We start from the raw sequence: 57,671 nt of genomic DNA, 5'->3' as shown, positions 1-57,671 counted from the left end.
TGTCCGGTCTTTCCCCTTATGTCGTTTCAGCCGATCATTCACTGATAGAACAGATCACCCGCGACGATATCATTCGTGGCGTTACAATTGCTGCCAACGGCTTTTACGGTCCGCAGGGACGTGAATTGCGTCTGCCTCTTGCCGATCCCAAGTTAAATGAAAAAATTGAAGCTTTCAATTACAACGGACAGCAAATCACCAATTTCGAAATGGAAAGTTCATCCCTGGCCGGTCTGGCCGCCCTGATGGGACACCGTGCCATGACAGTTTGCTGCATCATAGCAGGCCGCGTAGATAAGAATATGAACACGAACTATAAAGGTTCACTGACAGGATTAATAGAAACAGTGTTGGAACGTATTTGACCCGTCAATCACGACTAATTATCTAAGCGAAAGACGAACGGTATAATTCCGTTTCTTTCGCTTTCTTTATTTGTAACAAACATAAAACTGGCTACGACTGTTTATATAATAAAGTGAAGAATATCATGGAACGGGAGAAAACAATAATTAATTCGTTGGAATGGGGTAAAGAGATTTCCAACCGAGAGGAGAAAGAAAAGGTCGCCGAGAAAATTGCCGCTATGGTTACTGACAATGATATTATCGGCATAGGCTCAGGTTCGACCGCTTATCTGGCCTTATTGAAGATTGCCGAACGTATCCGGAACGAACAACTTCATATCCAGGCAATCCCGACTTCCCAGGAGATAAAGATGGCCTGTGCTAAACTCGGCATACCTCTAACAAGTCTCCTTGAACATAAACCCAACTGGACTTTTGACGGGGCAGACGAAATAGACTTCAGCCATAATATGATAAAGGGACGTGGCGGTGCCATGTTCAAAGAGAAGCTGCTGATCAGTTCCAGTCCGCGGACATTTATTATAGCAGACTCTTCCAAGATGGTCTCGAAATTAGGCTCCCGCTTCCCGGTACCGGTAGAGATATTTCCGGATGCGTTGATCCATGTAGATCAGGCATTACGGTCGTTAAGCCCGGTAGAAATAAAACTACGGATGGCACAAGGCAAAGACGGCCCGGTCATCACTGAAAACGGTAATCTGATACTCGATGTCTGCTTCGACAATATTCCGGACAACCTGGAAAATGCGATCAAATCCATTACCGGCGTGATAGAAAGCGGGCTTTTCATGCATTATGAAGTTCAGATATTAAGTAGCGAGAAACTATAAGCCAGGGTGATCATCTTCTATTATTTGCCTCGATGAACTCTTTCGGAGTACAGCCATTCTTTTTCAGAAAAGCACGGTAAAAGCTCGTGCGGTTAGAAAAGCCTGATTTGAAGACAATCTCATGAATAGTGAATTTGGATTTCAACAGTAAGTTTTCTGCCACCGCAAGTTTTCCGTCATATATAATTTCCTGCAAGCCTTTATCGGTTATCTCTTTTAATTTACGATACAGGCTACGCACACTCATTCCTAATTCACTGGCGATAAAATCAGGAATTACTGGGTGGCAAACGAAAATCCTGTAAAAAGTTTAAAGACAGACTAATACCGGGCTTTATTTTTACCTTTGATTATTTTATAAAAGAGAAAGCCTCTTGCTTTTCGAACCATTCGTTTGCAAGAGGCTTCCTTTATCTGATAAAGTATGAATTACTTCATAAATCCCTGGTCTTTCAATACTTTCAACAACACTTCCGAAAAATATTCATTATTCTTCTTTGTGTAACGAACATCAGTAAAGACCTGTGCCAGCGTTTCTTTGTTATTCTCTTTTACAAACTGCTTATTGACTTCAAGCGCTTCCTTTTCACCATACAATTCATCGATCGATTCCGGAGTATAATCGACATAGCTCTCCTGATGAACCACTGCGGCCAAAGGCAATCGCTCTACCTGTTCCGGTAGCGGTTGAGCCGGATAACCGACTGTCACCGTAACAATAGGAACTACTAAACGTGGCAGTGACAACGCTTCAATAATTTTATCGGCATTATAAGCCGTCGTTCCCAGATAACAGATTCCCAGCCCCTTTTCTTCTGCTGCATCACAGAAAGTCTGGGCAAATAACATCGCATCGATGGTCGAAGCAATGAACGTTTGCAGATTATCAAAACCAGCCTCAGCCTTACGCTGTTCGGCCCATTTCACAAAACGGTTGGCATCAGCACAGAAAGTCAGCACGACCGGAGCCTTCATAATCATCGGCTGATTAAAGTGAGCCGGAGATAGTTTCTCTTTATTCGCCCGGTCACGGGTAACAACGACACTGTACAACTGCATATTTCCGGTATTGGATGCGCGAGCAGCAACTTCCAGCAGTTCATTCAACAACTCCTCGGGGATATCCTGCTCTGTATATTTACGGATAGTCCTCCGGTTCTTCATTATATCTATCATATCTATTTTTTTATAACGTACAATCAATAACAAAGCCCTAACAACCAGATGGGAAGCTTGTTGTTCTGGCTTTTAGGCTGACCGTAAATGGCAGCAAAGGTATTTTCAGCATCCCTGATACGTTCGTAATCCATTAAAGGATCACCCACCATGAACGTATATTTATCATTTACAACAAAATCATTATTGTTAAGCAAACGGATGGATGCAAAATTCGATAACTGGTCGACAAAGAAAGTTTCACCCAGAATCAAACGATCGTTCATGCCTTCCTCCAGGGCTGTCAACAAATTAGTATTGCCCAGATAAGTCTTCTGAATCCGATTTTGTACAAACCCTTCAGCAGACTGATAATGCCGTATGCATACTGCATCCTTCAAATAATCAAAATACTTTTTCACCACTGCATCATCCAACTTCAACTTAGCAGCAATTTCAGCTAAACGCGGAACATTAGGTACCTGATCGGATATCGACATCATCATTTCTTTGATTACCTTCAATTCCCCATATTCGGTTGGATAGACAGCCGGCAAATCTATTTCAATCGCATCCCTTATACGATCCTGTAAACGAAATGGATAAGCATCAGGATCATCCCAATAGAACGGATAACAACCATGTTCCAGGTAATTACGGAACACAGGTGCAACAACTATCTGGTCATTCACATTCCTTGACACCTCTGCATGGTTCTCCAATAAATCATCCAAAGATATAGGGGCAAGATCCAGGAGGCACTCATAAGATAGATATTCGCGGAACGACATTGTATTTAGTGTATAACAGGAAACTTCTTTCAACCCTTTCACTACTTTCGATATCGGAAGTAAAGATGAGGATGCAAACACGATATGCAACCCGGGACAGCGTTCCAGTAATTTTTTCGTTTCATTGATCCAGTTCGGATAACGGTGCACGCTATCCATGAAAAGGTGAGTCCCCCCAGCCTTATAGAACTGAGTGGCAACATTGATCATCTTTTCCCGTTGAAAAAGGATACTGTCCAGATTTAGGTACAACGCTTTATCCGAATTATCGAAAGCTAACTTGATCCGTTGTAGCAATAATGTCGTCTTCCCTACTCCCTGTGATCCAAAAACTCCAATCAGACGATCATCCCACTGTATCTGCTTATAAAGATATCGCTGAAAATTGCATCTTATCCCCTTCAGTAATTGCTGATGGTTTAATTGGTATATGTCCATAAACTAAACTATTTGTTACAAATGTAATACATTATGTCAAAAAGGAAGACCGGATATAGTAAGAAAATGTTCTTTATAAAAAACATTTTTTTAAACATAATGTTTTCAAGGACTCGTTGAATGGATATAATCATGTACATTTGCATGATAAAACCAATAAGAAAATGGACAAATCGAAAGTTTATTTTACGAATCTTCGTACGACTCCCTCCAGTAACCTGCTGGATAAGATGGAACGGCTTGTAAAACGTGCCGGCATTGCAAATATTGATTTTAAGAACCAGTTCGTAGCCATAAAAATTCATTTCGGGGAACCGGGCAACCTGGCTTATATTCGCCCTAATTATGCCGCCCGCATGGCAACCTTGCTCCGTTCACTGGGAGCAAAACCTTTCCTTACCGATTGTAATACACTGTATTCAGGACGTCGTTCCAATGCAGTCGATCACTTGGAAAGTGCAATGGAGAATGGCTTCAACCCTATCTCCGCCAAATGTGATGTGATCATTGCAGATGGTCTGAAAGGCACCGACTATCGTGAAATCGAAATAAACGGTGAATACTGCAAAGCCCCAAAGATCGGTGCAGCCATCGTAGATGCCGATATTATATTGACCATGAACCATTTCAAAGGCCATGAACAGACCGGCTTCGGAGGTGCGATGAAGAACCTGGGCATGGGCTGTGCCAGTGTAGGAGGTAAACTCGAACTGCATTCGGCTTCCCAACCGGTTGTCGACCGCGAAAGTTGTAAAAGTTGTAATATCTGCGTAAAACATTGTGCTCACGATGCAATCCACCTGGATGCCGATAAAATAGCAACGATCGATTATGATAAATGTGTCGGGTGCGGTCAATGTGTAGCTCTTTGCCAATACAGTGCCGCTGTCATGGGAGATGGAGATACTTCAGAACGATTGAACTACAAGATAGCCGAGTATACCAAAGCGGTATTACTGGGTAAACCGCATTTCCACATCAGCTTTATCATGAATGTTTCTCCGGAATGCGACTGCTGGAACCATAATGACGCAGCTATCGTTCCCGATCTGGGTATTGCAGCCTCATTCGATCCGGTCGCACTCGACAAGGCTTGTGCCGACATGGTGATAAATGCTCCGTTGATAGGAGGAAACAAACTGGCAGAAGCACATCCGCATGAACATCTGGAAGGTGAAGACAAATTCCACCTGATCCATCCCGACACAAACTGGCAGGCCGGATTGGAACATGCCGAAAAGATCGGATTAGGAACTCAGGAATATGAACTAATTACTGTATAAGGACATTCAAACCATGATCAATCAGGATACTATCTGTGCCGTATCGACAGCCCCCGGAGCCGGAGGGGTTGCCGTTATCCGCGTATCGGGCTCTGAAGCAATTGCCATCTGCGACACCATTTTCGTGCCAAAGACTGAAGGTAAAAACCTTCAGACACAAAAAGCGTATACTTTGCGTTACGGTAGTATCCGTCGCCGAGAAGAACTGGTCGACGATGTACTTGTCGCTCTTTTCCGCGCTCCTCATTCATTCACAGGAGAAGACACTGTCGAGATCACTTGTCACGGCTCGGTTTATATCCAGCAGCAAATCCTCCAGTTACTGATCGAAAAGGGTTGTCGTTCCGCTCTTCCTGGCGAATATACACAACGTGCTTTCCTAAATGGGAAGATGGACCTGAGCCAGGCCGAGGCTGTAGCCGACCTGATTGCTTCCACATCCGCCGGGATGCACAAACTGGCTATTAATCAAATGCGTGGAGGCTTCAGTAATGAATTGACCAAACTACGCAGCCAACTGCTCGATTTTACCTCTTTGATCGAACTGGAACTCGATTTCAGCGAAGAAGATGTCGAGTTTGCCGACCGTACCAATCTAAAGCAGCTGGCAACAAACATCGAACAGTTGATACACAAACTGGCCGATTCATTCAGTGTGGGTAATGCCATTAAAAACGGTATCCCTGTTGCCATCATCGGCGAGACGAATGCCGGTAAGTCCACTTTACTCAACCTGTTGGTCGGTGAAGAACGCGCCATCGTTTCCGACATCCACGGAACCACCCGCGATGTGATAGAAGACACGATCAATCTATCAGGCATCACCTTCCGTTTCATCGACACGGCAGGTATCCGAGAAACCAATGATACGATCGAAAGCCTGGGTATCGAACGTACTTTCCAAAAACTCCGCCAGGCTTCTATCGTCCTTTGGGTGATCGACCTGAACACTCCAGCCGAACAAATTGAAGAATTGGCACAAACGATCCTTCCGCAGGCTGAAGGTAAAAAAGTGATTCTTGTATTCAACAAATCCGATTTACTCTCTCCGAACGAATTGGAACTCAAGCAACAATTATTGAGCGACATTCCTGCCGATCGCCTATATATTTCAGCTAAACAGCAAGCAAATACAGAAATACTCAAACAGCATCTTATCCAGGCTGCCGCCCTGCCGGAAGTCTCACAGAACGATGTCATCGTCACCAACGTCCGCCATTACGAGGCCCTGACAAAAGCCCATGAAGCTATACTCCGTGTAATTAATGGACTGGAAATGAATATTTCGGGAGATTTCCTGAGCCAGGATATCAGAGAGTGCATGCATTATCTGGGCGAGATTACAGGACAGATTAGTAATGATGAGATATTGGGGAATATTTTTGGGAAGTTTTGCATCGGGAAGTAATTGGTGATTAGGGGGCGATTAGCATAGATTACTATTGATTAATAAGGCATTGATTCTCAATGCCTTTCTTTTTGCGCTAACTATTGATGTTGATCGTTAATAGTGCATTTTCTGCTCATTTTTGTACCGTATTTGGGTCTCGGTGGTTGGCAACCGAAAACTAATTGGAAAGGTGATAGAGAAACTTTACGCCATTTTACACGGTTTTACGGGATTTTACAGAAATAACAGAGAATTAATACAAATCAAAATGAGTAGTAATATTGACATTAAGAAGATTTATAGCTGGTGTGGTACTGAATTTCGCCCATAAGACTACAACTACATGCTGTTCGCACAGGTGTGCAAATGCGCTGTACAAAAAGAAAAAGCGAGACGAAGTAATCAAGACAAACAATCTGTTTACTGAAAAGATCGTACTCGAAAAACCCATTGAAAAGGTCAAGAAGAAACCGTTTCTCACAATCACAGAAGCAGCGGTCTATTTGGATGTAACTCGTCCGACCTTATACAGTTACTTGAAGAATGGCGAGCTGAAAGCTTCGCGGTTGGGATGCAAATATTTACTGCGTAAAGAAGATATTGATGAGCTTTTCAATCATCCGACAGAGTTCCGCATACAGCCTAAAGAGCGTACCACTATCACCGAGTTCTATACCACAGCCGAAGTCAAAGAGAAATATAATGTGGTTGATTCGTGGATTTTCGTTGTGGCCAAGAAGCACAACATCCCCCGTGTGAAGGTCGGCAAAAACGTCAAAATCTCTCGACCGGAGCTTGACCAACTGTTGCAAATGTACCTTTGGAGAGGTGAATGTGGATCTGTGCAAACGCTTCCGAGCTTACTTACTGAACGCCAAGCAGCTAAAACATACGCAACACAAAGTTTCACTGAACTCCGCCACAGGCTACTACTCAACTTTCAGAGGGTTACTAAAAATAGCTTATCGGGATAAGATGATTCGTGAGAACATCAACGATTTCTTAGAAAAGATTGATTATGAGGACGTAAAGAAGGAGTATTTGACATTGGACGAAGTAAAGCAATTGGCCGCCACTCCTTGCGACATTCCCGTTCTCAAAGCGGCTTCTCTGTTCTCCTGCCTTACAGGACTTCGTATCAGCGACATAATGAACCTGCAATGGTCGGATTTCGGCATTGCTCCCGATCAAGGCTATTGCATTCGTATCCGTACCCAAAAGACCAAAACCGAAGCCACACTCCCCATTAGCCACGAAGCGTTTGAACTATGCGGAGAAGTAGGCATAGGTAAAGTATTCAAAGGGTTTAGTCGAAGCATGATAAATTACCCTCTGAAAAACTGGCTCAAACAAGCTAAGATTCAGAAACACATTACATTCCATTGTTTTAGACATAGCTATGCAACCCTCCAAATTGCCGTAGGGACAGATATATATACGGTCAGCAAGATGTTCACCCACCGCAACGTGTCGACCACGCAAATATATGCGGAGCTGATCAATGAAAAGAAACGAGAATCGGCAAATAAGATCTCGCTGAATAAAAATATAATTCATCAACCTATCATATAATAAACAAATAGCATTATATTTGCATATTATATGATAGGTTATAGCTATGGCAAAAAATACTATGGGAACTAAGCTTCCTCGAAAATTAGAACAACGGATGGAGATTGTAGGCGAACAAATAAAATTGGCCCGCCTACGTCGGAATCTAAGTGTAGCACAAGTGGCAGAACGAGCTACCTGCTCGCCCCTGACGGTATCACGCATCGAAAAGGGTGTGCCTACTGTTGCCATAGGTATCTATCTTCGTGTGCTTTACGCCCTACAATTGGATGAAGATATTCTCTGGCTTGCCAAAGAAGATAAACTGGGGAAATCGTTACAAGATTTGACCTTAAAGAACCGTGAACGTGCATCTAAAAAGGAATAAACAATGAAAAAAATATTGGTATATGCCGACTTTGATTGGCTAAAAGATATTGAATTCATCGGAGAACTAAGCTATGAATCGCTTCGTGGCTCAGATAGTTACGGCTTTAAGTACAATGATAATTGGCTCAAGAAATATGGCAATCTGTTTCTGAGTGATGATTTGAATAATTATCCGGGACAGCAATACACACAGCCCGAAAAAGATATTTTCGGATGTTTCTCCGATGCCTTGCCTGACCGTTGGGGACGTACTTTACTCAACCGCAGAGAGCAAATCTTGGCTACCGAAGAGAAACGTCCTGTCCGTCGCTTATCTTCATTTGATTATCTGCTGGGAATTGATGATTCATCTCGCATGGGTGGATTTCGCTTCAAAGAGACACCCGATGGAGACTTTATCAACTCAAGCAACACCCTACGCATCCCACCACTAACCAATGTCCGTGAATTGATTCATGCCAGCGGAGAGATTGAAAAAAGCGAAGAGGAAAACAAACTACCCGATAAAAAGTGGCTTACTCAATTAGTACAACCGGGCTCCTCATTGGGTGGAGCGAGACCAAAAGCCAGCGTAGTTGACGCCGACAAAGTGTTGTATGTAGCCAAATTCCCTTCTCGCAAAGATGATTACAACGCAGGACTTTGGGAACACTTCTGCCACCTTTTGGCTAAGAAAGCAGGAATTAATGCTGCATCTACACAGGTAATTTCCACAAGCGATAGGTATCACACACTCTTATCACGTCGCTTTGACAGAACCGATGACGGCAAGCGAATACATTTTGCCTCTGCTATGACATTGCTCGGACTTTCGGATGGAGCCAACGCAAGCACCGGAAACGGGTACTTGGATATGGTAGATTTCATACTTCAAAATTGTACGGAGGTAAACAAGAATCTTCAAGAGCTATACCGCCGTGTAGCTTTTAATATTTGCATCGGGAACTCGGACGACCACTTCCGCAACCACGGGTTTCTACTCACTGCTAAAGGTTGGACGCTCTCCCCTGCCTACGATATGAATCCAACGCTAAACGAATATCAGAGTCTACTTGTTTCCAACTCTTCCAACCAAGCAGACTTAGCAATTCTATCAGATGCTTGTGAAGCCTATATGCTACCTCAAGACGTAGCCACAAAGATTATCTCAGAAGTGGTAATAGCAGTTAAAGACTGGAAAGCATTGGCTACTAAATTAGGAATAGCGAACAGCGAAATGGAATTATTCGGGAATACCTTTAATAGTCGAATGAAAGAATACATCTAATTCCTTCGTAAAATAGAGAGTTATTTATCTTATAGTGAAGACAAACGCAGCCATATCAACACCAAATGCGGCCAATTACACAAACAATTTGGAAATACGCATCTCATCCAAATAAAACAAGGTTGGGTGGAGAGTGCCATTTTGTTTGTTGCATTGGTCGGCCGACCGAGTGAGTTATATCCATGCACAGAACAGACGTGGGCTTTGCCTATGGTCGGATGAGATTTCGGCACGGTTCAAGAACTTCAATCGCTATAACAATGGTTCGGAAGAGCAATTTTGGCTATCGGTGTTCAGTTGCAAGCCTGTTATTTCCGACCGTAAGAATGCTAAAAGCTCCGTCTTTATCACCCGTCCGTTTATTCCGGTGATTGGTACGATCCAGAAAAACATCCTCAATGATTTAGCCAAAGACGACCGTTCGAGCAATGGATTTATTGACCGTATCCTATTCGTCATGCCCCAAATCCAACGTAAAGCCCGATGGAATGACAAGGATGCACCTGGGAAATAGTAATCATAATAAACTGCAGCTCGCGTTCTTCCTTCACTCCTTTCTTTCTAATCTGGATGTAGAGTAAGACAAATCACTTTTCAACAATAAACAACTACAAACCTGTTAAATACACTGAAGTTCCACCCATTTCAGGACAAAAGGAACTTCAGTGCATTATCTATTTCTTCAAACCCGCACCGGCACCACAAAATAGCAATTTCCATATGCCCGATGCTTGGGCACAAATCCCATTCCTGAGAGCTTAAAGCTCAGTTGCTTCGCCGTTATTCCCCGTAAAGCGGACGGATTGAAACGATGCATAAAAGCAAATATCTCCGAAGCTGTCATCCAATGGCCTTTCTCGCCTGGCGAAGGCTGATGGAAACAAGTACGGAATACATCTTCCAAAGGCGACTGACAATAATACCGTTTATTTTGCCGTTGTAAAAGGGCTTCTTCTTCTGAGGTAAGAAAATCAGGTTCTCCTTCCAGATACTCCGATTTGAGTTGCGCATATAACTGTTCATACTCTATCGGTTCAGTGGAAATAGGAGAATCTACCTCTACACAAAGGAAACGACGGCTTCCTGTTGCATCGGTCAGGAACTGGCGGGAATTAGTTGTACCGATAAAGGAGGCCAGACGCGCTTCGTTCACCCACCCCAATCGTTTTCCCCGGTAGATAGGAATAGAGAGCATCTGCAACAGATTTTTCAAACTTGCTTGTTGCTTCTCTCCAATACGGTCGAACTCGTCCAGATTAATGAGTCCCGCATTAACCAGTTTACGTTCCGGATTAGCACCGGACGTCAATGGCAAGCTATCCAGGTAGTAATTCTTCAATGTATCAGGAAGCAACTGCCGGCAAAAAGTACTTTTTCCATAGCCCTGTACCGCACTGATCAGAACAGGTGTCAATACATTGGCATGCGACCGCTCACATCCCATCCACTGCGAAACCATTGCCCTGAGCCAGCAACGTCCCCCTTTCAACCATATCTCTTCAGCAGAGACACGGAGCAGCAAAGGCGTTACCCGATCCACTCCATCCCATTCCGGCAATTCATCCATATACAAACGGAAAGGATTGTACGACTGTACTTTATCGGAGAGAATCATCATCTGTACATCTCCCCGGAAGAAAGAAATACCTTTCAGACGCGCATCCACGATCATTCCGTTAATCGCCCGTTCGTCCACAGGAAGGAAAGGCTGTCCAACAGCACCTTTTCCCCTGTATTCCGTCGTACCGTCCAGAAGATTGTAACGAAAGTCAAAACGTTCATTCAGAAAACGACGCAAGTCATTTGTCATCCCCACGATCCAGCGGGATTTGGGCGAACACGTATCTACACGCTGTCTCTTTTTCAATAAAGAACTATTGGCAGCAGACAAAAAATATTGAACAGCCTGCTTCATCCGGTTAATAAGATTGCTAATCATATCGATAAATTTTAGAGGTTAATAAGAATGAAGCACAAATATATACGCATAAATACTCGTTTCACAAATATATAATCAGTTGTTTTTCAATAAACTGATCTAATAAAAAAGATAGCGAAAAGTATTGTTTTACTGCTATATTACTCGTATTTTTGTAAGGAGTTCTTTCTTGAATCACAATATGAGCGATAGCTACGTCACATTATATGATGAAGCTACTTCACAACATGTGACAAAAGTTCGTCATAGTATGTGATTCAAAAAACAATTCACCAGTTAAGTATTAGTAATAAAGCAGGAAAACATTAGTTTGTTTCCACCTAACCAACAGATCCCATGAGTGCACTTTATGACTTCTTCCCTACTCCCCAGCCTAAAGGTTCCAACAAAACGAGATACCATTCCCGGCTTGTCGTAAAAGCACGGATAACCACCGAGATGATGATCGAACAGATAGCCGATCGGTGTAGCCTGTCGACCGGTGACCTGGCAGCTGCTTTTGTTGAATTTGCACATACACTGGAACGTGAAATACGCAAAGGAAACAGCGTACAACTAAAAGGGGTAGGTACATTCCGCGGCAGTGCCAAATCGCCGGCCGTACGTTCGCCCAAAGAAATACGAGCCGAAAATATCCACTTCGGAGGAATCGTTTTTACTCCGGACAAAGCGTTGGAAGATTCACTCAAAGGAATGCCTTTTCAAAGAGTAGCACATACCCACCGCTCTAAGACAATCAGCGAGATCGAGATCGACGGTAAACTGGCCGATTATTTTCAGGATCATGCTTATATCACGACGATAGACATGTGTGTTCTATGCGGACTACGGAAATCGACAGCCCTGCGCAGACTACAAACACGTGTAAAGGAAGGGCGCCTCACACATCCGGGATACAGCAAAGCCCCGTTTTACTATCCTGTACCGGGATATTTTCGGGTAAGCAGGCATACGGAACCGGGAACTTCAGTATAACAAATTAAACAACAGCCTCCTATCTTCTAAAAGTGATTTATGAAGATAGGGTACAGCAAATACATAAACATAGTAGAATTACAATAAACAATAATCATGGCAGATAACTACCTGGAAAAGAAATACGAGGAATACCAATCCAGAAAAAATACCGGAACAAAAACCGGCTACGGTATAAAAAAGAAAAATACGCTCCACAAAACCAGAAGAGTTTTTGTAACGGATGGAACCGGAGAACTCGGCAAAGTGATAGTAAAATCATTCCGCATGGCAGGTAACCGGGTCGCTTTTTGCGGCACAGATGAAGAAGCCGGCCAATTAATGGCTGAAAAGACCGGCACGACTTTCCATCATGCAGATATCAACGACAAGATTTCCCTGGATAACTGCCTGCGACATATCCTGGAGGATTGGGGCGACTTGGATATACTAATCAATACAGGTACCTGCCAGACAAATCCGATCACGGAAACCAGCATGGAAGATTTCGAACAACTTCTTTCCGCCAATCTATTATCTGCCTTCGTCACGTCACGCCACCTGTCCTTACATCGCCGCTCGCAAAGCGAAGCGAATCCGTACGGAAGAATTATAAATCTATCGGAAACTAATGTCACAACCGGAGGTATCCTTTCATTAACCTCCACTCTTGCCACTTCACTCGCGGAATGTCATATAACAGTCAATTCAGTTACTGCAGCCGGGATACCGGAATTTGCAGAAGATATCGCCCGTATGTGCCTGTTCCTCTGTCAGGAAGAAAATGAATCGATTAATGGAGAAAACATAACAATTGGCGGAGGTCTATCGAAAAGAATATATTGAATTGATTATCTTTATACCCAAATAAAAGAGACCTATCATAAACTAAAAGAAAAAGAATATGAAAATTAAAACACTAATAGCACTCCTACTGATCGGCGGTTCACTCTTCTTCAGCAGTTGCGGAAGCTACCAAACCAACAGAAATGCCATCCAGAGAATAGAAAAAGGAATGAGCAAAAGGGAGATAACCAACCTGCTCGGCAACCCGGATTACCGTCGTTTCGACCATGAATATGAACAATGGGAATTCAGAAAAGTAGACATCCTCGGAACCACCATTATTTTAATTGATTTCCAGAATGACAGGGTGACAAACATGGATTCATTCAGCGGAGACGTAGACCAGACTCCGGTTCCTCCCGTTGCCGTCTATCCACCGAATGATATTGAATACGACAGGCCCCGCCCTCCTTACAACAATCATATGCGACCCGGCAGGATTATAAACGACAGAGACTTTCAGAAACTATACAATACAGTCAAATCGAAGCCGTTTAAAGACGATCAGCTGGAATTACTATCCATAGGGGTTGCCGACCGGTATTTTTCCTGTCAGCAATGCATAAGACTGATGTCTATCTATACATTCGACGATGACAAACTGAATGTATTGGATATCGTAGCTCCACGGATAGCCGATCCGGAAAACTATGAAGATATTGTCCGTTCGCTAAGCTTCCTGTCAAGCCAGGATAAAGTACGCAAAATGTTTTCGGGACCACGGAGATAAAAATGGATAAGTTTCATTTTTTCAGTCATCCGGTATCCCACATACCACTACCGGAACAATTTACATTTCCGTTTCATTATATCCCTCATCCTTTGTCGGTAGTGGCTTCAGAAGAGGTACAGGCTTATCTTTTGTCAAGAAAAGACTGGGAGAGCGACTTGCGACAAGGGAAAATGTTCGGTGTACTGATCGTACAGACTGCGACAGGAGAACTGGGTTTCCTGGCCGCATTCTCCGGTATACTGGCCGGCAAAAACCTGCACAGCTATTTCGTTCCCCCGATCTACGATCTGCAACAACCGCAAGGTTTCTTCCGGATCGAAGAAGAACAGATCTCCGCAATCAACGCCCGGATCAGGCAGCTTCAGACAGATAAGGAATATACCGCCTGCAAAGAGCAACTGTCGGAAACAAGCCGTCAGGCCGAACAAAGCCTCAGCGAAGCAAAAGAGCAACTGAAAGTCGCTCAAAAAAATCGTGAAATCAAGCGGCAGGCTAATCCGGATGCAGCAGAACTGGCTGCCATGGTTCGTGAAAGCCAATTTCAGAAAGCGGAACTAAAACGGTTAAAGCAGCAATGGAACGAACGAATGGAGACTTTACAATCCGAAGTAAAAACATTCGAAGCTACGATCGAACAACTGAAAGCAGAACGCAAGACGCGCTCGGCAGCCTTACAACAACAGCTATTCGAACAATTCCGGATACTGAATGCTAAGGGTAATGTGAAAGATCTATGTGAACTATTCAATGAAACGGAGCAAAAAACACCTCCTGCCGGAGCAGGAGAATGCGCAGCTCCCAAGCTCCTGCAATATGCTTACCTGCACCAGCTGAAGCCACTTGCTATGGCCGAATTCTGGTGGGGAGATTCCCCGAAGATGGAAATCCGCCGTCACGGTTATTATTATCCGGCTTGTAAAGGGAAATGCGAGCCTATATTAAAACATATGTTGCAGGGATTGAATGTAGAAGTAAACCCGCTGTCTGTAAACTACCACAAAGAGGCTGAACCGGAAATCTTACTGGAAGACGAATGGTTATTGGTAATCAATAAACCGGCCGGGATGTTATCTGTCCCCGGGAAAATGGATACAGACTCTGTTTATCAGTGGTTAACTATCCGTTATCCGGATGCAACAGGCCCGATGATCGTGCACCGGCTGGATATGGCGACTTCGGGCTTACTTCTTATAGCAAAAACAAAAGCTATTCACCAGAACCTACAAGCACAGTTCAAGAACCGCACGGTAAAGAAACGGTATATCGCCTTACTAGACGGACCGGTCGCGTCCGACCAGGGAACCATCGACCTTCCGTTATGCCTGGATCCGGAGGATCGTCCCCGTCAAATTGTAAGCGAAGAATACGGAAAGCCTGCGATAACATACTACCAGGTTCTGGAACCTAACCTCCATTATACACGTATCGCTTTCTATCCCCTCACCGGCCGGACACACCAACTACGTGTACATGCCGCTCATCCAAAAGGGTTGAACGTACCCATTGCCGGTGATGAATTATATGGAAAAAGAGCCGATCGGCTGTACTTGCATGCCGAATACCTGGAATTCAGGCATCCTATTACAGGAGAAGTAGTTTGCGTGGAAAAAAAGGCTGATTTTTAGTAAAGAATAAAACTCTATGCATATCAAACAGATTGAAATATGGTAAAAAAGCAAACAAAATACGAATTGGCTACCGAGGCGGATTACGATGAACTGCTGCGGGTTTGGGAAGCCTCCGTTCGCAGCTCTCATCATTTCCTGACCGAAGAGGATATACAATATTATAAGCCCCTGATACGGAACGAGTATTTCCGGGCTGTTGAACTTTACCTGATAAGAGATGAACAAAACGGACATATTGCAGCGTTCATGGGACTGAGTGACGAGTTGATCGAAATGCTGTTCGTTCATCCTTCACAACAGGGCAAAGGTTATGGCAGGTTGTTTATAGAATATGCCCTCCGGGAAAAGAACATCCGGAAAGTAGATGTGAACGAGCAAAACGAGCAAGCATCACATTTCTACCTGAGCAGAGGTTTCGAGGTGATCTCACGGGATGCCACAGACGGCCAGGGTAAACCATATCCGATCCTTCATATGCAAATGAAACCGATCCGGATAAGAAAAGCAGATACAGAAGATCTGGCAACACTACACCATGTATTCGAAAAAAGCGTACGTAACACCTGCTGCAAGGATTATTCCCCGGAGCAGATCGATGCATGGATAAACCGTGCCGACTCGGCCCGTTGGCAAGAACTCTTTCATAGCGAACTGCATTTCTTCCTTGCCGAAGATACCGAAACCTTCCAGACAGCAGGTTTCACTTCCGTCGATACACAAGGCTATCTGCATAGCATGTTTGTTCACCCCCGATTCCAGCAAAAAGGGATAGCTACATTACTACTTCAATTAGCGGAAGAATTTGTTAAATATCATCATGCCCCTTCACTATTTGCAGAAGTAAGCCTTACCGCGCGTCCATTTTTTGAAAAACAGGGATTCTTTGTAGAAGAGCAACAAACAGTAACAGTGAGTGGCATTGATATGATCAACTTTGTGATGCGGAAAAACTATTAAAACAAGAAAGTCACTCCTAAAAAGGAATGACTTTCTTTGTTTTTACGGGTGGAAGACGGGATTCGAACCCGCGACACCCTGAACCACAATCAGGTGCTCTACCACTGAACTACAACCACCATGTATATCTTTTTTTCTAAGACGCTGCAAAGATAGCTGTATTTTTTTACTCTGCAAACTTTTTGGCAAAAATATGCAGAATATTTACTTATAAATTGCTTTTTTGCCAGCCAACAGGGTATTACGCATCAATGAAATGATTGTCATAGGCCCCACCCCACCCGGTACAGGTGTTATATAAGAGCATTTTGGTGCCACTTCATCAAACTTCACATCCCCTGTCAACTTGTAACCGCTTTTAGTCACGCTACTCGGCATACGGGTAGTGCCAACATCGACAATAACAGCGCCTTCCTTCACCATATCAGCTTTCAGGAATTCAGGAACTCCTAAAGCGACAATGATAATATCGGCACTTAAACACATTTCTTTCAGATTGTTCGAGCGGCTGTGGCAAACCGTTACCGTACAGTTGCCCGGATAAGCTTTCTGCATCATCAAGGTAGCCATCGGCTTTCCGACGATATTGCTACGTCCCAGTACCACGCAATGTTTACCGCTGGTTTCTATTTCGTAACGTTTCAGCAATTCCAAAATACCTGCCGGTGTGGCAGAAACAAAACAAGGAAGACCGATCGACATACGTCCTACATTGATCGGATGGAAGCCGTCAACGTCTTTACGGTAATCGATCGCCTCAATAATCTTTTGCTCAGAAATGTGTTTCGGGAGAGGAAGCTGTACGATAAAGCCATCCACATCCGGATCATTGTTCAGTTCGTCTACACGGCGAAGCAACTCTTCTTCGGTCACGTCGTCCTCGTAACGAATCAGTGTCGATTTGAAACCGATCTCTTCACAAGTCTTTACTTTACTGGCCACATAGGTCTCACTACCCCCGTCATGACCCACCAGAATAGCAGCCAGGTGAGGGATCTTACCGCCTGCCGCTTTGATCTGGGCGACTTCTTCCGCCATTTCTTTCTTCATTTGAGCAGAAACAGCTTTTCCGTCCAGTAATTGATAATGATTGTCTTCCATAATATGTCTCTTTAATGTTTATCTTTTCAACGAAGGAAATTTCTTACTTCCCGGTTTAGCAGCAGTAAGCATACGCATCATCTTACGGGTTTCATCAAACTGTTTGATCAGCTTATTCACTTCCTGCACAGTCGTACCGCTACCTTTTGCGATACGCGTACGGCGTGTACCGTTCAGAATAGCCGGATTGGTACGTTCGTCGGGAGTCATCGAGTAAATGATCGCTTCGATACTCTTGAAAGCATTGTCGTCGATATCGATATCCTTCAACGCCTTACCGACACCCGGAATCATGGATGCCAATTCTTTCAGGTTACCCATCTTCTTGATTTGCTGGATCTGGGCTATGAAATCGTTGAAGTCAAACTGGTTCTTGGCAATCTTCTTCTGAAGACGCTTAGCCTCTTCTTCATCATATTGTTCCTGGGCACGTTCAACCAACGAAACGATATCACCCATACCGAGGATACGGTCGGCCATACGTTCGGGGTGGAAGATATCGAGGGCATCCATCTTTTCACCGGTTCCGACAAACTTGATGGGCTTGTCTACCACTGTACGGATAGAAAGAGCGGCACCACCACGGGTATCACCATCCAACTTAGTCAGGACAACACCATCGAAGTCCAGGCGTTCGTTAAACTCTTTAGCTGTATTAACGGCATCCTGTCCGGTCATAGAGTCGACAACGAACAAGATTTCGTCAGGCTGGATAGCGCTCTTGATTGCAGCGATCTCATTCATCATCTGCTCGTCGATAGCCAGACGACCGGCGGTATCGACAATTACCACGTCGTTACCTTTAGCACGAGCTTCGCGGATAGCGTTCATTGCTATCTCTACCGGATTCTTATTTTCCAGCTCCATATAAACAGGTACACCAACCTGTTCACCTACAACACGCAACTGTTCGATAGCGGCCGGACGATAAACGTCACAAGCAGCCAATAACGGCTTCTTATTCTTTTTCGTCTTCAGCAGGTTGGCCAATTTCCCTGAGAAAGTGGTTTTACCCGATCCTTGCAGACCCGACATAAGGATTACTGCAGGCGAACCTTTCAGATCGATATCGATAGCTGTACCACCCATCAGGCTGGCCAACTCGTCGTGTACGATCTTCACCATCAACTGACTGGGCTTCACGGAGGTAAGCACATTCTGTCCCAGAGCTTTTTCTTTAACCGTATCGGTAAAAGATTTGGCTACTTTATAGTTAACGTCGGCATCAAGCAATGCTTTACGCACATCTTTCAGTGTTTCAGCCACATTGATCTCGGTGATCTTGCCTTCACCTTTCAACAGTTTAAACGACCTGTCTAACCTTTCGCTTAAATTTTCAAACATAATTCGTATGTATATTTATTTTTTTCTTTCTAATTTCTAATGTAATAGGGTGCAAAGGTAAGAAAAAGGATGTAATCCTCTAAATCTTTTTATTCTGCCACGCCGCTTTTTTCAAATAAATTACACTAGCCAACAACAAACCGCTATAATAAATCCCCTCGGTCAGGAAACAAATCGCCACCGGAAGACGTAAACGCATCCCTGCCACATAAATAAACAACGTATAAAAGACAAGCGTCACTACCTCCATCGCAAAAGCAGAACGGGTATTCCCCGTACCCGTCACCCCGTTAAATACGATATTAGCAACGGCAGCTATCAACAAGGCACCGGAAATGACATAAAGCGAAGGAATAGACGCATGTACTAAAGAGGCATCATTTGTATAAATCGACAATATAGCCGATGGGAAAATACAGGCGATAGAAACACTGACTGCTACGATACCTAATGATATTCCTGCAATCTTGCGAATGATCGGGATAACCTGATCTTTATGCCCGGCACCGATACTGTTACTCACAAAAGAGTTGGTTGCCGTAGATAAAGAATTGACCGGAATCAGCAGGACAATATAGACACTGCGGACAATATTGGCGATTGCCAGCTCCCGTTGTCCCAAATGTTCTACGGCCACGAAAAGCAGAAAATAAGTACTCAGCGATATAAAATACTGCAACATCGTAAATATAGAAATATCCAACACACGCCTCAGCAATTTAACATCGAACGACCGGAACTGGTTCAAGGCATACTTCTTTATATCCACCGTCAAACGGGTATAAACCAAAAAGAAAACAATCGACACTCCCTCTGCTACCACCGAGGCTATAGCCGCCCCCTTAATACCCATTTCAGGGAAACCCCCTTTCCCGAATATCAGCAGGTAGTCGAGTACCACATTGGTCAACGCCATCACAATTGCATTCAAGGTCAGCACCTTTGTCCGGGTTATACCGATAAACAAGGCACGGAACATCACATTGATAAAGGAGAAAAAGAACCCGAACACACGCCAGTCAAGAAACTCTTCCGTTGCCTGAAGGATCGTATCGGAAGAGATCATTACCCCCATGATATCTTTGGCAAAGAAACGGGACAGGGTAAACATCACGGCTGCCAATGCCAAAAGAAAAAACACACCCTGGATCATGACCGGCCCTACATCACTGTACCTCCGTTCACCATTCCTGCGAGCCATCACGATCTGCGACCCGGTACTGAAACCGAAAGCGATCGTAAACACACAGATATAATAGAGACCACCCATCGCGGAGGCCCCCAACTCAACTTCTCCTACCCTTCCCAGGAAAGCCGTATCGGTCACATTGATAATATTCTGTGCCAACAAGCTTAAGAAGATAGGGTAACTCACATTCCAGATTTGCTTATTTGTATACATACTCTATAAGTTAGTTCCACAAGAAAACACAAAGTCACAAAAAAAGCCCACCGGCAACCGGTGAGCTTCTTTATTGTTGTTTAAAACATTCTAAATGCTGCTACCGATGTTCTATATCAGTTTATTCGTTGCTGTATCCGGAAATACAACAGCCGGTTTAAATGTTTTGGCTTCTTCAAAGTCCATCATGGCATACGACATGATAATGACGATATCACCGGGCTGTGCCTTTCGGGCAGCTGCCCCGTTCAGACAAATCACGCCTGATCCGCGTTCGCCTTTAATAATATACGTTTCAAAACGTTCACCGTTATTGTTGTTCACAATAGCTACCTTTTCGTTAGGAATCAGGTTGGCGGCATCCAGCAAATCCGCATCGATAGTGATACTACCGATATAGTTCAGATTGGCTTCCGTTACCGTCACCCGGTGAATCTTTGATTTAACTACCTCTATAAACATCGTTATTTGTATAATTTGATTACCAGCTATTTATATCTTATGTTATCAATCAACCGGACTTCACCACAATAAACGGTAATGCAACCTACGGCATAATCAGTATCTGACCAGTCTTTGATCGACTCCATCGTGATTCCGTCTACGATTTCATAATATTCCACACGCATAACAGGGTCGGCATTAATCGTATTCACAACATAATCAATCACCTCCTGCACACTTTTTCCGGCTGCAAAGTTAGTACTTTCTTTTAACGTACGTGCTATCAGCGGTGCTTTTTGACGTTGTTCGGGTGTCAAACGGACATTACGGCTACTTAAAGCCAGCCCGTCTTCCTCCCGCAAAATCGGGCAGGCATTAATTTTTACCGGGATATTCAGCTGTTTCACCATTGCACGGATCACTGCGATTTGCTGGAAATCCTTCTCCCCGAAATAAGCGTTGTCGGGCTCCACGGCATAAAACAGTTTGCTTACGATCTGAGCAACCCCATTGAAGTGTCCCGGGCGGCGTGCCCCCTCCATCACGGCCGAAACCGTGCCAAAGTCGAAAGTGCGTGTATCCGGCTCGGGATACATTTCCGCTTCTGTCGGCGCAAATACATAATCGCAACCGGCGGGTTCCAACAAGGCGCTGTCTTTATCCAATGTCCGGGGATAGGTGGCAAGGTCATTTTTGTCGTTAAACTGAGTCGGATTCACGAAGATGCTCACTACACACACATCGTTTTCTTCCACGCAACGCTTCACCAGGCTCAGATGTCCGTTGTGTAATGCTCCCATAGTAGGAACAAAGCCTATTTGCTTGTTATGCTGCCTCTCTTCGGCAAGATAACGTTTCAATTCTTGAATGCTGTTTACTATTTTCATCAGTTAGATGCTTATTGACGGTGCAAAGCAAATAAATAATTACCGTAAATGAAAGAAATTTATTATCTTTGTGCCGTCTTTATAAAACTAGTTTACAGAATGGATGCAAAAAAAATCTTGTTTATAGCTCAAGAAATAACACCCTACCTTCCCGAATCTGAGATTGCAACAATATGCAGAAACTTGCCGCAAGGCATTCAGGAGCGTGGTCGCGAAATCAGAACTTTCATGCCCAAATTCGGAAATATCAACGAGCGACGCAATCAGTTGCACGAAGTGATCCGCCTGTCAGGCATGAATCTTATTATTGATGATACAGACCACCCTCTGATCATAAAGGTAGCATCCATTCAGACCGCACGCATGCAGGTTTACTTCATTGATAATGAAGACTTCTTCCAGCGTAAGCACACTGTTTGCGATGAAAACGGGAATGAATACGAAGATAACGATGACCGTTCTATCTTCTATGTTCGTGGCGTATTGGAAACCGTAAAGAAACTACGGTGGATACCGGATGTAATTCATTGTCACGGATGGATATCTGCATTAACAGCATTATATATAAAAAGAATGTATGCGGACGATCCATGTCTTAAAAATGCAAAAATAGTCTATTCTATTTATAATGATGATTTTAAAACACCGTTTAGAAAAGAGTTTGCCAACAAGCTGAAAACAGACGGAGCGAAAGAGGGCGACCTGAAAGGGATAAAAGCCGATACCAGCTTTGCCGGTCTGACTAAGTTGGCTATTGATTTTGCCGACGGCGTGATACAAGGTAGTGAAACGATCAACCAGGATGTTCTGGACTATATTGCAACCAAAAAAGACACTCCGTTCCTTCCTTATCAGTCGCCGGAAACTTATATGGATGCATTCAACGAATTTTACGATGTCGTATTAGATTCTAAATAAGTGAGAGAAAAATGATGAAGATCAAGCCTTTATTAATTGGCCTGGGCTTAGGAATAACAATCCTGAGTGGGTGTAGTGATGATTTGAATCTGGTTGGCTCGACTATTCAGCCCGGCGGAGACAAAATGCCTGTATATGTAGATACTTTTCAGATGCAAGCGACAACCTTGTTGATGGATTCAGTATATGCAAGAACTACTAGTGGACTACTCGGCGAATTTTATGATCCGTTGTATGGTAATGTGAAATCTGATTATATCTGTCAGTTCTACTGTCCGTCAGACTTCAAATTCAAGAAAGAACCTATCAACGGACAGATCGATTCGGTCGATTTTAAGATCATATATTATAGCGGATCATGGGTTGGAGACTCGTTGACTCCAATGCGTGCTCAAATATATCAGGTCGACAAACAACTGGAAAGAGATTTCTACACAAACATCGATCCGTCAGACTACTGTGATATGCAGAATTCTTTGGGTATGCAGACATATACTGCGCATGGTGCAGTTCCTGACAGTGTCAGAAATGACGACGATTATGTTCCAACCGTAACGATCCGAATGCCAAGAGAATTTGGACAGAAGTTTTACGATGAAACAATCAATAACCCCGGAACATTCAGCAGTCAGGAGAATTTCAACAAGTTCTTCCCTGGTTTATACGTAACAAATACGTATGGTAGTGGAAATATCCTCCAGATTAGTTACTCTTCCATATCGATTTATTATAAATACAATCTAAAAGGAAGTCAGAATCAGGACTCAACCGCATATGCAAGTGAAACATTCAATGTAACGAAGGAAGTATTGCAGTTGAACCGATTTGAGAATACCGACCTGACTCCGTTATTACAACCGGATGATTCAATCGCTTATCTGAAAACTCCAGCAGGCGTATATACCCAGTTGACTATTCCAGCTAAAGATATTGCTGAAAAGATTGGTGATCGTATAATCAACAACATTCCTTTGACAATAAAAGCATTGCCACAGGAAAATTGGCAATGGGCTTTAACTGCTCCTGCCAATTTATTATTACTTCCGAAAGACTCTTTGGCAACTTTCTTTGTCAATAATAAGATCGAAGATAGTAAAACGGCTTTTCGTGCAGAATATTCAAGCAGTAATCGATCATATAATTTTGATAATATATCAAATCTGATGCAGGAACATATAAAGAATAATCCGGAAAAGGATATGGTTCTACTTCTTGTCCCCGTAGATCGTGTAGTAGGTCAATCACAAAACTATTATGGTCAGACAACATATTATACAGCCGCTTTAAACAACTACTTGCTTCCATCAGGAGTAAAGTTGCTTAAGACGCAAGATGCAATGAAGATTGTAGTTACAACAACCGACTATAAGTAGATTTTTCAAATACGTAAATATCAAGAAATAAAAAAAGCGAATCGTTTCGATTCGCTTTTTTTATTATCCACTATTCTATTAGGCTTCTTTTTTCTTTGAGGCTTTCTTCTTAAGTTTTTCAAGTTCTTTCTGAAGCCCTTCTATTTCTTCTCCCTGATTCTTGATCGTAGTAAGCAAAGAGTTTAGCTCCTCATTTTCGATTGTTTCCGGGAACTGTCCATTTACGCGAACGATAAAGTCTGACAATACATTCATATAGTTATTAAATGCATCATAAGGATTATCATACGGGCTAAAGCCGCTTCCACCGTGCTTAGTGCTCATATAGAAGAAGTGATCACTACTTTGCAGATAGTTCCAATCCTGTTTGATACGACGCTCCTCTACCAGACGAACACGTTCACTGATACTGTTAATCTTGCGGAATGCTTCCTGCTGCAGGACATTTCCTAACCAAGAACTACAATCTTTCTCTTCGTCAACCCATGACATGGGGTAAGGTACAGAGATTGCATCGACCGGTTTCAACAAAGCAAACACTTCCGACGGTGTAGAGAATCCGATTCCTTTCTCCGCTGCAAAACGAGGCAATGCTTTGAAGAAATCAAAGATGCCGGTTTCAGCCGGATTCAATGATCCTAATACCTCATAATTCATAAACAGATTGATGATCTGTTCCGAATCTGGTGTTGCTGCAATCCACGACATATATTTATCGGCTGTCAATGGATATTCATTCCAGTTATAGTTGTTGAAACGTAAGGACAAATCTTCGCTGAAACGGTCGTTCTTAAGCAATAGTTTCAACTGAGGCTGAACGCAGGAGCTATACATATAGTTCGGACTCTTCCATCCCAGAATATGTTTTGCACCTTCTGTCAACATACCTTTAAAGCCCATCTTATATACTACATCCGAAATATCATCCGAGTAAATCAATTCCGTATTACGGAATACCTTCGGTTTAACTCCAAACAAATCATGTATCTTTTCCTTATGTTTCTTAACCTGATCTTCAAATTCCTCGGTATTATCACCTAAAGAAGCCAAAGAATGAGCATATGTTTCAGCCAGGAACTCAACATTGCCGGTAGCAGCCAGTTCCTTAAAACTATCGATCACTTCCGGAGAATAAATTTCCATCTGTTCCAAAGCAAGACCGGAAATAGAGAAGGCCACTTTAAATTTACCTCCACTCGTTTTGATCATTTCCAGGATAGCCTTATTGGCAGGTAGATAACAACGTTCGGCTATACGACGCATAATCTCTTCGTTCTGAAAATCATCATAGTAATAATGATCGTTACCGATATCGAAGAAACGGTATCTTTTCAGGCGGAATGGCTGATGTATCTGAAAATAAAAGCAGATCGTTTTCATAATATAGTTGTTTTAATTTTTGTCTTGTCGTTATTTATTAATCACTTGTTCATAGATACGGCGAACTTTTTGTCCGGCATATTCCCACTTAATATTATCTACCTCATTCTTTCCTTCCACTTTCAAGAATTCATGCATAGCCGGATAGGAAATGATTGAATACATAGCATCCGCCATGGCTTCAATGTCCCAGTAATCTACTTTTACAGCATAATCCAGGATTTCTGCACAACCGGACTGTTTAGAGATAATAGAAGGAACACCACACTGCATGGCTTCCAGCGGAGATATTCCGAAAGGCTCCGAAACGGATGGCATCACATACACATCACTCGCCTTCAATACTTCGTATACCTGTTTTCCTTTCATAAACCCAGTAAAATGGAAACGATCGGAGATATTACGTTCTGCAGCCAGACGGATCATCTTATCCATCATATCGCCGCTACCAGCCATCACAAAGCGTGTCTTAGGAGCTTTTGCCAATACCTTGGCGGCTGCTTCCACAAAATATTCAGGCCCTTTCTGCATCGTGATACGACCCAGGAAAGTGATTACTTTATCTTTCACACCCTTTTTATCCGGAATTGCCAGAATCTCAGGGCTCAATGGCTCTACCGCATTATGCACTGTCGTAACTTTTGCCGGGTCCTGGTGATATTTTTCAATCACCGTCTGGCGCGTCAGGTTACTAACGGTAATGATATGGTCCGCATTATCCATACCATTCTTTTCTATCGCGTAAACATCGGGGTTTACATTTCCACGACTTCTGTCGTAGTCGGTTGCATGCACATGGATCACCATCGGCTTCCCACTGACATTTTTTGCATGTATACCGGCAGGATAAGTCAGCCAGTCGTGCGCATGGATCACATCGTATTGTTCTGTACGGGCAATTACACCGGCGACGATCGAATAGTTATTGATCTCTTCCAGCAGATTATCCGGATAACGTCCGGAAAACTCCATACAACCCAGATCATTCACATTCCGATACGTAAAATCGGCATAGATATGATCACGAAACTCGTAATACTTTTGAGGATCCATAAACTTGGACAAGCGATTTTTCACATGTTCCATGTCTACATCACGCCATACTATCGGAACATTACAAACTCCTATAATTTTCAGGAAACTCTGGTCTTCATCCCCCCAGGGTTTCGGAATACAAAAGGTTATATCCATATCCGGCTGCATAGCCATACCTCTTGTGAGGCCATAACTAGCCGTTCCTAATCCTCCCAGGATATGAGGAGGAAATTCCCATCCAAACATCAATGCTTTCATCTGGTACTCTTTTTATTCGGCGTTATACTTCTTCAATAAATCCACAACTCGGAGCATAGCAGCTACATTCATTGCAAACGAAATAGCACCGCGTCCGGTAAACGGCGGATTACCATCAAACAATTCTGGTATCGTACCAATACAATGCAATGACATTTCATCCTCCATACTTATCAACATACGTTCTGCAAAAGAGACACCGCTCTTTCCGAATACGCGAAGATAGGCTTCCAGATAAGCTCCCAGTAACCACGGCCAGGCAGTACCTTGATGATAAGCCAGGTCGCGTTCATACTGCGGACCAACATAGTAGGGTTTATAGCCTTCACTTTTCGGACTGAGTGAACGCAGTCCTTTAGGTGTAAGCAATTCTTTTGTTACGATATCGACAACACTGCGTTTCTGTATTCGCGTCAGTGGAGAATAAGGCAATGAAACAGCAAAAATCATATTGGGGCGTACACTCCAATCAACGATGGAACCATTCACAGAATCGAATAGGTAATTGTAACCATTCACAAAAGTGTCTTTGAATGATGTATCCATTGCTTTGATCAGCTTGTCATACTTTTCAATCGGTGCTCCTCCCATCAGTTCTGTATAGAAACAGAGGGCGTTATACCACAATGCATTAAACTCTACAATATAACCGGAACGGGGCACAACTGGTTTACCGTTAATGGTGGAGTTCATCCAGGTAATTGCTTTATCGCGGCCATTGGCGAATACCAACCCGTTATCCATCACCTTCATATCCGGATGTTTCTGACTGGATATAAACTCTAGTATCTCATTTATAAAACTGGCATAAAGTTCTTTGGTACGTTCCAGACTTGTATCTTTAGCGTACTGCTGGATGGCCCATATAGCCCATAAGAACACGTCCGGTTCATCGATCTCACGGATTACTGAATCCAGCCTATTCTCATTCATATAAGCTCTTGCAGCCGGCATAGCGGTATGCATAATCTTTTCGAAACGTACCGGATCATCGATCGACAATGTACATCCCGGAAGTGCGACAAACAGATCGCGGGCTCTTACTTTAAACCAAGGATAACCTGCCAGCAGATAGGCATCATCTTCTTTTGGACGGAAATAAAATTGCTGTGCAGAGTTTTTCAAACAGTTAAAGAAGCTGGTACGCGGCGTACGGGCATTTACCTCGTTTTCATACAAACTCTTCAAACGTGTTGTTGCCACCGGACCATCTCCGGCACTGAATATGATCGACTCACCTTTCTTGATCGGTATTTCAAAATAACCGGGAACATACAGGTCTTCTTTATAAGGATAACCTCTTTCCTGTTCTTTTGGATATTCTATTCCGTTATACCAATAAGGTTCATATACAAATTTCACTTTTTTATTGAACTGCATATATAGTTCGGGATATCCGTGATACATGCAGGTCTTTATACCATTCGGAACTTCTGTGTAAGACTGATTCACATTGCCATTTGCCTGTGTCAGCGATTTCACACTACGGAAAGCAAGGAAAGGACGGAAACGGAGTGTTGTTGCCGAATGAGCATCTTCAAGCGTATACTTGATCATGATCCGGTTTTCATACAGAGAGAATACTTTTTCTTTCGAAAAAATAACGCCACCAACTCGGTAGAGTGTACGTGGAACGGTGTCTGAACTATACTCGCGGATGTATTTATGTCCTTTGGGGCTGTAATTATCCCCCTGGTATTTATGTAAGCCCAGGTTAAACTCTGCACCATGCTGAATTACGGTCTCATCCAGAGATGATAGTAAAACATGATTGTCATCGTCTATCTCAGGGACTGGCATAACGAGCAATCCGTGGTATTTTCGCGTATTACAATCAACAACAGTTGTACAATGATATGCCCCGGTCCTATTGGTTCGGAGCACCTCTCGAGTCAACGATTCCTCCAGGTTTATCATTACTGTCTTGTCAAATTTAAGATAACTCATATGTATTTGGTTTTAAGTTTATGCTTATATAATGAAAATGATACGATATACTGACCAAAAGTATCACTTAAAAACTAAAAAAACAAATCAGCTTTCATATTTATTTAGAAACTGAGTTTTTTTATAACTCCGAAATGATTGATAAATAATCCCTTAGAAAATTAAGGACTTCCGTGAATGTGTTGTCAAACACATGAACAGTTGTTAAAAACTTAAAACCAGCTATTAATACATATGGAAATATAGACAACAAAAACAGACTATCGGAGGTTATAAAACAAAAGCAGGGACCTAATGATAGCATTATTGCAATGTCATTGTCATTCTGTTCCTGAGAAAATAAATATAGAGGGGAGTTATTCAGTAACACAGGTATTTTTTCCATCTTTGTGCCGGAAAAGAAATCGGTTACATCCGACAAGATTCACTATTTAATATATAACGTATAAGAAATATGACACAAACAACTCATAATCCGTTTTTCTTAAAATACAATACACCTTTTGGGACTCCACCTTTCAACGAAATAAAAATCGAACATTATGAACCGGCTTTCGACGAAGGGATCAAACAACTCGACAACGAAGTACAGGCTATCACAGAGAACGAACAGCCTGCCACATTCGAAAACACGATCATTGCTTTAGAGCGAAGCGGCAGATTACTGAACAAAGTCAGTTCCGCCTTCTTCAATGTTTTGAATGCAGAAGCCGACGACGAGATGATGGATATTTCACAAAGGATATCCCCGAAATTATCGGAAAGCTCCAACAATATCTTTCTAAACGAAAAGTTATTTTCACGGGTAAAAAACATTTATGACCAAAAAGGTTGGCTCAACCTTTCTACCGAAGATGCCAAACTATTGGAAGAAACATTCGAATCATTCTCTGTCCGTGGAGCAAATCTGAATTCGGAAGACAAGGAAAAATATCGTAAACTAAGTACAGACCTGAGTATCCTCTCATTGACGTTCGACCAGAATGCGCTGAAAGATAAAAACAGATATGAGTTACTACTCACCAACGAGAAAGATCTCGACGGTCTTCCCGAAAGTATACGTGAAGCCGCGGCTCACCGTGCAAAAGAAAAGGGGAAAGAAGGCTGGTTGTTCAACCTGACTGCTCCAAGCTACATTCCGTTCATGCGTTATGCGTCCTCCCGTCCTTTACGCGAAGCCATGTACAGGGAATATATGAGTGTCGGTAATAAAGGGGATGAATACGACAACAAGGAAATTATCCGTCAGATCGTCAACATCCGGTTGGAGATTGCCCGATTGATGGGTTACAACACCTATGCGGAATACTCACTCAAGCATACGATGGCTAAAAACCCGGTAACCGTCTACAACCTGCTAAACCAATTATTAGAAGCCTACAAACCGGCAGCGATCAACGAATATAATGCCGTACAGGGGTTTGCGATGGGAAGTGAAAAAGAGAACATCACCGTCATGCCCTGGGACTGGAGCTACTATTCTGAGAAACTAAAAAATATCCGTTTTGATGTGAACGATGAAATGACACGTCCTTATTTCAAACTGGAGAATGTCAAAAAAGGTGTTTTCGGACTTGCTACACAACTATATGGCATCACATTCAAAGAGAACAAAGAGATCCCGGTATATCATCCGGAAGTAGATGCTTACGAAGTATATGATGCCGATGGAAAATTTCTTTCCATCCTTTACACCGATTTTCATCCTCGCGACGGTAAACAATCGGGGGCCTGGATGAACAATATAAAAGAACAGTATCACGAAGCCGATGGAACCGACAGCCGTCCGCAGATCATTATAGTAATGAATTTCACGCGCCCAACCGAAACAAAACCATCTTTACTGACTTTCGATGAAGTAAACACGCTTCTTCACGAATTCGGGCACGCACTGCACGGAATGTTCGCCAAAGGGAAATACGCCAGCCTCTCCGGAACAAACGTATACCGCGACTTCGTAGAATTGCCCTCTCAAATCATGGAAAACTGGCTTACTGAAAAAGAATTTCTGGACCAGATAGCCGTACACTATGAAACAGGAGAAAAAATACCACAGGAACTTATTCGGAAATTGATAGATGCTTCCAACTTCAATACTGGTTATTTCTGTTGCCGCCAGTTAAGTTTCGGAATGCTCGATATGGCCTGGCACACACAGACCGCTCCGTTCGAGGGAGATATCGTAGCATTTGAGAAACAGGCCTGGAAACAGACCGTAATCATACCGGAAGTTACCGGAACACTAATGAGTAGCAGTTTCGGACATATCTTCTCAGGAGGTTACTCTGCCGGATATTATGGATATAAATGGGCGGAAGTGTTGGATGCTGACGCTTTTTCGGTTTTCAAAACAAACGGAATATTCAATCAGGAAGTAGCCCGTTCATTCCGCGAAAACATCTTATCAAAGGGAGGAACAGAAGACCCAGCCGTATTGTACAAACGCTTCCGCGGACAGGAGCCTACAATAGACGCTCTGCTTATAAGAAACGGTATCAAACAGGCTGAGCCGAAAGGAAATAGCATTTGATATAAAAATAGCTAAACATACCATAGTTAAATCAATTATATTTACCTTTGCAGGCTAAATAAACAAGGATAAATCAGGTAAACAATGTGCGAAAAAACAGAGAAGCAATATGAATTAGATAAACGTTACTTGCGGATGGCCGCAGTCTGGGCTGAAAATTCGTATTGTAAACGACGTCAGGTCGGAGCACTGATAGTTAAAGACCAGATGATCATTTCCGATGGATACAACGGTACACCTGCCGGTTTTGAAAATATCTGTGAAGATGAAAACAACGTAACCAAACCCTACGTACTACATGCCGAGGCGAATGCGATAACAAAGGTTGCAGCATCTTCGAACAGTAGTAAGGGAGCTACGATTTATGTAACTTCAGCCCCCTGCATAGAGTGTGCCAAGCTGATCATCCAATCAGGTATCAGACGTGTTGTATATTCTGAAAAATACCGCATGGAAGACGGATGTAATTTATTACAGCGAGCCGGTATTAGCATAGAATACATTGATATAAACGAATAAATATACGTTTTTATGGACAAGAACAGAAGGCTGACCATCTGGTTGCCTGTTATTATTGCAGCAAGTATTGCTCTCGGTATCTTTATCGGGAACCATTATCTTTCTCTTACACAAAACGGCAAACGCCGGATGTTTTCCAGCGGCAATAAAATAAATGCCATACTCGATATTATCGACGAACAATATGTCGATACCGTCAATATGGGTAAGTTGGTGGAAGGAACTATCCCGAAAATATTCAGCGAATTGGACCCTCACTCCGTTTATATCTCTGCCGAAGATGCATCCATCGTGAACGAAGACCTGGAAGGTTCGTTCAGCGGCATCGGTGTATCCTTCAATATGCAGACAGACACGATCCTTGTGATCAGTGTGATAACCGGAGGGCCGGCTGAAAAAGCAGGACTTCTTCCATTCGACCGTATCATTACGATAAACGACTCGATTTATTCTGGCAATAGTACCAGCCAGGCAAAGATTATGCGTACATTACGTGGGGCAAAGAACAGTACCGTGAAACTGGGAGTAAAACGTGGCGACACCCCCGACCTGCTTTACTTCGATGTAACACGTGGCGATGTTCCAGTCAACTCTGTCGATGTATCTTACGAAGTCAGCAAAGGAGTGGGATATATCAAAGTCAGCAAATTCGGACGAACTACATATAACGAATTCATCACAGCGATTGCCAAGTTGAAAGAAGCGGGATGTAATTCATTCGTCATCGACCTACGTGGAAATACTGGTGGATATATGGATGCAGCGATCAACATGGTCAACGAGTTTATGCCTGAAGGAAGACTGATCGTTTACACCGAAGGGAAAGCTTTCCCGCGTAACGATGTCTATACAAACGGAACCGGGACCTGCAAAGAAGCCCCGATCGTTGTTCTGACAGACGAATTCTCGGCTTCTGCCAGCGAAATCTTCTCAGGTGCCATCCAAGATAACGACCGCGGACTGATTGTCGGCCGCCGTACCTATGGTAAAGGATTAGTTCAATCGCCGATCAAGCTAAGTGACGGTTCGGAAATTCGATTGACAATTGCCCGTTATTATACACCTTCGGGACGAAGCATCCAGAAAGATTATAAGATGGGGGACTCTGCCGATTATGATCAAGATCTCTATAACCGCTTCATCCATGGTGAATTCGACTCTGCAGACAGTATCAAAAATACACATACGGAAAAATATCATACAATGATAGGTAGAACCGTATACGGTGGTGGTGGCATTATGCCGGATATCTTCATCCCGCGTGACACCAGTGGTATCACTACTTACTTTACAAGTATTGTAAACAGTGGAACACTTTACCTGTATGCACTCGAATATTCAGATAAGAACCGTGAAAAGTTATCTTCTTTTACTACTTATCAGGATCTGTATAAATACCTGCAGTCGCAGCCTCTACTTTACGACTTCACAAACTTTGCTGCATCCAAAGGTATTAAGAAACGTCCAACCCTGATCAACATATCAGGTAAACTGATCGAAAACCAACTACAGGCATATATTGTACGGAACTTCTTCGATGAAGCCGGATTCTATCCGATCTTTCTGAAAGACGATCCAACCTTATTACGTGCCATCCAGATTATAAATGAAGGGAAATCCGTTCCTACAATAGAGAAAGAGAATGCAGACAAAGGAATTGCAGATAGCCAAGCAACAGCTTCGAAAAGATATAGCCTCGCTAAAGAAATCGTACGAGAAGACTATACTGCTTGACTTTTCAGAAAAGATATTGAAGCGGCTGGAAGAGACTGAACTCTTCCGGCAAGCTTCTTGCATTGCTTTATACTACTCCATTTCCGGAGAAGTCCAGACAGCGGCTTTTCTTGAAAAATGGTTCGACAAAAAACTAATTCTGCTCCCGCTGATAGTCGGCGACGACCTATGTCTTTTGCCTTATAAAGGCAAAGACAGCCTGAAACCCGGAGTCTTCGGCATTCCGGAACCCATAGACACAGAGACAACAGTTACAGAATCGGATGTAGACCTGATCATTGTACCGGGCGTGGCTTTCGACCGTCAACTGAATCGCATGGGACGTGGAAAAGGATATTACGACCGGCTATTATCGACCATACAAGCACCTAAAATCGGCATTTGTTTCGATTTTCAAATGCAAAAATCTATTCCGGTCGAATCTTTCGACAAGAAAATGGACATGGTCATCACAGAGAAAGAGATCATCACCGGATAACAATGTCCTGAATAACTGTCGCTCCGGCATACTCATTCAAACTCTTCACCAGCCGTTCGCGACATAAAGTCAATTCGCTCCGCAGCACAGAAGAAGTAAGCGATACATATAATATATGGTCGCGTACATATATATTACGCGTATATTGCATAACCATGGGGCCTAATACTTCTTTCCAGGCACGCTGAACACGGATCTCCAGTATATTTTCGTAAAGTTCCGTATTATCTTCGAAGAAATCTCTCAATACTTCGCCGATTGTCTGTGCATTGCGTCGTTTCATTCCGGATCCTCCATCGGTTGTACTTCCCCTTGCTCGACCCTAAACAAAGCATAATCGTGATTCATCGCCAACAAGATTTCATCCAGATATTTCCGGTTAGTATCGGTAATAAATATCTGGCCGAAGCTATCGTTGCCCACCAGCTTGATAATCTCTGCCACACGTGCAGCATCCAGTTTATCGAAAATATCATCCAGAAGCAAGATCGGAATAGTCTGTCCTTTTTGAGCTAAAAAGGCAAACTGGGCAAGCTTCAGGGCTATCAGGTAAGTTTTATTCTGCCCCTGTGAACCGACACGACGGATCAGGTGCTCATTCAATGTCATTTCCAGTTCATCTTTATGGATACCATTGGATGTATATCCTAAAATACGATCACGCTCTCTGTTGGCTGCCAATAGTTCCGGCAAGTCTTTCTCGGCCAGTTGAGAGATATAACGCAAACCAACCACTTCCGAAGAGCGGCAGATCGTTTGATAATATTCATTGAAGATCGGGATAAAGCTTTCCACCAACAACTGGCGTTTTTCGAAAACCATCCGTCCATACATACCCAATTGCATCTCGAGTACTTCATAAAGCGAGGCATCCATGCTTTGATTCTTCAGGAGTATATTCCGTTGGAGCAAAGCTTTATTGTATTGGATCAATGCATGTAAATACTGTTTATCCTGTTGCGAAATGATTAGGTCCAGAAAACGGCGGCGCTCGTCACTTCCTCCCTGGATCAGATCCGAATCGGCAGGGGAAACCATCCCCAAAGGCAAAAAGCCGATATGCTCCGACAACTTATCGTATTCTTTCTTATTCCGTTTGAACTGTTTCCGCTGGCGACGGCGGATCGCACAGAAAATCTCCTCCCCCCTTCCTTCATAATCATATTCACCCTGAATCACGCACATATCCTGGTCATTGTTTATTATTTGACTATCAGGAGTATTCACATGACTTTTGCAAAACGAAAGATAATGGATAACATCCAGTAGGTTTGTCTTTCCCATCCCGTTATTTCCAAAGAAACAATTCATTTTGGGCGAAAAGGCAACTTCCGACTGAAGAATATTTTTATAATTAAGAATAGAAAGCTTTTTGAGTATCATCTGTACCGTATTAATCGTACAAAATTAAAAAATATACTTCTAAGTATAGATTATATCAGTAAAAAAAACTACTTTTGCGCTTTGAATTGCCATTGGCATAAAATCAGGATAAAATAATAAATAACTATAACACATTATGGCTACTAAGGAAAAAAACACCAACACGGAGTTAGAAGTAGAAGAAATTGTTTCGAAGTCGGAGCAGTTTATTGAAAACAATTCAAAAAAGATCATTTACGGAATTATAGCTATCGCACTCGTTGTTGGAGCTGTTTTGGGAATTAAACACGGTTACATGATTCCTCAGCAAAAGAAAGCAGCCGCTGCTATATTTAAAGGAGAACAATATTTTGCTAAAGATTCTTTCGCGTTGGCATTGAACGGTAATGGTGCAGACTATGAAGGTTTCGAAGGTATCATCGACCAATATGGAAGTACTGCTTCCGGAAACCTGGCTAAAGCTTATGCAGGTATCTGTTATTTTAAGATGGGTGACACTGAAAAAGCATTAGACAAACTGAAATCATTCAGTGGAGACGACAACATGATTTCTCCGGCTATCATCGGTCTGATCGGTGACTGCTATGTAAATATGGGTAACATTAAAGAAGGTATCAGCTATTTCGAAAAAGCTGCCAATAAAGCAGACAACGAGGTAATCAGTCCTGTTTATCTGAAAAAGGCTGGTATCGCTTATGAAAACCAAAAACAATACAGCGATGCTGTTAAAGCATACACTACGATTAAAGAAAAATATTTCAACTCAATGGAAGCAGCCGACATCGATAAATATATCGCCCGTGCTTCTGCTGCTAAATAATATGAATCGTACGATATAAACAATAACAAGAGGATGTCTCATCAAAAAAGGCATCCTTTTATTTTTTAAATACAAAGTTATGGCTACAGCTTATCAAAATTTATCAGACTACGACTTCAACAGCGTACCGGATGGCTCAGAAATGACCTTCGGAATTGTAGTTGCAGAGTGGAACAAGCACATCACAGAAAAATTACTGGAAGGTGCATGTAACACACTGGAAAAACATGGTGTCAAACCGGAAAACATATACGTAAAACGTGTTCCGGGTAGCTTCGAACTGACTTTCGGTGCAAAACGTATGGCGGAAACAAAAGATGTGAATGCCGTTATCGTTTTAGGATGTGTCGTAAGAGGCGATACTCCACATTTTGATTATGTTTGTTCTGGTGTCACACAAGGTATCACCGAGCTGAATTTAATGTATGATATTCCATTCATTTTCGGATTGTTAACTACCGACAACATGCAGCAATCAGAGGATCGCGCAGGCGGTAAGTACGGAAATAAAGGAGATGAAGCCGCAGTAACTGCATTAAAAATGATACATTTTTCCGAGTAAACACTTGCAGGTTTCAAAAATAATCGTACCTTTGCACTGCAATTGAAAATAATAGGGGCAGTTACCAGAGTGGCCAAATGGGGCTGACTGTAACTCAGCTGTCTTTCGACTTCGGTGGTTCGAATCCATCACTGCCCACTACTAAAGAACAATTCAAAACGAGAATTGGTTCGTGAAAGAATTAAAATTGCGGAAGTAGCTCAGTTGATAGAGCATTAGCCTTCCAAGCTGAGGGTCGCGGGTTTGAGCCCCGTCTTCCGCTCTCAAGAAAAGGATAATCGAAAAGTTATCCTTTTTTATATACAAAAGTCCCGACTTTCACAAGCCGGGACTTTTTCGATTTAACTAAAACTTAACCATTATGAAAAATCAAAAAAACCGGTTGATCAACCTCCATCAAAACGCAAACCTTTCCATAGGCTCCACTTTCTTAGAAAAGGTAGTCCAACAAACGTCTCTATCGGACTACCTGAAAGAAGAATCCCTTCTTCTTTTCTTCTTCATAGATTAAGGTATGCCTACTCATTTCAATATGCGCTATAACACTTTTTACTTTTATCTCTTTCTCTGATGCAAATAAACGACAAAAAAAGACGCCGTCCAAAGAAATACAAGGCACGTATAAGACATTATCAACCCACCATAGGACAAAATCGTTTTTGTCCTATCGACGAACTGTTTATAAGTAAAATCAGCATTTCTTTAATCCATAACGGTTCCGATATTCACTTGGAGTCATATTATATACAGCTTTGAAATTACGCACGAATGTCCGGGAATTATTAAAACTGGCTTCTTCTGCTACTACTTCAATCAGCTTGTTAGAAGGGTCCAGCAATAGATTTGTTGCATAAATAACACGCTGCTTGTTTATGTAGCCATGAAAAGCCAGATTTTCTTTTAACCGAAGAATTTTATTCAATAACTTTTTCTTGACATCACATTGACGAACAATTGTATTTACGGTTATATCTTTATCCAGAAAATGCCTTTCTGTCACTACATATTTATGAATCTTATTATAGACTTCTACATCTTGTATATTATTAGAAAACTCTAGGACTTCAAAACAAGGTATATTCCCATTTAAAAGGAATATTAGAATACACAAGTTTGGATGTTCTATTTTGAGGAAACGAATTTTAGATTTTTCATTCATGCGTTTACTGTATTAATCAAAATGTTGTAGGGGTAGACTCAGTAAGCTTAAGGTAAAAACTATATCTCGATATATTAGATTTAGATTCGACAATAACAAATTCAATCCCCATACTTAAACAAATATAAGATTTAACATTTTCATTTCCAAAGAAAATATCTAAATATCATTCTATCCCATATTTTCGTAGTCATTTTGCTTTTTATTTATAACTTTGGGGCAACATAAATATAATAATAATCCACAGAGATGAACGAACAGATAAAACAAATAGCAGAACGCCTGGCAGGACTTCGGGATGCATTAGAAATCAGCCCCGAAGAAATGGCTAAGGTATGCAATCTGACCACCGAGCAATACTTACTGATGGAAAGTGGTACAGTTGATATTTCAGTTAGCATATTACATCAAATCTCGCAAGCTTACGGAGTGGAACTTACCACGCTGATGTTTGGCGATGAACCCAAGATGAGTACCTATTTCATCACGCGTAAAGGTAAAGGTATCACTGTAGAACGAACGAAAGCCTACAAATATCAATCGCTGGCTGCCGGATTTGCAGGACGTAAAGCTGATCCGTTCATGGTTACCGTTCATCCCAAACCGGAAGAAGAGCCTATCTATCTGAACTCACATCCAGGACAGGAATATAATCTTGTATTAAAAGGCCGCATGCTCCTTCAGATCAATAACAAGAAACTAATCCTCGAAGAAGGCGACAGTATATATTTCAACTCTGAGCTGCCACACGGCATGAAAGCTCTGGACGGAGAAAAGGTCAGTTTTCTGGCTATAATACTTTAAAACGAAAAATTTAATTATGTTAGAAAGATTCTTAGATCAGACGACTTTCACGTCGCAGGAAGATTTTATCAATAACTTCAAAATAAAAGTTCCGGAAAATTTCAACTTCGGATATGACGTAGTAGATGCATGGGCTGCAGAAGAACCCAACAAAAAAGCATTATGCTGGACCAACGATCAAGGTGAACATATCGACTTCACATTTGCCGAACTGAAAAAGTATACCGATCAGACAGCCTCTTATTTTCAGTCACTGGGTATTGGCCACGGCGATATGGTAATGCTGATACTGAAACGTCGTTATGAGTTTTGGTTCTCTATTATTGCATTACACAAACTCGGAGCAGTCGTTATCCCGGCAACTCACTTGTTAACAAAAAAAGATATTATCTATCGTAATAACGCAGCCGATATAAAAATGATCGTTTGTGCCGGCGAAGATATTATCACCAAACATATTATCGATGCACTGCCGGAATCTCCGACTATTGAGAAATTAGTCTCCGTAGGACCGGAAATACCGGAAGGTTTCGAAGATTTCCATAAAGGGATCGAGAGTGCTGCTCCATACGTCCGCCCGTCTCATCCAAACAGCAATGATGATATTTCATTGATGTATTTTACATCCGGAACGACTGGTAATCCGAAAATGGTGGCACACGATTTCACTTATCCGCTGGGGCATATCGTAACCGGTAGTTTCTGGCACAATCTGCATCGTGACAGCCTCCATCTGACTATCGCCGATACCGGTTGGGGAAAAGCTGTTTGGGGAAAACTATACGGACAATGGATTGCCGGGGCGACCGTATTCGTTTACGATCATGAGAAGTTCACTCCTGCCGATATGTTGCAGATGATCCAGGATTACAAAATCACCTCTTTGTGTGCACCTCCTACGATCTTCCGCTTTCTGATCCGCGAAGACATGACGAAGTACGATCTTTCATCCCTGCAATATTGCACAATTGCCGGTGAAGCACTGAACCCAGCCGTATTTGAAGCATTCTATAAACTGACAGGCATCAAATTGATGGAAGGATTCGGCCAGACGGAAACGACACTGACAGTTGCTACATTCCCATGGATGGAACCGAAACCCGGTTCTATGGGTGTACCTAACCCACAATATGATGTAGATCTGATCCGCCCGGACGGAAGTCGCGCAGAAGACGGCGAGCAGGGACAAATCGTTATACATACGACCCAAGGTAAACCGATCGGTCTGTTCAAAGAATATTACCGCGATGCCGAACTGACTCACGAAGCCTGGCATGATGGCATGTATTATACAGGCGACGTTGCCTGGCGTGACGAAGATGGCTATCTGTGGTTTGTCGGCCGTGCTGACGATGTGATTAAAAGTTCCGGTTACCGCATCGGCCCCTTCGAAGTGGAAAGCGCACTGATGACACACCCGGCCGTTGTTGAATGTGCGATTACAGGTGTACCTGATGAAATTCGTGGACAAGTGGTAAAAGCAACAATTGTACTGGCGAAGGATTACAAGGACAAGGCAGGCGAAGCATTGATCAAAGAGTTACAGGATCATGTAAAACGTGTTACAGCTCCATATAAATATCCCCGTGTAGTTGAATTTGTCGAAGAATTGCCTAAAACCATCAGCGGAAAGATCCGTCGTGTGGAAATCAGGGATAAAGATAAGAAATAGAAGATTACACGAAAATGACATATCAGTTTACACGGATAGCAGTAAAGATAGGAAGTAACGTACTGACAAGAAAAGACGGCTCCCTCGATGTCACGCGCATGTCGGCATTAGTCGATCAGGTCGCGGAATTACATCGACACGGAGTAGAAGTGGTTTTAATTTCTTCCGGAGCAGTAGCCTCCGGAAGAAGCGAAGTAAAACCCGGAAAGAAGCTCGATGCCGTCTCTGCCCGCCAGCTCTACTCAGCAGTAGGACAGGCCAAATTGATCAACCGTTACTTCGAGTTATTCCGCGAACATAAAATCGCTTGCGGTCAGGTTCTCACGACAAAGGAGAACTTTGGTAGCCGCACGCATTACCTCAACCAGAAACATTGCATGGAGGTAATGCTTGACAACAAGGTGATACCCATTGTAAACGAAAACGATACAATATCCGTTACAGAACTGATGTTTACCGATAATGACGAGTTGTCCGGCCTGATCGCTACCATGATGGGGATGGATGCACTTATTATCCTGAGTAATATCGACGGTATCTATAACGGCAACCCGGCCGATCCGGCAGCAACGGTCATTCGGGAGATTGACGGTGGCAAACAGGATCTTTCAGAATATGTACAGACAAGCAAGTCCTCTTTCGGACGTGGCGGCATGCTGACCAAATGTACTATTGCACAGAAAGTAGCAGACGAAGGTATCACCGTGATCATTGCAAATGGCAAGAAGGAGAATATCCTGCCTGCGTTACTGGCTAAAGGTAGTCAAACTGTATGCACACGTTTTATACCAACAGCCAAACCTGTCAGCAGTGTTAAGAAATGGATCGCTCACTCCGAAGGCTTTGCCAAAGGAGAGATACATATCAATCGGGGAACAGAGGAAGCCCTGACCGGTAGTAAGGCCACCAGCCTGTTACTGGTAGGTGTCACCGCTATCATCGGAGACTTCGAAAAGAATGATATTGTAAAGATCATCAATGAAGAAGGCGTACAGATCGGTGTCGGGTGTGCCGGATACGATAGCCGGGAAGCTACCGGTCTGATCGGTCAACGAGATTTGAAGCCGCTTGTTCACTACGATTACTTATACCTGGACTAATATGTCAACAAATATAACAAAGCTATTAAAGCAGAGCGTTACAGCATCCCGTCAACTTATCACGTTAAGCGACGAGGCGATAAACCGTATACTGACTGATACAGCAGACGAGCTGATAAACAGACAGGCAGAAGTTCTTACAGCCAACGAGAAAGACCTGACCCGTATGGACCCGGCCAATCCTAAATACGATCGCTTGAAACTGACAACCGATCGCTTGGCCGGTATTGCCGGAGACATGCGGAATGTAGCCTCACTCCCCTCTCCGCTCAGCAAAGTGATCAGTGAAGCCATCCGCCCGAACGGCATGGCAATCCGTAAAGTATCGGTGCCATTCGGAGTGATAGGCGTTATCTACGAAGCACGTCCGAATGTTACTTTCGATGTATTCTCTTTATGTTTCAAAAGCGCAAACGCCTGTATACTGAAAGGAGGCTCGGATGCGGATGATTCCAATCGCGCACTGGTTACTATCATCCATTCCGTATTGGAACGCCACGGTATCAACCCAGACGTCTGTACTTTATTACCTCCCGAGCGGGAAGCGACTACGGAATTATTGAATGCCGTCGGCTTGGTTGACCTTATTATTCCACGCGGAAGCAGTGCGCTGATCAATTTCGTACGCGACAATGCCCGCGTGCCGGTGATCGAGACGGGAGCCGGTATTTGCCATACCTACTTCGACAAAGAGGGGGACAAAGAAAAAGGGCAAGCTATCGTAAACAACGCAAAGACCCGCCGCGTAAGCGTTTGCAACGCACTCGATTGCCTCATCATCCACAAAGACCGCTTGGCCGACCTGCCGCATATCTGCCGTAAGCTGGTCGAGAGTAATGTTGCGATCTATGCCGACGAACAAGCCTTTGCCGCCCTCGACGGTATCTACCCGCCAGCCTTGCTACAGCCCGCTACCGAAAACAGTTTCGGCACCGAGTTCCTCGACTACAAGATGAGTATCCGCACGGTTTCCAACATCAACGAGGCGCTGGAACATATCTCCCGTTACAGTTCGAAGCATAGCGAAAGCATCATCAGCGAGTCGGAAGATACGATCCGCCTGTTCCAGCAAATGGTCGATGCAGCCTGCGTCTACGCCAATGTGTCGACGGCCTTTACCGACGGTGCACAGTTCGGCTTCGGGGCAGAGATCGGTATCAGTACGCAGAAGTTACATGCACGCGGTCCTATGGCGTTGCCGGAGTTGACTACCTACAAGTACATCATCGAAGGAGATGGACAGGTCAGGAAGTAGACCTGTCCCAGCTACCATACGTGTAATGTAAGGTGCTATACCAAATCGTTCAGTTTTTGAACTCTCGAAGAGCGATTAATACCATCATCAACAAGCCATCTCGCATACAATCCATATATTTGCCGGCACTAGTATTGATTACACGGACAAATATATGGATTATCACACACAGACTATCAGATACACTCTCTTTCCATCTGCCAAACATAGTAGTTACCGCCATCGAGGGTACAGCAGCGGCAGATCAAGCTGGCGGCGGCCAAATACAACCCGACGGTAGCTATCGGCTTCAAGAAGTCGTGGGGCACGCCGACGATCAACACCAAAGGATCCAACCGCTTCCGGAACTCCATGCTCTATGCCTCGGTACAGATCCCGCTCTTCCGTTGGGGCACGCTTTCGCGGACGTAATACGCAGCGGACTATCCTGCACAGCAAAGAGTTACACTTTTTGGTACAACGGAGGAGATTACGAATGACTTTTTCTCTTTCTCGTTACCCCATGACAAATGGGGCATAATACATCATCATTATCTATTTATGTTATCCGATTTTTCCAACAAAAGCGATTCTGTAAGATGAACGCAAAACCATTTCTATCTGAAAACTGATTCGGAAATGGTACAATGAATGATACATTCTCCCATATTTTGATCTTTTTCCCTTTATTAATAAAACTTACGAGCTCTTAGAAGGAGAAAATAGAGATAAACACACTACTTTTTTGATACATGTGAAACCGGAGCATTACAAAGCCTCGCTATACCTTTGCAACAAGTAAAATTCATAATTGATTTATAAGGGAGGTTTTAATATGGCTCTATTATTCTTTTTACAATCTAACATAGGGACAATCTGTTTTCTTTTTGCATTTGTTTTAGTATTCGCTGCTTACTATTACAAAAGCCAAAAGAAACTCCGGGAAGATAAGACACTTCATGATGTCATGGATGTCATACCTGAGTCTATTTTTATCCTGGACAACAAGAAAAAAATTATAGACATATATAATGTAAAGTCTGATACTTTAGGTGGCTACAAAATCAATGATATTCTTGGCAGCAATCTCGAAGATTATGTCAAAGACAATAATTCGACGCTTCACCAGGCATGTACCCTTATTAATAAAAGTCATGAAAATGTACTACAGACCGGAATCACGGAAAATCTGAAATACATCATAGGAGAATCTCATCTGGAAGCTACTATCAAACTATTGGGCACCAATAAAGTGATATGCATGGTTCATGACATTTCACCCCTTTCTCTCGAACTTAAACGTTATCAGAAAGAAGCAGCTTTGGCTCTGGAAGCCGGTGGACTCAGTACCTGGAGCTATAACACTGCAACTCGCAACTTCACTTCAGTTGCACGTGATTCGGTTATTGGTACAAACTCCTCGTATGAAGATCTGGTAAACCGTCTGCTTCCCGAATACCGCACAATTGTAGAAACAAAGCTGAACCTCTTGCTCACAGGAAAAGCCAGCCACGTTAACTTCCGAACACAGGTAAAAGACCTGCATGGAAACATTATATGGACAAATGTGGATGCTATTCCGTATGCTTATGATTTACAAGGAAATGTACAATCCATCTTCGGTTCTCAGAAAATTATTACCCACGAGGTAGAAGCAGAGATGGAGCGGATCAAGAACCGTACAGAGATGGAGAAGGCTATCTTCATGCGTGAGAAAGCAGAAGAAGCCAACCTGATGAAGTCTGCATTCCTGGCAAACATGAGCCATGAAATCCGTACTCCGCTTAATGCAATTGTCGGTTTCTCAAATCTGATTGCCGAGGCTGATGATAAAAACGAAATTAACGAATATATCCAAATTATCAATGAAAACAATCATCTGTTACTAAACTTGATTAATGATATCCTCGATTTGTCACGCATCGAAGCCGGACGTATCAACATGATCACATCTACTTTTAACGTAACCGATGTGATCTCTAGTCTGGCTCAGTCTATCACTCTGAAAGTAAAAGAAGGAGTTAAGGTAAAAACCGTTTTGCCCGAGAAACCGGTCGTAATTGTATCCGACCATCTGCGCCTCTCACAAGTGATCATGAACTTCCTGAACAATGCCTCCAAATTTACAAACGAAGGTTCTATTGAAATTGGCTGTTCCGTACAAGACGACAAACTCTATTGTTACGTTAAAGATTCAGGGATCGGGATACCGAAAGAAAAAGTCAACCAAGTATTCGAACGGTTCGTCAAATTAAATGATTTCGCACAAGGTAGCGGTCTGGGTCTCAGTATTGCCCGCATGATCATCGATTTGCTAGGAGGAGAAATCGGAGTTGAGTCGGAAGAAGGAAAAGGATCGACTTTTTGGTTTAAAGTTCCATATCAGGAAGCAGAGGCAGAACAAATCAATTCAATCGTACCGACTTCTCTTACACATTTCTCGAACAAAAGCAAAGAGAAATTAAAGAACAAATATCGTATCCTTATCGCCGAAGATAATGACAGTAATTATTTACTCTATAATAAAATCCTGTCCGACCATAATCTTTTCAGAGCAACCAACGGAGCAGAAGCCATCGAGTTGTTCCAGCGGGAGAGTCCTGACATCATTCTGATGGATATTAAGATGCCGGTCATGGACGGACTGGAAGCCGGACGCAAAATACGTCAGCAATCCAAAACAATCCCTATGGTTGCCGTCAGTGCCTCCATCCTACCGGAAGAGCAGCAACAAGCATTGCTTAACGGATTTACCGACTTCATGCCGAAGCCCATCACTCCGCATCTACTGACCGGAATGCTTCAAACTCATTTACCCGAGTGATAAAAAGATATCTTTCTATCTATACCATCCCTATTTAGGCAAAAATAGTTACATTTGTGGCTCACAATAAAATAGGATAGTATGAGAAACTTCACTTGTGTACAGGATTTGGGCGACCTCCGGCAGGCGCTTGTCGAAGCGTTTGAAATCAAAAAAGACCGCTTCCAATTTACTGAATTAGGTAAGAACAAAACGTTACTGATGATATTCTTCAACTCCAGCCTGCGTACGCGCCTCTCTACCCAGAAGGCTGCGATGAACCTGGGGATGAACACCATGGTACTTGACGTAAACCAGGGTGCCTGGAAACTGGAAACCGAACGCGGCGTCATCATGGATGGCGACAAACCGGAACACTTGCTGGAAGCAATCCCGGTTATGGGCTGCTACTGCGACATTATCGGCGTGCGCTCTTTCGCCCGCTTCGAAAACAAAGCAGACGATTACAACGAGAAGATTATCTCCGAGTTTATCAAATACTCTGGTCGTCCGGTATTCAGCATGGAAGCCGCTACCCGCCACCCATTGCAGAGCTTCGCCGACCTGATCACCATCGAAGAATATAAAAAGACTGCCCGTCCGAAAGTGGTTATGACTTGGGCTCCTCATCCGAAAGCATTGCCGCAGGCTGTCCCCAACAGTTTCGCCGAATGGATGAATGCTACAGATTATGAATTCGTTATTACCCATCCGGAAGGCTACGAGTTGGATCCGAAGTTCGTCGGCAATGCCCGTGTTGAATACGACCAGAAGAAAGCCTTCGAAGGTGCAGACTTTATCTATGCCAAGAACTGGGCTGCTTACACCGATCCCAATTACGGTCAAGTGCTGAGTAAAGACCGTGCCTGGACTGTCGATAGGGAAAAGATGGCGCTGACCAACAACGCTTACTTCATGCATTGCCTTCCCGTCCGCCGTAACATGATCGTCACTGACGACGTGATCGAAAGCCCACAAAGCATTGTCATCCCGGAAGCTGCCAACCGCGAGATCTCTGCACAGACTGTCCTGAAGAAAATCCTTATGGGGTTATAGGAATATAAGTTATGCCATAGGTGTGGCACAGATATGCATTCCCTATGGCACAATAGTGCCATAGGGAATGCATAAATATTTATTACCGGTCTACAATCCGAAATAGTATGAAACACAAACATCTTACCCTCACCTTCTCCTTCCTTATTATCCTCTTGCTGAATAGTTGCAAACAACCAAAACAGTACTTCGAAGTAACGGGGATGCTCCATACACCTTACACGATCAAGTTAGAATACACAAAATCACTGGAAGACGAGATACAAGCAGAGCTTCAGTGTTATTACCACTGTCTGAATCCATTCGACTCTACCTCCATTATCTCACAGGTGAACAGGAACAAAGAGATAGAAGTGGACGATCTCTTTGTCGAAGTATTCAACAAAGCAAAGGAAGTATCCGAACAGACCAATGGCATTTACGACATCACTTGTGCCCCGCTGATAAACCTCTGGGGATTCGGTTTCAGTAAAAGCGACAGTATCACGCCCGCCATAATAGATAGTGTCCGTTCGTTTGTCGGTTACCGAAAAGTACGTCTGGAAGGGAAAAAGATTGTCAAGGATGATCCCCGGCTTCTGCTGAACTGTTCTTCCCTGGGAGATGGTTGTAGCTGTGAAGTCATTGCCCGTCTGTTCGATAGCAAAGGCATAGAAAACTACCTGATCGATATCGGCGGCGAAACGACAGCCAAAGGTGTCAACCCCAAAGGGGAATGCTGGCGTATAGGCATCACCAAACCGGCTGACGATCCTACGGGCGTCAACCGGGAGTTACAGGAAATCGTACAGCTATGTGGTCGTCATGGCCTTGCCACTTCCGGCGACTATCGTAATTTCTATATCAAAGACGGAAAGAAATACGCCCACACCATCGATCCCCGAACCGGTTATCCAGCGGGCCAACCCATCCTCAGTGCCACCGTCATCGCCGCCGACTGCATGACTGCCGACGCTTACGCTACTGCCTTTATGGCCATGGGCCGGGAAGAAGCCCACAAAATCCAGCAGCAGCATCCAGAGCTGGAATATCTATTCATCTATGCGGATGAGAACGGAGAATACCGTACCGACTATTCGGAAGGCTTCCGGCAATACCTCGTCCCAAAGCCCTAGAAGCAGACACCTTCAGTTACAAATCAAAGCCTTAGCTTATTTCCACCGAACTTATTCCCTTCCCGATTGTTCTATTATAAAACATAAAATAGAACATCATGGGCTTCAACATTGCAAAGACAGATAAGAAGCGGGTAGTCATTATCGGTGGCGGCTTCGGGGGATTAAAGCTGGCCAATAAACTGAAAGGGAGCAACTTCCAGGTAGTCTTGATAGATAAGAACAATTTCCATCAATTTCCCCCTCTGTTGTATCAGGTAGCATCATCCGGCTTAGAACCGGGATCGATCATATTTCCTTTCCGTAAGATATTCCAGAAACAGGAAGACTTCTACTTCCGGATGGCGGAAGTGAAAGCCGTTATCGCCGAACGTAATCTGATCGAGACTTCCATCGGCGAATTAACCTACGACTATCTGGTAATCGCCTCTGGAACCGTTACTAACTTTTTTGGCAACAAGACCATTGAAGAAAAGGCATTGCCGATGAAAACCATCCAGGAGGCTCTCGAACTCAGGAACACGCTACTTTCCAACTTTGAGAAAGCGACAATCTGCACCGATCCGGAAGAAAGGCAGGCACTGATGAATGTCGTTATTGTAGGCGGTGGTGCCACAGGAGTTGAAGTCTCCGGCGTGCTGGCTGAAATGAAAAAGTTCGTCATGCCGAAAGATTATCCGGACCTGAAGCAATCGGATATGAATATCTATCTGATAGAAGGTTCTCCTAAATTACTTGGAGCAATGTCTCCTGAAGCATCAGTCAACGCAGAAAAGTTCCTGAAAGAAATGGGTGTAAACGTCATTTTGAATAAACGGGTAACAGACTATCAGGACGGGAAAGTCATACTGGACGATAATTCCACTATCACGACAAAAACACTCGTTTGGGTGAGTGGTGTGACCGCCACTCATTTCGATCATATCAATAAGGAATCGTTGAATCGGGGTGGTCGGATTACAGTGAACGAATTTAACCAGATGCAGGGAATGACAAACGTATTTGCCATAGGCGACGTCTGTTTCCAAACGGAAGAAGAATATCCGAACGGGCACCCGCAAGTTGCCCAGGTGGCTATCCAGCAAGGAAACCTCCTGGCCGAGAATCTCAAACAGCTGGAAGCCGGTAAAAAACTAAAGCCCTTCCATTACGTAAACCTGGGAACACTGGCTACCGTAGGACGCAACAAAGCCGTTGCCGACCTGAAAAAACTGAAGTTACAGGGATTCATTGCCTGGATGGTTTGGATGGGGGTACACCTTCGTTCCATCCTGGGGATCAAGAATAAACTGATGGTGCTGATAGAATGGGTATGGAGTTACTTCACTTACGATCAGTCCATCCGCCTGATAATATATATCCCTAAAAGAAAAAAGGATGAGTAAAAAACAAAAAGTCCCTGAGCCGGGGACTTCTTGTTATAAGCTATATGTCAGTGTCAGCCACGTAACCCGTGCATCACGATTACGGATCTGCTCTATCTGCATTTTATCAGTATCGATAATGGTCGTCTCTTCCAGGCCATCAAATATATTATTGATGCTTAAATTAGCACGCAACTTACGATTCATGAAATACTGGGAGAGCCCGGCATTCACACTGCTGTGGCTTTTTATTTTCCCTTGCGGAGTCAGCTGGTCGGAGATATAGAAACCATCCACTTGCAGTTCCGTAGTCGGAGTTATATGAATACTTATACTCCCTTTAAGATCGGCACAAACCATCGACTTCTTCTCTTCATATCCGATTGTACGTCCGTCTATCTCGTCGCGATAAACATTCCCCGAGAAACTGATATTGAGGATACGGATCGGATCCCAGTTGCCGGACAATTCAACACCCAGCGCCTGGCTATGACCGATATTCATCTTCTGCCAGATCGATTCCTCGTCCATCACTTCCATGATACGGTTCGACTTATTCCGGTAATAGAGAGCCGGGGTAACACGAAAAGACTTCGTAACCCACGAATAAGAAAGCTCCAACGAATGGATAAACTCATCTTTCAAATCCGGATTTCCCTGTGTCAGATGGGTCGGGTCGCCATACTGAATAAATGGATTCAGGTCAGCACCATAGGGACGGATCACACGTTGCAGATAACTCAAAGACAGGTTTCCATTCTTATTTGTTTCCAAAGAAAACGTTGCTCTTGGATAAACATGGAAACGAGTAGAGCTCTTCTCTTCAAATTTTTGAGCATTTACTTCACCTTGTACCCCCACTTCGGCAGATAAGCGATCCCAGTGTTTATCCAGAGAGGCATAAAGCAAATGTGTATTACGATTAAAAGAATAATCATACGATTTGTTTGCTACCAGAGTCCAGGCGCCAGTCTCCATATTTATATCATTCGTTTCCGTATAATATTTCTCATGTTTAATACGTCCGATATAGCCGGCTTTAAAATACCAGTCATCCGCAAACAACTTACTGAAGGCTGCCGACAGATAATAATTATGTTTATCCTGATTGATAAACATATTATCTTTCTTTAGAATAACTCCTGTACCTGGTTTCTCATTCTCGTACTGATTATCCTCATCGTATCCGAAGTCGTTATAGTTGAAAGTAACCGTCAACCGATCCAACGGATTAGCGAACTGGTGATTCCAACGAGCTTCCACGGCATATGCATCCTGCCGCTGATCATTATAGCGGTGACGAGTCATCTGATTCTTTACACTGCCATCAGGGTTCAATACTTTATTATTTATACCACCATACCGGCTGTAATCCATCAGATGATACAATCCATATACCGTCAGCAAATCAGTGGAAGTCAGATCATACCCTACACTCAGGTCGGCCAGATGAACATCCGGACGGGCAGCCGCATTGTTATTCATGATCGTTGTCCCCGTTTCCGTTTTTGTTGTCTTATCGAACGAACGTTTACGATATTCCTTACGATAGTTATACTTACCCACGATATGGAATTTACCCGGATGTAGATTCACGATAGCTCCGGCATTATACCGTTCCTGCAAACCCGCCCCTAGCGTAACAGTCAATGGCGAATCATCCTTCGTGTAAGAGGAAGAAGACAAGTTCAGTAATCCGGCATCCCCATCAGGTACCAAAGAGATATCCGGCAACGCAGACATAGAGATATGATTAAAAAACAAGGCTGGCAACTGGATCAGTACATCACCGCTATATTCTTCTAACAACCCATAAGGAATCCCATTGATAAGCATTCCTGTTTTAGCGGAACCACGATATGTTATCCCTCCTTCAATATCCGTAACCAGGGAAGGCATCTGGCGAAAAGCTTCCGACACCGTATTGCTTACACTACTCAGGTTATTTTCAACCTGCAGGCGTTTTACCTCTCCACCACTAAGTCCGGTGAAACGTTTACCCTGTATTTCAACATTTTGTAACGACAGGTTCATATCGACCGGAGTTTGTGCACAGACAGTATGACTTAATAATGCGATTGCGGGAAAGATGAGTAGATTTCTTTTCATATTATTATACCGTTATAAACAAAAAAAGTCTGTATGTGTAAGCATACAGACTGTCCTTTTAACTGATTACTGAATATTATTCAGCAGGAGCAGCTTCTGTTTCAGTAGCAACAGCAGTTGAATCACCTTCAGCAGGAGCAACTTCTTCTGTTACAGTTTCTTCTTCTACAACTGCAGGAGTTTCTTCTACTGTAGTTTCTGTTTCAGCAACTTCAGCATTTGATTCTGCAGATTTGTTACCACATGATGTGAAAGAAACGGCTGCAACGATAGCAGCAAATGCAACTAACTTTTTCATTTTGTCTTTAATTTAAACGGTCTATAATGTCTTCTTGTTGTAAAACGATGCAAATGTATGTATTAATTATACATGTTGTACAACATAAGAGACTTTTTTTTCAACTATTTTTCAGGAAAAACGCAATCGACTGTCTATCAGTATATAAATATTTATCAGTAATTACTATATAAATATCTTTTGATGCTCTTCTTCGGTGTTTTCTCAAATTCGGTCGGGTACAATTGTATTTCCGAAACATATTCATAAGAAGCCAACTGCTTATTCAGTTCAGTCCGGTTCTGCTCCATAATGACCGGCAAGTCGGTGTGTGAGATCCCGGTACCGTCCACCGTGTCATAATCGGGATAGACCAAAGCCACCAGTTTACCGTTTTTCTCTATAACGATACTTTCCATTACGAAAGGCAGGTTGTTTATCTTCGATTCGATCTCTTCCGGATAAATATTCTGTCCGCTTGCACCCAGGATCATTGTCTTGCTACGGCCACGAATAAAGATACGGTTATCATGATCGATCGTACCCAAGTCACCAGTATGAAGCCAGCCATCTTCGGTAAAGACATTCTTTGTAGCCTCTTCATTCTTATAATAGCCTTTCATCACGTTCTCACCACGAACCTGAATCTCTCCTACCTTATTATACGGATCGTCGGAATCGATGCGGACTTCCATTATTCCTTTCAATACCTGTCCACAAGAACCCGGAACGTATTCATCGTTATGATCATAACTGATCAGCGGTCCGCATTCCGTCATTCCGTAACCGATCGTAAACGGAAACTTGATCTTATACAGAAAATCGCTTACTTCCTGGTTCATGGCGGCACCACCGACAATCACTTCACGGAAGCGGCCTCCCATAGCATCCACCAGATGTTTACGGATCTGCGCATAAATACGTGAGTCCAGCAAAGGAATATTTAAGGCCAGCTTCATCGTCGTCTTACTCAGTTGCGGAAGGATCATTTTCTTATAGATCTTTTCCAGAATCAACGGAACCGTCAGGATCAGGTTCGGCTTCACCTCTTCAAATGCTTTCAGCAGGATCTTCGGGGAAGGGACTTTACCTAACATATATACGTGGGCTCCTACGGCCATCGGCACAAGGAAGTTGAAAGCACAACTATAAGCATGGGCCAACGGAAGGAAGCATAATTCACGGTCGCCACGATACATCAGGTCGAGTGTCTTGGCGTACGTCACGTTCCCTGCCAGGTTATTACCGGTCAGCATGACGCCTTTACTGAAACCGGTGGTTCCGGAAGTATAGTTCAGCAATACCACCTTATCGTTATCCAACTCGGCGTATTTGATATCCTCTTTGGAAAATCCTTTCGGATACTTCTCCTCCATCTTTTCATCCATCGACTTCATCAGCTTCTGGATGCTCTCGCCGTCACGCTGGTGCAGGCATCGGAAATCAGAAAGAGAGAACACACCGCGTACCTCTTCGATCTTATCCTCTTCCAGCGAATCCCAGATACGATCACTGACAAAAAGGAACACCGATTCGGAATGGTTGATTATATGATGCACATCGTTCGGATTGAAATCCTGCAGGATCGGCACGATAATCGCTCCATACGTAACAGCCGCCATATAGACGATGCACCAGCGGGCACTGTCTTTACCGATCAGGGCAATCTTATCCCCCCGACGGATCTGACATTCTTCAAACAGGATGTGGATACGGGCAATCTCCTTTGCCACATCTTCAAAAGTAAAAGTAACGTTCTTGCTGTAATCTGTCAGAGCAGGTAAGACCCAGTTCTCTTTGAAACTGTTCTCATATATCTTAATGAAGTTTTCTTGTATCATAGCACAAATGCTTATATTTTGTGCAAAAATAAAGACTCTCCGGCAGATACACAACAGATAAACTGAGTTTAACCCTTATACTTTACCAACATGACCACCGGATTTGATTCTTCATCCAACTCAGCCACAATTTCTTTCAGTTTGCCTTTTAACTCTCCTTTTTTGTAGGCTTCTACAAGTTCCAGAGCATCTAAAGAATAACAGGTGGCTATCTTCTGATCTACGGTTCCTCCTATTTCCTGTCCTAATGAGACTTGTTTCTTTTTTGAATAATCATCATTGTAGACGGTATATTGGAAAATAGCATTTTCCTGCTTGTCATACATCAGGTCGGTATTGGAGAATCCTTTGAACGTTGTAAAGTTAACTTCCTTTTTCATAGCGCGCATGAAACAATAACGCTCGGTAATAACAGACGGAAACAGAAATACCTTAGTCTCCATCGAGTGTATGGAAGGAGTCCTTACAATAAAGGGAGTCAAGTTATTATCCAGCGAATAATTATAAATCGTATCGGACGACGTATTTACAAGTGCCCAGTTGCCGCGACTGGGAGATGTCAGGAAGTATGCAGGCATAATAGTCAACTCATCCTTTGTTATGACCGGTGTTTCATATTCTTTAAAAGGAATACGAATTTCATGGGTGACACTTCCATCCTGCTTGGAGATAATCAGATGACAGGCCTGTTCGTCTTCTTTCGGTGTGTAATATTTCTTATAGCAAATCAGGTGATCTCGGTCATAATTGAAAATGTCGTCATAATAACCGGTATCTGCAAATTTGAAACTTCTCTTAAAGTTACCGGATAAGTCATACACCAGTATTTTTCTGGGAGAATGGTCTTTGACATAGATTTCGTTGTTATCCTCATCAAGGATGATTCTTGAAACCGATGAATATTCCTCAGCACCTTGTCCCAGACGGTTTATCTTTCTTACTCCTTTTCCTGTCCGGTCAAAAACAAAGATATTCCCGTCATTCCGGTTTCTTATCAATAGGATATTCTTACCGACCGCTTCCACTATACCGTGGGTAATAAACTCATCAGTTGTTTCCAACGGAATGTATTCCACATCCATAAAGTCTTGTAGAATCAGTTCTTTTTCAGGATAGCTTGCGGTGACATCGACGGTGATTACCTCGTCATTCAGGGGGGCAGACTGACGACACCCTGTACATCCTACTATTATAAGAAGGATAATTGCTAGATTTACAGTTAGTTTTTCCATTACTTTTTGCTTGTTGTGAGTAATAATTACGAACCCTTTTACGCTAAAACGAATAATCCGTACGAAATATACGTAATAAACTAAATAAAAGCAATTTAATCCATATACACGCTATAATATTTAACAATTTTTATTAATAATCCGGTGTCACTACGGGAATACTGTTCTGATACGGCTTACTTCGAACATAGCAGGAGAAAGTTGAGGGTGTTGCAAAATTTCGCTACATTTGCGCGATAATTCAATCGCAATGATAGACAAAACCGTATTTGAAAATAAAATAGCTGCTTATTATACCCTGGGCTGCAAGCTCAATTTCGCAGAAACCTCTACCATCGGGAAGGTACTGGCAGAACAGGGCGTACGTAAAGCCCGTGCGGGTGAGAAAGCAGATATTTGTGTTGTAAATACCTGCTCGGTAACGGAACTGGCCGATAAGAAATGCCGTCAAGCCATCCGCCGGATCAGCAAGCAGCATCCCGGAGCCTTTATAGTAGTGACCGGTTGCTACGCCCAGCTCAAGCCCGAAGAAGTAGCCCATATCGAAGGTGTCGACCTGGTATTGGGCGCCGAACAAAAACTGGATATATTAATGTATCTGGACGACCTGAAAAAGAAAGAAAACGATGGCGCCATCATCGCCTCCGAAAGCAAAGATATCCGTAGCTTCTCTCCTTCCTGCTCGGCAGACGACCGTACGCGTCATTTCCTGAAAGTACAGGACGGATGCGACTACTACTGCTCTTACTGTACTATACCTTTTGCCCGCGGACGAAGCCGAAACGGTACTATCGCCAGCATGGTGAAACAGGCACAGGAAGTAGCCCGCAAAGGCGGAAAGGAGATCGTGTTGACGGGAGTCAATATCGGCGACTTCGGCAAGTCTACCGGTGAAACCTTCATCGACCTGATCCGCACACTCGACGAAGTGGAAGATATCGTACGTTACCGTATCTCTTCCATCGAGCCCAATCTGATTACGGACGAGGCCATCGACTTCGTAGCATCCAGCAAACGTTTCGCCCCGCATTTCCATATCCCTTTGCAGAGCGGAAGCGACGATGTATTGAAACTGATGCGCCGCCGTTACGATACCGAACTGTTTCGTCATAAGATAGAAAAGATCAAAGAGATCATGCCGCATGCCTTTATCGGTGTGGATGTAATTGTCGGTACCCGTGGCGAGACAGACGAGTTCTTCGAAGATGCCCGTCGCTTTATCGACAGCCTGGATATAAGCCAGCTGCATGTGTTCAGCTACTCCGAGCGTCCCGGCACACAGGCGCTGAAGATCGCCCATTCGGTAGACCCGAAAGTAAAACATGCCCGTAGCCAGCAACTGCTGGATATCTCCGACAGGAAACTGCATGCCTTCTACGACGCCCATATCGGCAACCAGGCGGAAGTCCTGTTCGAGCATACCCGCAAAGACGGCCGGATGCACGGCTTCACTGAGAACTATATTAAAGTAGAGACACCTTACGACAATTCACTGGTTAACGAAACCCGCCGGGTGACGCTGACCGGATGGAATGAAGACCGTACCGCACTGAATTGCGAACTAGTAACTATCGGTTGATATGTGGAATAAAATTCAATATGGATTGATCTTTGCATGGGCCAAGCTCCATGCATTCTTACCGATGCCGGTATTATATATCCTGTCCGATATCCTGTATGTGCTTATATATAGAGTAATCCGTTACAGGTTAAGAGTAGTACGCCATAATATGGAGGCCTCTTTCCCCGATAAATCTCAAATAGAGTTACGCAGGATGGAGAAAGCTTTCTATCATCATTTCGCCGATTATATTGTCGAGACGATCAAACTGGCCCACATTTCTCCGGAAGAGGTCTTGCGGCGCGCGCATATCAAGAACCCGGAAGTAGCCACCAAGCTACAGGCAAAAGGACAGAAGACAGTCATGATGCTGATGGGACATTACGGCAATTGGGAATGGTTCAGTGCCTCCAGTCTGGTATACACAGACTCACGCCTGTGGCAGATATACCGTCCGCTAAACAACAAGGCTGTCGACCGCCTGTTTATCTACCTTCGTACCCGCTTCGGGTCATACGGAATGAAAAAAAACGACACAGTACGCGATATGATGACTCTGAAGAGAGAAGGCAGTAATAATATCGTGATCTTCATAGCAGACCAGACACCGAGCAAAGGTAACCTGCATTACTGGACGAACTTCCTCAATCAGGATACAGCCATACTGAACGGGGCCGAACGTATTGCTCGCAAACTGGATCTGCCGGTAATCTTCCTGGATGTACAGAAAGTAAAACGTGGCTATTATACGGTAGAAATGAAGCTGATGACAACCCATGCCAAACAAACAGCCGAAAACGAGATCACCGAATCGTACGCCCGTATGACGGAAAAGATGATCCTGCGTAATCCCGCTTACTGGCTCTGGACTCACAAACGTTGGAAATACAAGAGAGAAGATGCACAATAACACAAAGAAAATAGCCGTCGTCATCCTTAACTGGAACGGTGCGAAGCTGATGGAGGAATTTCTTCCGTCGGTAGTAGAGTACAGTCCGGCGGAACTGGCAGAAGTGATTGTGGCCGACAATGGTTCCACCGACAACTCAATTCTCCTCTTGCAGGAAAAGTTTCCTTCTGTACGCATCATCGGGCTGGATAAAAACTACGGCTTTGCCGAAGGCTATAATCAGGCCTTACAGCAGATCGACAACGAATACACCGTCTTGTTGAACAGCGACGTCGAAGTAACACCCGGTTGGCTGGACGCCCCGCTAGCCGCTATGGGAACCGACTCTACAATCGTTGCCGCACAGCCCAGGATCAGGGCACAGCGTAACAAGGAATATTTCGAATACGCCGGAGCTGCCGGCGGTTTTATGGATATTTACGGCTATCCTTACTGTCGCGGCCGCATACTGCATATCGTTGAGAAAGACGAAGGGCAGTACGACACGCCTGTCGATATTCTATGGGCTACCGGTGCCTGCCTGTTCATCCGCACCGCTGTTTATAAGGAAGTAGGCGGACTGGATGCAGGCTTCTTTGCCCACCAGGAAGAGATAGATATGTGTTGGCGATTACGTTCGCGTGGCTACCGGTTGGTTTGCACACCTCAATCCGTAGTCTACCATGTCGGCGGTGCCACCCTGAACGTAGAAAGTCCGCGCAAAACCTTCCTCAACTTCCGCAATAACCTGTTGATGCTTTATAAAAACCTTGCCGAAAAAGACCTGAAGCATGTGATGCATGTCCGCTTCTGGCTGGAT

At 43.4% G+C, this 57,671-nt stretch carries 49 protein-coding genes, 3 tRNA genes and 4 pseudogenes (2 of these 56 cut by a window edge); 36 read left to right on the top strand and 20 right to left on the bottom strand.

Translation table 11 applies throughout. The features are described from left to right. Positions 1–365: the final stretch of a nucleoside phosphorylase gene (locus QZ076_RS05120; RefSeq protein WP_293710889.1), read on the top strand. The gene continues 505 nt to the left of window position 1, outside the view; only the last 365 of its 870 coding nucleotides appear in the window; its start codon lies off the left edge, out of view; its stop codon occupies positions 363–365. Positions 366–490: 125 nt separating this feature from the next. Next, positions 491–1,198: a ribose 5-phosphate isomerase A gene (gene rpiA, locus QZ076_RS05115; RefSeq protein WP_293710887.1), complete on the top strand. Its 708-nt coding sequence runs from the start codon at positions 491–493 to the stop codon at positions 1,196–1,198. Between the two features lie 10 nt (positions 1,199–1,208). Here the strand turns inward: rpiA and QZ076_RS05110 are convergent, their stop codons facing one another. From QZ076_RS05110 to QZ076_RS05100, 3 genes are all read right to left on the bottom strand, one after another. Beyond that, positions 1,209–1,463: an AraC family transcriptional regulator gene (locus QZ076_RS05110; RefSeq protein ID WP_293710916.1), complete on the bottom strand. Its 255-nt coding sequence runs from the start codon at positions 1,461–1,463 to the stop codon at positions 1,209–1,211. A gap of 164 nt (positions 1,464–1,627) precedes the next feature. Next, positions 1,628–2,374 (bottom strand): nitroreductase family protein, encoded by a 747-nt coding sequence (locus QZ076_RS05105; RefSeq protein ID WP_293710885.1) that lies wholly within the window; start codon positions 2,372–2,374, stop codon positions 1,628–1,630. A gap of 23 nt (positions 2,375–2,397) precedes the next feature. Beyond that, positions 2,398–3,582 (bottom strand): AAA family ATPase, encoded by a 1,185-nt coding sequence (locus QZ076_RS05100; protein WP_293710883.1) that lies wholly within the window; start codon positions 3,580–3,582, stop codon positions 2,398–2,400. A gap of 164 nt (positions 3,583–3,746) precedes the next feature. Here QZ076_RS05100 and QZ076_RS05095 point away from each other — a divergent pair, with 164 nt between their 5' ends. The 7 genes and pseudogenes from QZ076_RS05095 to QZ076_RS05065 all read left to right on the top strand — a co-directional run. Beyond that, the gene (locus tag QZ076_RS05095; protein ID WP_293710881.1) at positions 3,747–4,865 is read left to right on the top strand and encodes a DUF362 domain-containing protein; all 1,119 of its coding nucleotides are present in this window, start codon (positions 3,747–3,749) and stop codon (positions 4,863–4,865) included. A gap of 16 nt (positions 4,866–4,881) precedes the next feature. After that, on the top strand, positions 4,882–6,273 hold the full coding sequence (gene mnmE / locus QZ076_RS05090) for a tRNA uridine-5-carboxymethylaminomethyl(34) synthesis GTPase MnmE (RefSeq protein ID WP_293710914.1): 1,392 nt from the start codon (positions 4,882–4,884) through the stop codon (positions 6,271–6,273). A gap of 290 nt (positions 6,274–6,563) precedes the next feature. Then, positions 6,564–6,809: pseudogene (locus QZ076_RS05085) on the top strand (helix-turn-helix domain-containing protein); the annotation flags it as partial. 259 nt (positions 6,810–7,068) lie between these two features. Beyond that, positions 7,069–7,827 (top strand): annotated as a pseudogene (locus QZ076_RS05080) (tyrosine-type recombinase/integrase); the annotation flags it as partial. A 46-nt stretch (positions 7,828–7,873) separates the two neighbouring features. Beyond that, a complete protein-coding gene (locus QZ076_RS05075) occupies positions 7,874–8,194 on the top strand; it encodes a helix-turn-helix transcriptional regulator (RefSeq protein WP_293710879.1) in 321 nt (106 codons plus the stop codon). Positions 8,195–8,197: 3 nt separating this feature from the next. Continuing rightward, positions 8,198–9,463 carry a HipA domain-containing protein gene (locus QZ076_RS05070; RefSeq protein WP_293710877.1) on the top strand — a complete coding sequence of 422 codons (1,266 nt, stop codon included), beginning with the start codon at positions 8,198–8,200 and terminating at the stop codon, positions 9,461–9,463. A 90-nt stretch (positions 9,464–9,553) separates the two neighbouring features. After that, a pseudogene (locus tag QZ076_RS05065) lies at positions 9,554–9,962 on the top strand (DUF3987 domain-containing protein); the annotation flags it as partial. A gap of 183 nt (positions 9,963–10,145) precedes the next feature. On the opposite strand, the gene QZ076_RS05060 reads toward QZ076_RS05065, so the two are convergent. Next, positions 10,146–11,402: a VapE domain-containing protein gene (locus tag QZ076_RS05060; protein ID WP_293710875.1), complete on the bottom strand. Its 1,257-nt coding sequence runs from the start codon at positions 11,400–11,402 to the stop codon at positions 10,146–10,148. Between the two features lie 336 nt (positions 11,403–11,738). Between QZ076_RS05060 and QZ076_RS05055 the strand changes: the two genes are divergently transcribed. The 5 genes from QZ076_RS05055 to QZ076_RS05035 all read left to right on the top strand — a co-directional run bounded on the left by QZ076_RS05055 (position 11,739) and on the right by QZ076_RS05035 (position 16,520). Further along, positions 11,739–12,377: an HU family DNA-binding protein gene (locus QZ076_RS05055; RefSeq protein WP_293710873.1), complete on the top strand. Its 639-nt coding sequence runs from the start codon at positions 11,739–11,741 to the stop codon at positions 12,375–12,377. Between the two features lie 96 nt (positions 12,378–12,473). Next, positions 12,474–13,202, top strand: a complete 729-nt coding sequence (locus tag QZ076_RS05050; protein WP_293710871.1) for an SDR family oxidoreductase — start codon at positions 12,474–12,476, stop codon at positions 13,200–13,202. A 58-nt stretch (positions 13,203–13,260) separates the two neighbouring features. After that, on the top strand, positions 13,261–13,932 hold the full coding sequence (locus QZ076_RS05045; protein ID WP_293710869.1) for a DUF4476 domain-containing protein: 672 nt from the start codon (positions 13,261–13,263) through the stop codon (positions 13,930–13,932). 2 nt (positions 13,933–13,934) lie between these two features. Beyond that, entirely contained in the window at positions 13,935–15,560 is a 1,626-nt protein-coding gene (locus QZ076_RS05040) for an RluA family pseudouridine synthase (protein ID WP_293710867.1), read from the top strand. A gap of 39 nt (positions 15,561–15,599) precedes the next feature. Beyond that, positions 15,600–16,520: a GNAT family N-acetyltransferase gene (locus tag QZ076_RS05035; protein ID WP_293710865.1), complete on the top strand. Its 921-nt coding sequence runs from the start codon at positions 15,600–15,602 to the stop codon at positions 16,518–16,520. 46 nt (positions 16,521–16,566) lie between these two features. Here the strand turns inward: QZ076_RS05035 and QZ076_RS05030 are convergent. The 6 genes from QZ076_RS05030 to panC form a co-directional block, all read right to left on the bottom strand. Next, positions 16,567–16,640: transfer RNA gene (locus QZ076_RS05030), tRNA-His, on the bottom strand. A gap of 84 nt (positions 16,641–16,724) precedes the next feature. Continuing rightward, positions 16,725–17,621 carry a bifunctional methylenetetrahydrofolate dehydrogenase/methenyltetrahydrofolate cyclohydrolase FolD gene (gene folD / locus QZ076_RS05025; protein ID WP_129732242.1) on the bottom strand — a complete coding sequence of 299 codons (897 nt, stop codon included), beginning with the start codon at positions 17,619–17,621 and terminating at the stop codon, positions 16,725–16,727. Between the two features lie 18 nt (positions 17,622–17,639). Continuing rightward, positions 17,640–18,965, bottom strand: coding sequence for a signal recognition particle protein (gene ffh, locus QZ076_RS05020; protein ID WP_293710861.1), 1,326 nt, complete (start codon positions 18,963–18,965; stop codon positions 17,640–17,642). Between the two features lie 79 nt (positions 18,966–19,044). After that, positions 19,045–20,367 (bottom strand): MATE family efflux transporter, encoded by a 1,323-nt coding sequence (locus tag QZ076_RS05015; RefSeq protein WP_293710859.1) that lies wholly within the window; start codon positions 20,365–20,367, stop codon positions 19,045–19,047. Positions 20,368–20,478: 111 nt separating this feature from the next. Continuing rightward, positions 20,479–20,829: an aspartate 1-decarboxylase gene (panD, locus tag QZ076_RS05010; protein ID WP_293710857.1), complete on the bottom strand. Its 351-nt coding sequence runs from the start codon at positions 20,827–20,829 to the stop codon at positions 20,479–20,481. A 26-nt stretch (positions 20,830–20,855) separates the two neighbouring features. Then, entirely contained in the window at positions 20,856–21,698 is an 843-nt protein-coding gene (panC, locus tag QZ076_RS05005; RefSeq protein ID WP_293710855.1) for a pantoate--beta-alanine ligase, read from the bottom strand. A gap of 99 nt (positions 21,699–21,797) precedes the next feature. On the opposite strand from panC, the gene QZ076_RS05000 reads away from it, so the two are divergent. Both QZ076_RS05000 and QZ076_RS04995 read left to right on the top strand, forming a co-directional pair. Next, positions 21,798–22,616 carry a glycogen/starch synthase gene (locus QZ076_RS05000; RefSeq protein ID WP_293710853.1) on the top strand — a complete coding sequence of 273 codons (819 nt, stop codon included), beginning with the start codon at positions 21,798–21,800 and terminating at the stop codon, positions 22,614–22,616. Positions 22,617–22,630: 14 nt separating this feature from the next. Next, the gene (locus tag QZ076_RS04995) at positions 22,631–23,989 is read left to right on the top strand and encodes a DUF4270 domain-containing protein (protein WP_293710912.1); all 1,359 of its coding nucleotides are present in this window, start codon (positions 22,631–22,633) and stop codon (positions 23,987–23,989) included. Between the two features lie 78 nt (positions 23,990–24,067). Here QZ076_RS04995 and QZ076_RS04990 read toward each other — a convergent pair whose 3' ends face one another. Genes QZ076_RS04990 through QZ076_RS04980 form a run of 3 tightly spaced genes read right to left on the bottom strand, consistent with a single transcriptional unit; the run spans position 24,068 to position 28,609 of the window. Then, entirely contained in the window at positions 24,068–25,369 is a 1,302-nt protein-coding gene (locus tag QZ076_RS04990; RefSeq protein ID WP_293710851.1) for a glycoside hydrolase family 57 protein, read from the bottom strand. A gap of 30 nt (positions 25,370–25,399) precedes the next feature. Beyond that, positions 25,400–26,662, bottom strand: a complete 1,263-nt coding sequence (locus QZ076_RS04985; protein WP_293710850.1) for a glycosyltransferase — start codon at positions 26,660–26,662, stop codon at positions 25,400–25,402. Between the two features lie 12 nt (positions 26,663–26,674). Further along, complete coding sequence (locus QZ076_RS04980) at positions 26,675–28,609, bottom strand: glycogen debranching enzyme N-terminal domain-containing protein (protein WP_293710848.1); 1,935 nt, start codon at positions 28,607–28,609, stop codon at positions 26,675–26,677. A gap of 454 nt (positions 28,610–29,063) precedes the next feature. Between QZ076_RS04980 and QZ076_RS04975 the strand changes: the two genes are divergently transcribed. The 4 genes from QZ076_RS04975 to QZ076_RS04960 all read left to right on the top strand — a co-directional run bounded on the left by QZ076_RS04975 (position 29,064) and on the right by QZ076_RS04960 (position 33,870). Next, entirely contained in the window at positions 29,064–31,139 is a 2,076-nt protein-coding gene (locus QZ076_RS04975) for a M3 family metallopeptidase (protein WP_293710846.1), read from the top strand. 84 nt (positions 31,140–31,223) lie between these two features. Continuing rightward, positions 31,224–31,658 carry a dCMP deaminase family protein gene (locus tag QZ076_RS04970; RefSeq protein ID WP_293710844.1) on the top strand — a complete coding sequence of 145 codons (435 nt, stop codon included), beginning with the start codon at positions 31,224–31,226 and terminating at the stop codon, positions 31,656–31,658. 12 nt (positions 31,659–31,670) lie between these two features. After that, a complete protein-coding gene (locus QZ076_RS04965) occupies positions 31,671–33,392 on the top strand; it encodes a S41 family peptidase (protein WP_293710842.1) in 1,722 nt (573 codons plus the stop codon). Continuing rightward, positions 33,385–33,870 carry a 5-formyltetrahydrofolate cyclo-ligase gene (locus QZ076_RS04960; RefSeq protein ID WP_293710910.1) on the top strand — a complete coding sequence of 162 codons (486 nt, stop codon included), beginning with the start codon at positions 33,385–33,387 and terminating at the stop codon, positions 33,868–33,870. Before QZ076_RS04965 ends, QZ076_RS04960 begins: the two co-directional genes overlap by 8 nt. Here the strand turns inward: QZ076_RS04960 and QZ076_RS04955 are convergent. Then, positions 33,860–34,153, bottom strand: a complete 294-nt coding sequence (locus tag QZ076_RS04955) for a DUF721 domain-containing protein (RefSeq protein ID WP_293710840.1) — start codon at positions 34,151–34,153, stop codon at positions 33,860–33,862. The two genes, QZ076_RS04960 and QZ076_RS04955, sit on opposite strands and share 11 nt — an antisense overlap. Further along, entirely contained in the window at positions 34,150–35,253 is a 1,104-nt protein-coding gene (recF, locus tag QZ076_RS04950) for a DNA replication and repair protein RecF (protein ID WP_293710838.1), read from the bottom strand. The genes QZ076_RS04955 and recF overlap by 4 nt, the downstream gene beginning before the upstream one ends. Before the next feature lie 136 nt (positions 35,254–35,389). Here recF and QZ076_RS04945 point away from each other — a divergent pair, with 136 nt between their 5' ends. The 4 genes from QZ076_RS04945 to QZ076_RS04930 all read left to right on the top strand — a co-directional run bounded on the left by QZ076_RS04945 (position 35,390) and on the right by QZ076_RS04930 (position 36,897). After that, positions 35,390–36,073 carry a tetratricopeptide repeat protein gene (locus QZ076_RS04945; RefSeq protein ID WP_293710837.1) on the top strand — a complete coding sequence of 228 codons (684 nt, stop codon included), beginning with the start codon at positions 35,390–35,392 and terminating at the stop codon, positions 36,071–36,073. A gap of 79 nt (positions 36,074–36,152) precedes the next feature. Continuing rightward, complete coding sequence (gene ribH / locus QZ076_RS04940) at positions 36,153–36,635, top strand: 6,7-dimethyl-8-ribityllumazine synthase (RefSeq protein ID WP_028726985.1); 483 nt, start codon at positions 36,153–36,155, stop codon at positions 36,633–36,635. 55 nt (positions 36,636–36,690) lie between these two features. Further along, positions 36,691–36,773: transfer RNA gene (locus QZ076_RS04935), tRNA-Tyr, on the top strand. Between the two features lie 51 nt (positions 36,774–36,824). Continuing rightward, positions 36,825–36,897, top strand: a tRNA-Gly gene (locus tag QZ076_RS04930). A 429-nt stretch (positions 36,898–37,326) separates the two neighbouring features. On the opposite strand, the gene QZ076_RS04925 is transcribed toward QZ076_RS04930, so the two are convergent. After that, positions 37,327–37,794 carry a helix-turn-helix domain-containing protein gene (locus tag QZ076_RS04925; protein WP_293710836.1) on the bottom strand — a complete coding sequence of 156 codons (468 nt, stop codon included), beginning with the start codon at positions 37,792–37,794 and terminating at the stop codon, positions 37,327–37,329. Positions 37,795–38,043: 249 nt separating this feature from the next. Here QZ076_RS04925 and QZ076_RS04920 point away from each other — a divergent pair, with 249 nt between their 5' ends. The 9 genes and pseudogenes from QZ076_RS04920 (at position 38,044) to QZ076_RS04885 (ending at position 48,963) form a co-directional block, all read left to right on the top strand. Further along, positions 38,044–38,598, top strand: a complete 555-nt coding sequence (locus QZ076_RS04920) for an XRE family transcriptional regulator (RefSeq protein ID WP_293710834.1) — start codon at positions 38,044–38,046, stop codon at positions 38,596–38,598. A gap of 16 nt (positions 38,599–38,614) precedes the next feature. Then, a complete protein-coding gene (locus tag QZ076_RS04915) occupies positions 38,615–40,270 on the top strand; it encodes an AMP-binding protein (RefSeq protein ID WP_293710832.1) in 1,656 nt (551 codons plus the stop codon). A 14-nt stretch (positions 40,271–40,284) separates the two neighbouring features. After that, a complete protein-coding gene (proB, locus tag QZ076_RS04910; RefSeq protein WP_293710831.1) occupies positions 40,285–41,370 on the top strand; it encodes a glutamate 5-kinase in 1,086 nt (361 codons plus the stop codon). Between the two features lies 1 nt (position 41,371). Next, on the top strand, positions 41,372–42,625 hold the full coding sequence (locus QZ076_RS04905) for a glutamate-5-semialdehyde dehydrogenase (RefSeq protein ID WP_293710829.1): 1,254 nt from the start codon (positions 41,372–41,374) through the stop codon (positions 42,623–42,625). Between the two features lie 240 nt (positions 42,626–42,865). Continuing rightward, positions 42,866–43,036 (top strand): annotated as a pseudogene (locus QZ076_RS21975) (TolC family protein); the annotation flags it as partial. 535 nt (positions 43,037–43,571) lie between these two features. After that, positions 43,572–45,428 (top strand): ATP-binding protein, encoded by a 1,857-nt coding sequence (locus QZ076_RS04900; RefSeq protein ID WP_293710827.1) that lies wholly within the window; start codon positions 43,572–43,574, stop codon positions 45,426–45,428. Positions 45,429–45,509: 81 nt separating this feature from the next. Then, positions 45,510–46,463 (top strand): acetylornithine carbamoyltransferase, encoded by a 954-nt coding sequence (locus tag QZ076_RS04895; protein WP_293710825.1) that lies wholly within the window; start codon positions 45,510–45,512, stop codon positions 46,461–46,463. Positions 46,464–46,570: 107 nt separating this feature from the next. Beyond that, positions 46,571–47,578 (top strand): FAD:protein FMN transferase, encoded by a 1,008-nt coding sequence (locus QZ076_RS04890; protein WP_293710823.1) that lies wholly within the window; start codon positions 46,571–46,573, stop codon positions 47,576–47,578. 98 nt (positions 47,579–47,676) lie between these two features. Next, positions 47,677–48,963 carry an NAD(P)/FAD-dependent oxidoreductase gene (locus QZ076_RS04885; protein ID WP_293710821.1) on the top strand — a complete coding sequence of 429 codons (1,287 nt, stop codon included), beginning with the start codon at positions 47,677–47,679 and terminating at the stop codon, positions 48,961–48,963. A gap of 33 nt (positions 48,964–48,996) precedes the next feature. Here the strand turns inward: QZ076_RS04885 and QZ076_RS04880 are convergent, their stop codons facing one another. The 4 genes from QZ076_RS04880 to QZ076_RS04865 all read right to left on the bottom strand — a co-directional run bounded on the left by QZ076_RS04880 (position 48,997) and on the right by QZ076_RS04865 (position 54,401). Continuing rightward, entirely contained in the window at positions 48,997–51,051 is a 2,055-nt protein-coding gene (locus QZ076_RS04880; RefSeq protein ID WP_293710819.1) for an outer membrane beta-barrel family protein, read from the bottom strand. Between the two features lie 76 nt (positions 51,052–51,127). Continuing rightward, a complete protein-coding gene (locus QZ076_RS04875; RefSeq protein ID WP_028726975.1) occupies positions 51,128–51,349 on the bottom strand; it encodes a hypothetical protein in 222 nt (73 codons plus the stop codon). A 155-nt stretch (positions 51,350–51,504) separates the two neighbouring features. Continuing rightward, positions 51,505–53,169 carry an AMP-binding protein gene (locus tag QZ076_RS04870; RefSeq protein ID WP_293710817.1) on the bottom strand — a complete coding sequence of 555 codons (1,665 nt, stop codon included), beginning with the start codon at positions 53,167–53,169 and terminating at the stop codon, positions 51,505–51,507. A 68-nt stretch (positions 53,170–53,237) separates the two neighbouring features. Then, positions 53,238–54,401 carry a 6-bladed beta-propeller gene (locus QZ076_RS04865; RefSeq protein ID WP_293710815.1) on the bottom strand — a complete coding sequence of 388 codons (1,164 nt, stop codon included), beginning with the start codon at positions 54,399–54,401 and terminating at the stop codon, positions 53,238–53,240. Between the two features lie 250 nt (positions 54,402–54,651). On the opposite strand from QZ076_RS04865, the gene mtaB reads away from it, so the two are divergent. The 3 genes in view from mtaB to QZ076_RS04850 are tightly spaced (at most 1 nt apart) and all read left to right on the top strand, a layout consistent with a single transcriptional unit that may run on beyond the window. Then, positions 54,652–55,980: a tRNA (N(6)-L-threonylcarbamoyladenosine(37)-C(2))-methylthiotransferase MtaB gene (mtaB, locus tag QZ076_RS04860; RefSeq protein WP_293710813.1), complete on the top strand. Its 1,329-nt coding sequence runs from the start codon at positions 54,652–54,654 to the stop codon at positions 55,978–55,980. 1 nt (position 55,981) lies between these two features. Further along, positions 55,982–56,872, top strand: a complete 891-nt coding sequence (locus tag QZ076_RS04855; RefSeq protein ID WP_293710811.1) for a lysophospholipid acyltransferase family protein — start codon at positions 55,982–55,984, stop codon at positions 56,870–56,872. After that, positions 56,862–57,671: the 5' portion of a glycosyltransferase family 2 protein gene (locus tag QZ076_RS04850; protein ID WP_293710809.1), read on the top strand. It continues 219 nt past the right edge of the window; the window shows 810 of its 1,029 coding nt (coding positions 1–810); its start codon is at positions 56,862–56,864; the stop codon falls past the right edge of the window. Before QZ076_RS04855 ends, QZ076_RS04850 begins: the two co-directional genes overlap by 11 nt.

Origin of the sequence: uncultured Parabacteroides sp., assembly GCF_905196875.1 — a bacterium.
Classification (GTDB): Bacteria; Bacteroidota; Bacteroidia; order Bacteroidales; family Tannerellaceae; genus Parabacteroides.
This window is presented reverse-complemented; position numbering and strand designations above follow the sequence as displayed.

Bases quoted from the DNA above. Each gene is read 5' to 3' on its own strand.
- QZ076_RS04975 (WP_293710846.1), top strand. From the start codon at position 29,064: ATGACACAAACAACTCATAATCCGTTTTTCTTAAAATACAATACACCT.
- QZ076_RS04945 (WP_293710837.1), top strand. From the start codon at position 35,390: ATGGCTACTAAGGAAAAAAACACCAACACGGAGTTAGAAGTAGAAGAA.
- QZ076_RS05095 (WP_293710881.1), top strand. From the start codon at position 3,747: ATGGACAAATCGAAAGTTTATTTTACGAATCTTCGTACGACTCCCTCC.
- recF (WP_293710838.1), bottom strand. From the start codon at position 35,253: ATGATACTCAAAAAGCTTTCTATTCTTAATTATAAAAATATTCTTCAG.
- QZ076_RS04920 (WP_293710834.1), top strand. From the start codon at position 38,044: ATGAACGAACAGATAAAACAAATAGCAGAACGCCTGGCAGGACTTCGG.
- QZ076_RS04985 (WP_293710850.1), bottom strand. From the start codon at position 26,662: ATGAAAGCATTGATGTTTGGATGGGAATTTCCTCCTCATATCCTGGGA.
- QZ076_RS04880 (WP_293710819.1), bottom strand. From the start codon at position 51,051: ATGAAAAGAAATCTACTCATCTTTCCCGCAATCGCATTATTAAGTCAT.
- QZ076_RS05000 (WP_293710853.1), top strand. From the start codon at position 21,798: ATGGATGCAAAAAAAATCTTGTTTATAGCTCAAGAAATAACACCCTAC.
- folD (WP_129732242.1), bottom strand. From the start codon at position 17,621: ATGGAAGACAATCATTATCAATTACTGGACGGAAAAGCTGTTTCTGCT.
- QZ076_RS05050 (WP_293710871.1), top strand. From the start codon at position 12,474: ATGGCAGATAACTACCTGGAAAAGAAATACGAGGAATACCAATCCAGA.
- QZ076_RS04995 (WP_293710912.1), top strand. From the start codon at position 22,631: ATGAAGATCAAGCCTTTATTAATTGGCCTGGGCTTAGGAATAACAATC.
- QZ076_RS04865 (WP_293710815.1), bottom strand. From the start codon at position 54,401: ATGGAAAAACTAACTGTAAATCTAGCAATTATCCTTCTTATAATAGTA.
- QZ076_RS04955 (WP_293710840.1), bottom strand. From the start codon at position 34,153: ATGAAACGACGCAATGCACAGACAATCGGCGAAGTATTGAGAGATTTC.
- QZ076_RS04965 (WP_293710842.1), top strand. From the start codon at position 31,671: ATGGACAAGAACAGAAGGCTGACCATCTGGTTGCCTGTTATTATTGCA.
- QZ076_RS05060 (WP_293710875.1), bottom strand. From the start codon at position 11,402: ATGATTAGCAATCTTATTAACCGGATGAAGCAGGCTGTTCAATATTTT.
- QZ076_RS05075 (WP_293710879.1), top strand. From the start codon at position 7,874: ATGGCAAAAAATACTATGGGAACTAAGCTTCCTCGAAAATTAGAACAA.
- QZ076_RS04915 (WP_293710832.1), top strand. From the start codon at position 38,615: ATGTTAGAAAGATTCTTAGATCAGACGACTTTCACGTCGCAGGAAGAT.
- panD (WP_293710857.1), bottom strand. From the start codon at position 20,829: ATGTTTATAGAGGTAGTTAAATCAAAGATTCACCGGGTGACGGTAACG.
- QZ076_RS04855 (WP_293710811.1), top strand. From the start codon at position 55,982: ATGTGGAATAAAATTCAATATGGATTGATCTTTGCATGGGCCAAGCTC.
- ffh (WP_293710861.1), bottom strand. From the start codon at position 18,965: ATGTTTGAAAATTTAAGCGAAAGGTTAGACAGGTCGTTTAAACTGTTG.
- QZ076_RS05015 (WP_293710859.1), bottom strand. From the start codon at position 20,367: ATGTATACAAATAAGCAAATCTGGAATGTGAGTTACCCTATCTTCTTA.
- QZ076_RS04895 (WP_293710825.1), top strand. From the start codon at position 45,510: ATGAGAAACTTCACTTGTGTACAGGATTTGGGCGACCTCCGGCAGGCG.
- QZ076_RS05055 (WP_293710873.1), top strand. From the start codon at position 11,739: ATGAGTGCACTTTATGACTTCTTCCCTACTCCCCAGCCTAAAGGTTCC.
- proB (WP_293710831.1), top strand. From the start codon at position 40,285: ATGACATATCAGTTTACACGGATAGCAGTAAAGATAGGAAGTAACGTA.
- QZ076_RS04875 (WP_028726975.1), bottom strand. From the start codon at position 51,349: ATGAAAAAGTTAGTTGCATTTGCTGCTATCGTTGCAGCCGTTTCTTTC.
- QZ076_RS05070 (WP_293710877.1), top strand. From the start codon at position 8,198: ATGAAAAAAATATTGGTATATGCCGACTTTGATTGGCTAAAAGATATT.
- QZ076_RS05045 (WP_293710869.1), top strand. From the start codon at position 13,261: ATGAAAATTAAAACACTAATAGCACTCCTACTGATCGGCGGTTCACTC.
- QZ076_RS04905 (WP_293710829.1), top strand. From the start codon at position 41,372: ATGTCAACAAATATAACAAAGCTATTAAAGCAGAGCGTTACAGCATCC.
- rpiA (WP_293710887.1), top strand. From the start codon at position 491: ATGGAACGGGAGAAAACAATAATTAATTCGTTGGAATGGGGTAAAGAG.
- ribH (WP_028726985.1), top strand. From the start codon at position 36,153: ATGGCTACAGCTTATCAAAATTTATCAGACTACGACTTCAACAGCGTA.
- QZ076_RS05040 (WP_293710867.1), top strand. From the start codon at position 13,935: ATGGATAAGTTTCATTTTTTCAGTCATCCGGTATCCCACATACCACTA.
- QZ076_RS04970 (WP_293710844.1), top strand. From the start codon at position 31,224: ATGTGCGAAAAAACAGAGAAGCAATATGAATTAGATAAACGTTACTTG.
- QZ076_RS04990 (WP_293710851.1), bottom strand. From the start codon at position 25,369: ATGAAAACGATCTGCTTTTATTTTCAGATACATCAGCCATTCCGCCTG.
- QZ076_RS04890 (WP_293710823.1), top strand. From the start codon at position 46,571: ATGAAACACAAACATCTTACCCTCACCTTCTCCTTCCTTATTATCCTC.
- QZ076_RS04870 (WP_293710817.1), bottom strand. From the start codon at position 53,169: ATGATACAAGAAAACTTCATTAAGATATATGAGAACAGTTTCAAAGAG.
- QZ076_RS05105 (WP_293710885.1), bottom strand. From the start codon at position 2,374: ATGATAGATATAATGAAGAACCGGAGGACTATCCGTAAATATACAGAG.
- mtaB (WP_293710813.1), top strand. From the start codon at position 54,652: ATGATAGACAAAACCGTATTTGAAAATAAAATAGCTGCTTATTATACC.
- QZ076_RS05035 (WP_293710865.1), top strand. From the start codon at position 15,600: ATGGTAAAAAAGCAAACAAAATACGAATTGGCTACCGAGGCGGATTAC.
- panC (WP_293710855.1), bottom strand. From the start codon at position 21,698: ATGAAAATAGTAAACAGCATTCAAGAATTGAAACGTTATCTTGCCGAA.
- QZ076_RS05100 (WP_293710883.1), bottom strand. From the start codon at position 3,582: ATGGACATATACCAATTAAACCATCAGCAATTACTGAAGGGGATAAGA.
- QZ076_RS04980 (WP_293710848.1), bottom strand. From the start codon at position 28,609: ATGAGTTATCTTAAATTTGACAAGACAGTAATGATAAACCTGGAGGAA.
- QZ076_RS04885 (WP_293710821.1), top strand. From the start codon at position 47,677: ATGGGCTTCAACATTGCAAAGACAGATAAGAAGCGGGTAGTCATTATC.
- QZ076_RS04925 (WP_293710836.1), bottom strand. From the start codon at position 37,794: ATGAATGAAAAATCTAAAATTCGTTTCCTCAAAATAGAACATCCAAAC.
- QZ076_RS04900 (WP_293710827.1), top strand. From the start codon at position 43,572: ATGGATGTCATACCTGAGTCTATTTTTATCCTGGACAACAAGAAAAAA.